We start from the raw sequence: 50,772 nt of genomic DNA, 5'->3' as shown, positions 1-50,772 counted from the left end.
CGTCGCGGGCGCTGCTGCGCGCGGAGCGGCCGGGGCCGGCATCTGCTGCGCGCGTACGTTCGGCGAGCCACCGCCGCCGCGCGCCGCATCGGGCTGCGTCATGCGGGGCGTTGCACGCTCGATCCGCGGCGCAGCCGCACGCGGTTCGTCATGGCCGCGGGCCATGACCGGCGGCGTCTGCGGGCGGGCTCGGGTCATCGGCTGCTCGCGCACCGTCGCTCTTGCGCTCTCACGCGTCATCCGCGCGCTCTCTCGCGCCGTCCGCGCGCTCTCGCGTGTCATGCGGTCCTGCACCACCGCGCGTTCGCGCCCTTCGCGTGCGCCACGCGTCGTGATGTCCCTCTCCCGCGTCACGCGTTCCGTCACGCCGGCGCGGCTCCGCTCCGTCACACCGGCCCGCGTCCGTTCCTCGACACGGGCACGCGACCTCTCCTCGACACCGACCCGCGTCCTTGCCTCGGGGAGCGCAGCGTCGCGCGCTGCCGCCGCGCGGCCGATCCGGGCCGCCGAGCGGTCGATCGTCAACCGCGTCGCGACACGCTCATGCGATTGCCAGTAGCCGCCCCAGTGGGCCCGGCGGTGATACCAGGGACGTGCCGCATAGTGGCTCGACCAGTACGAGGTCAGCACGAACGGCACGATGGGGACGTCGATCTCGTCGACATAGTCGGGCAGATAGACGTAGCGGTTGCGGTGGAGATATTGGAGATATCGCGACGACACCCAGCCACGATCGTCCGACCAGCTCACATCGCACCAGGCCTTGCCTCTGAAGCACCCGTGGATGTTGACACGGGCGCCGCCGGGAATGCGGTCGACGGTCGGAAAGCCTTCACCGGGCCCGGCCTTGAGGCTGACCGTGGTGGTCACGATACCCGGCGCCGCGAGTACGGCGGCCGGCATCAGCAGCACGGCTGCTGCAATAAACAATGCTTTTAACTTCATGGCGAATTCCTCCTCATGAGCAGGAACGCCGCAGCGAAACAGGCGTTCCCTGAGGAGTGATAGCGTTAGCCGAAGGATGCAGGCTTCTCGCAGGCGCGAGACGCGGCGCTCCTGTTTGGGATGGGCTCAATCTGCGCAAACTCGCAGCGTGATCTTGGCAGGCGAGCCTCGGAGACCACAAGCATCCCCTTACCCACCCTCCGGCTTGATCCCGGCCGCCTTCATGATCGGCAATAGCCGCGCTTCCTCGCTGTCACGATAAGCCGCGATCTCCTGCGGCGTGGTCGGCCAGGTGGTGGCCCCCAGGTCTGCGTAGCGCTGTTGCAGCCAAGGATCCTTCAGCGCTTTTGCGGTGAGCGCGTTGATCTGCGCGACGAGGTCGGGCGGCATGTTGGCGGGGCCGATCAGCGCGGTCCACGAGGTCATCTCGTAGCCGGGCAACAATTCGGCGAACGCGGGCACGTCGGGAAGCTCCGCGATCCGCTTCTTCGCGGTGACCGCGACGGGCCTGATCGCGCCGGAGCGCACGCTCGGCAATGAGCCTGGAAGATTGTCGAACAGGAGATCGACATTGCCGCCGAGCAGGTCGTTCAGCGCCGGCGCGGCGCCCCTGTAAGGCACGTGGCGGACCTGGACGCCAGCCATGCTGTTCATCATCTCGCCGGAGAGATGCAGCGTGGTGCCGAAGCCGGCGGACGCGTAGGTGTATTTGCCAGGCTCCTTCCTGAACGCCGCGAGCAATTCCTTCAGGTCCGCGGAGAACAGGTCCTTCTTTGCGGACAAAATGTTCGGCAATTGCCACATGCCGGAGATGAAGGTGAAATCCTCGCGCGGCCGATACGGCAGTTTTGCGTAAGAGCCGATCGCGAGCACGTTGGAGGCGATGCCGCCGAGCCCGATCGTGTAGCCATCCGCCGGCGCTTTGGCGATCGCATCCGCGCCAAGCACGCCGCCGGCGCCGGCCTTGTTCTCGACCACGAAAGATTGCCCGGACAGTTCGCTCAGCTTCTGGCAGAGCACGCGCGACAGCGTGTCGGTGGCGCCGCCGGCCGGAAAGCCGTTGACATATTTGACGGGCCGGATCGGCCAGGCCTCCGCGGCGCGGCCCGCCCGCGGCACGAGCCACGGCGCCGCAATGAAAGAACTGGTGAGCGCAAGCGCGCGACGGCGGTCTATCGACAGCGGCATCGGTGTCCTCCCCTTTTCCCAATGGCCGTGCGCAGCGTTGCAGCTTTTTGCTGTTCTCGTCTCCTTCGCTTCCGTCTTCGATCGACGTAACGCGGCGATCTCTGGCGGGAGGTGGGGCGCGTTTCGGCTGACGTCAGCTTATGGGGTGTGCGCGATGCTGCAAAGCCCGGCTGTCGCGACAAAAAGGCCCTCGCCTGCACTCTGGCAGCCCGGATGAGCCACGGGTCGCGCGAACGCGCGCCCGGCGACGAGCGCGATTGCGCTCGCGGAGTGATGACAGGCTCTCGACATCTGGGACCACTCTCACGTCATCCCGCAAGTCGCCTGCGCTCATGCGAGGCTACTCGATGCTATGGGCTCTTGCCCCTTCTGGGACCGAAGCTTTTCCCTTGCTTTACCCGGACATGAACCTACGGTGCGCTTCGCCCGGACAAGGTTTTAGGACGACAATGGACGACGCAATGAACTGCCCGAAATGCAATTCCGAACATGCCTATCAGGATGGCAGCCTGTGGGTTTGCCCGGAATGCGCCCATGAGTGGAGCGCCGCGGCCGGCACCGCCGCAGAGGCCTCGCCTGAGGCGGGCGTACGCGACGCCAACGGCAACGCGCTCTCGGACGGCGACAGCGTCATCGTCATCAAGGACCTCAAGGTGAAGGGGTCGTCGTCGGTCGTCAAAGGCGGCACCAAGGTCAGGAACATCCGCCTGACCGAGGGCGCAGACGGCCACAACATCGCCTGCAAGATCGATGGCATCGGCGCGATGAATCTGAAATCGGAATTCGTGAAGAAGGCGTAAGCCGGATCATCACGAAAAAAGCCCGCGAGGATTTCGCGGGCTTTCTGCTAGCTGAGGCAAGGCGTTCATGCGCAGCGCCAACTCGCGCCTGTCCTTACTGAATGGCGCGGCCGACCGTCGCGGGGCGGCCCTGCGCGGTGGTGATCTTGCTGCGCGGCGTCAGGACACTGACCTGAACGGGCGTAGCGGACGTTGCCAGCGGCGACGCTTCCTGGACATGTTCAGCGCCCAGCGCCTGAACCTGCACGGCCGAAATTGGCAAGCCTGCCTTCTCATAGGCTGGCAGCTCGGCAGCGACGGCGCTTGTGGCAGCCGTGATGGCGAGCACGGCGGTGACCGCGATGGACAGGGAAATCTTCTTCACTTCAGTTCTCCTTAATAACTTGAAATATGGACCTAATATCCATTTTGCTGCATTGCAATAGTCCGTTGCTGCAATGCACACATGCAGTGGCAGGATGTGGAACCGCGCGTTGGTCGCACGAGAAGCCGTGAAGGTTCGCTGGAATTTTGGCTGGGTCCGCAAGCGGCAGATTCGCTAACGCTGGTGCGGCCGCTGCGTCGATATCCGCCTGCGGCTGACGAAAAACTTGTCGGTGGTGTCGGGGCGCGAGCCGTTCGGCCGTCCCTTGTGAAACACAATGGAGATTCCGATGGCCGCTCTGATTCTCACCACCTTCGACTGGGTTCCGGAGCTGCCGCGCCCCTATGGCGTCGAGAGCGTGCCATTCCGCGATCGCAATGCCGAACATTTCGCGCCAGCCCTTCGGCCAGGTGCCGTGGCTGACCGATGGCGACATCTCGATCTTCGAGAGCGGTGCGATCCTGCTGCATCTAGGCAACCGTAGTGACGCGCTGATGCCTGCCGATCCGCGCGGTCACAGCGAAGCGATGGAATGGGTTTTCGCCGCGCTCAATTCGGTCGAGCGAGCCTGCCCTGGTCCATATTGGCGTTCTCGTGAAGGCGCATGCAGATCAGATGGCGCATTTCGCTGCGGCAGACTAAAGCAACTGGCACCTCGCATCCACATTCAACCCGCCGCGGTCTCCAGGCCACGCTTGCCACACTCATATTCCAGCTCCGGGCGCAGCGTGCGCATCCGCGCGGCCAGTCTTCTGCTCCCCGTCTCTTCCGCACGCGCCAACCGGTTGGTAACCGCCACATGGTCCTCATCGCTCTTGTGCTGGTTGAGCTTTGACTGCCCCTCGATCTCTTCGACGACGAGGTCGATGACGCGGATCGAGGCGAGCATGCTCTCGCGCTTGGCGGGCTCCATTTTAGCCAGGTCCCAGGGCTGTTTCGGCAGGCGCGCCTCCGAGACGGCGAGCAGCGCATCGCCATGGCCGCGGTTCTCGTCGTGCGCACGTAAGTGCGCGACGCCAGAGAGATGTACGGCCTCGTAGAGCCAGGTCGACACGTTGTCGCGCGAGGCATACCAGTCGTTGGAGACATAGGCGTCGTCACCGGAGACGATCAGGAGAAAACGCCTGTTGCCGTCGGCGAGCGCCACGAGCGGATTCTTGGCCGTGAGATGGATCTGCACGATCACGCGGTCGTCGCGCCGCAGGACCACGAACGGCACGTGCGAGGCGCACGGGCCACGCTCATCGGCGGCAACGATCGCGCCAAAACCGCGCTCGGCTGCAAATGCGAGCGCACGGTCCTGTTCGATGCGAAACTGGGGTCGAAGGATATGCATGGTCAAGCGCTCGAACGGCTGGAGGATAGAGGGCTCACGCAAGGCTAACCTATTCGGCGAGGGATCACCAACCTGCGCCGGCGCGTTCCAACCGCAAGACAACTGCGATATGAGGCTACGTGATGCCTCATTCGGACCGTCCCGACATCCAGCTTGCCAAACGAGCCCGATATCATGCCCCCGTTAAAACCCCAAGCCACCTACGACGATTTCGCCCGCCTCGACATCCGCATCGGCAAGGTCGTGGACGTGCAGCCGTTTCCGCGCGCGCGCAATCCGTCCCTGAAGGTCGGCGTCGACGTCGGCGCTGACAGGATCATGTGGTCGAGCGCGCAAGTGACGAACTACGAACCGGAGGCACTGCTCGGCTCGCTGGTCGTGTGCGTCTGCAATTTCGCGCCGAAAAACATCGCGGGCTTCACGTCCGAACTCCTGATCCTCGGAGCCAAGGACGCTGCTGGCAACGTGATCGTGCTCGGCCCGCGCAGCGAGGTTGCGATCGGTGAGCCGGTGTTTTGACGCTGCGTACTACGCGGACGTGGAGGATTGAGATTGCGACGGCGTCGGCAGAGAAACAAGCACGGCTTTGTTCTCTATCCGACTCCATTTTGTTCGCAAAGAACGAATCGCATCAGCGCAAATCAGCGCGGGTCAATTCTTAACAACACGTTTGCTTTGTGTTTGCGCGCGGCGGCGAAGAAGTCACGACGAAACCTTCAACCCATTTTTGAGAAAGACTCTCTCCCCGTCATTGCGAGGAAGCGACGAAGCAATCCATCTATCCCCGCGTGGAGAGATGGATTGCTTCACTTCGCTCGCAATGACGGGGAAGCATTAGACCGGATGAGAGTCAGATGCGTAGTGCGGATTAGCGTCAGCTAATCCGCCACGTCGCGTGGTGAAGGGCGGGTTACGCTGCGCCAACCCGCCCTACCCACGCTGCGCTCGCTGTTCAAACGAGCATGCCCTGACGAAGTGCATGCGTCATTAGAGTTCATTCGCCTGAGAATGGGCAAGCAGCGAGTAGCCCGGATGAGCGGAGCGACATCCGGGACAACTCTCACATCGTCCCGGATATCGCTGCGCTCATCCGGGCTACATTCTTTGCTCGGCTTCTCTTCGGCTCACGCCGCCTTGGCGGTCTTCTCCGGCGGCGCGGTTTCCATCGCGCGCATGTAGAGATCGAGCAGGCTTTCGCGCTCGTCGCGCTCGTCCTGGTCCTGCTTGCGCAGCTTGATGATCTCCTTGAGGATCTTGACGTCGAACCCCTCGCCCTTGGCCTCCGAAAACACTTCCTTCTTCTGCTCGTTCAGCTCCTGCAATTCGGTGTCGAGATTCTCGATCCGCTCAACGAAAGAACGGATCCGGCCGCCGGGAATGGTGACGTCAGACATGGTGACTCCCTGTTGAATGAGATCGTGAAAATGACCGCAAACAAATAACCAATGTGTTAACCTCGGCGGGTTCCCCTCTTCGGCAATTCGGTAATCCCCAGAAACATCTCATGAACGTGATTTCCATTCAGTCGCAGGTCGCCTTCGGTCATGTCGGCAACAGCGCCGCGGTGTTTCCAATGCAGATGCACGGCATCGACGTCGTGGCGGTGCCGACCACGCTACTCAGCAACCGGCCGGGCTATCCGACGCTGCGCGGCCGCGTGCTCGATGGGACACTCGTTGGCGATCTCCTGCTTGGCATCGAGGAGCGCGGCGCGGTCGATAGCGCGCAGATGATCCTGTCCGGCTATCTCGGCTCGGCCGACAACGCCAAAGTGGTCGCGGACTTTGTCGCGCGCGCCAAGGCGAAAAATCCCGCGCTGCGCTATTGCTGCGACCCCGTGCTGGGGGATCGCGACCGCGGCCTGTTCGTCCACGCTGAAATACCGCCGCTGGTCCGCGATCTTCTGTGTCCGCTCGCCGACATCATCACGCCCAATCATTTCGAGTTCGAATGGCTATGTGGAAAGAAGGCCGCGACGATCGACCAGGTGCTCAAGGCCGCGCGTGCGTTCATGGCGCGCGGAACGGTCATCGTCACCAGCGCCGAGCTGGCCGACACGCCACCGGGCGAGATCGAGACTCTCGCCGTCGAGCGCGCGAGGTCCTTTCGCGTACGCACACCAAAACTGCCGATCAGCCCGAACGGCACCGGCGATCTGTTCGCCGCACTGCTGGTCGCTGCCCGCCTCCGCGGCGCCGACACGCCGGATGCGCTCAGCCACGCCACCTCCGCCATCTTCGCCGTGCTGGAACGCACCGCGACCAGCGGTGCCGAGGAAATGCGCATCGTCGAAAGCGCGGGGTGGCTGGCTCATCCGACGCGCAAGTTCGAGAGTATCGCGATCGGGCCGTAGGGCGGATTTGGAGAAAAAAATGAGCCGTTTCTGGAGCAGCTTGACCCACGACCTGAAGCCCTATGTGCCGGGCGAGCAGCCCCGCATGGCGGAGTTGGTCAAGCTCAACACCAATGAAAGTCCGTTTGGCCCTTCGCCACGCGCGTTGGGAGCCATTCGCGGCGAGGCGGCCGATACGCTGCGTTTATATCCGGATCCACAGGCCACCGCGCTGCGGGCTACTTTGGCCACCCACCACCACGTACGGCCGGAACAAGTGTTCGTCGGCAATGGCTCGGACGAGGTGCTGGCCCACGCTTTCACCGCGCTGCTCAAGCATGATGCGCCGTTGCTATTCCCTGACATCACCTACAGTTTCTATCCGGTCTATTGCCGCCTGTTCGGCATCGCCTACGAGACCGTCCCGCTCGATCAGGCCATGCAGATTCGCGTGGCCGATTATCTCCGGCCGGCCGGCGCGCTCATCCTGCCCAATCCGAACGCGCCGACGGGAATTGCGCTGTCACGCGCCGAGATCATTACCCTGCTGCAGCAACATCCTGACGCTCCCGTTGTGATCGACGAGGCCTATGTCGATTTCGGCGCCGAGACTGCGATCCCGCTGATTGCCTCCCACCGGAATCTTCTGGTCGTTCAAACCATGTCCAAGTCGCGGGCCCTGGCCGGCTTGCGGGTTGGCTATGCGATCGGCGACGCCGACCTGATCGAGGGGCTCACCCGGGTGAAGGACAGCTTCAACTCCTATCCCCTCGGGCGGCCCGCCCAGGCCGGCGCCATCGCCTCTCTGGAGGACGAAGCCTATTTTCAAGCGAGCCGCGCGCGCGTGATCGAAGGCCGGGAGCGGCTGAATCGCGGACTGATCCGGCTGGGCTTCGAAGTGCTGCCTTCCTCGGCCAACTTCGTCTTCGCGCGGCATCCGGCGCACGAGGGCGCGGCGCTAGCTACTGGGCTGCGCCAACGGGCGGTGATCGTCCGCCATTTTTCCGCTCCGCGCATCGCCGATTATCTGCGGATAAGTGTGGGCACAGACGAGCAAATTGACCGGCTGCTGTCGGCTCTGTCGGACATCCTGGGCAGCCCGTAGAACGGATAAGCGCTACGGCTGTGTCGTCAGCTACTCCACGACGTCGAGCTTGACCTTGGCAACACCCTTGCCCACCATTCCCAGCGCGTCGGCCGCGGAATATGAGACGTCGACAACACGCCCCCGAACATACGGGCCGCGGTCATTGACGCGTACCGTCACCGACTGGCCGCTCGCGACGTTTGTCACGCGTAACTTGGTGCCGAAGGGCAACGTCGGATGCGCGGCGGTCATATCGAGCGTGTTGAACTTTTCGCCGCTCGCGGTCTTCGTTCCCTCGGTGTAGAAGCTGGCAACCCCATGCGAGGCCGTCTTGGCGCCGCCTGTATCCTTGCGCGACGCGAACCGGGCGTGCTTTCTCGCGGCGACCACGCGCCTCTTCATCATGGACGGTGCCGCTCGATCCTGGTCCACCGACGCCTGCCTGACGGCACGAAGTTCGGATTTCTGGGTGACGACCGAGGACTGTGCGCAGGCCGCAAGCGATGCGGCTCCCAGCGCGGCAGCAAGCAGACGTATGAATCTTCCTGCGCGCGCGGCCGTGATCAACGGCGCATCAAATCGAGTACGGCCTGCCCTGACGTCGACGCACGAAGTACCGATGCAGCCAATGGAAGACATGTTGCAATCCCCCGCTCGCGCCCCAGCCCAAGCCGAAAACCAACACGCGGCAATGGCGGGACCGAATACGGGCGGAAACGTGGCCGGACGCGGCCTCCACAGCGCATTCGGATTGAGTGTGATGATTGTGTCACAGAATTTAGTGGTCCCCCGTTGTAGCCCGGATAAGCGAAGCAACATTCGGGGCGGTGTTAGAGTGGTCCCGGATGTCTCGGAGCTTGTCATCACTCCGCGAGCGCAATTGCGCTCGTCGCCGGGCGCGCATTGAGGCGACCTGTCGGCTTATCTTGGCTACAAATGGGAGAAACACATGCAAGTCGCAGTGATCGGCGCCGGCGCAGTCGGATGCTATTATGGCGGACTGCTGCTGAAAGCCGGGCATGACGTAACCTTCATCGGCCGGCAGCCGCATGTCGACGCCATCAATGCGCACGGCCTCTTGCTGGACACCAAGACGTTCAGGGGCCACCTGCCTGCCAAGGCCGCGTCCGACACAACCAACTTCGCCTCGCCCGATCTGGTGCTGGTATGCGTGAAGTCGGCCGATACCGAGCAGGCCGGCGCCTCCCTCGCCGGGCGCCTGCGGCCGCAAACATCCGTGCTCAGCCTGCAAAACGGCGTCGACAATGCACAGCGTCTTTCCGCCGTCACCGGCCACGCCGTCATTCCCGTCGTCGTCTATGTCGGCAGTGAGATGGCCGGGCCCGGCCATGTCAGGCATCACGGCGGCGGCGACCTCGCCATCGGCCCCTCTGCCGCAAGCGAAGCGCTGGCGCAAATTTTTCAGGCCGCCGGCGTCAACATCACGATCGCCGACGACATCGACAAGACACTTTGGAGCAAGCTGATCATCAACTGCGCCTTCAACGCGCTGTCCGCCGTGGCCGGCATTTCTTACGGGCCGATGCTGGAAGTCGAAGGCACGCGCGATGTCGTCACGCGCGCAGTGCAGGAAGCAACCTCCGTCGCCCGCGCCAGTGGTGTCTCGATTCCCGACGATCTCCTCGCGCACATCCTGAACATCCCCACCTTGATGCCGAACCAGATGTCGTCCACCGCGCAGGATCTTGCGCGCGGCAAGCCCAGCGAGATCGACTTTCTCAACGGTCATGTGGTGCGCAAGGGCGTCGAGCTCGGCATTGCGACACCGACCAATCAGGCCCTGCAGCTGATGGTGAAGCTCGCCGAGCGCGCTAAGCAACGACGTAAGACGGATTAGCGTTCGCGTAATCCGCCATGCTTCGCGGTCGGTAACGGTGGGTTACGCGGAGCCCTATCATCACTCCGCGAGCGCAATTGCGCTCGTCGTGGGCCGCGCGTCGCGCGGACCCGTTGGCTGACCCGCCCTACGGCATCGCCGCTTCCGCTTACGCGGTTCGCTTTTCAAGGATCTTGCGGAAATCCGTCGCCAGGCTCGTGTAATAGCCGGCAAGCCCCTCGTAAAAGGCCTGCTGCGCCTTGTCCTTGGCCTCCTTGGCCATGGCCTCGCACTTGCCGGCCTTGATCTCCCACTTCTCTACCTTGGTCTGAAGTTCAGCTACTACCATGGTCGTTACTCCCCGCCACACACACGCTCACGATGCTATCCCCACACACGTCGAAAAGATGACCACCTTGCGGAGATTTCGCAGCGTTGCCGTGAGCAAGCGATGGCGACGCCAGCGCCCTATCGCGCCGGCACCGGCGCGGGCGGGCGCATCGACGACCGCGACGCGCCTGTCGAGGCCGGCTTCGCCGCGACGCGCTTGGCGCTGTCAATGGATCCCAGATAGGACGACAGCGCCCAGGCCGAGCTGGAGCCGCTCACATAGTGCTTTTGCAGGAACAGATACAGCGAGAGCCGAAAGCGGCCCTTGGCAAGCCCGCGCGGGCTGCGGTGGCAGGAGGCGCAGCCTTCGGCAAACAGTTTTGCCGGCGGTTTACCCTGATCGAGATTCTGTGCGCCGGCCGGCGAGCCGAAGAGCGTGGCCGCGAGCGCAACAACAAACAGACCGCAGCGCGCTTTCGTTGGCGACATCGATTCGTAATCCGTGCAGGGGAGCATGAGCGAGCCGCCTGTGGCGGCCCGACAAAGGCGGAAGATGGCAGGCAAAGCGCAATCTGCTGTCCAGCCGTGGCGAAAAGTGGGTGCGTTTTCGCCAACATTGCGCTCCATTCGCGGCACGGCGCGGATGCCGACGGACATCCCTCAATATGGCGGTTTTTTCCGCTCGCGCTGCGCCCGCGCCGCCTCCATCCACCATACGAGATCATCGGCAAAGCGCGGAAACGCGTGCGTCAGCGCCTTGCCGCCGTCGCCGGTCGGCTTGCCGTCTTCGGAAAGCGTCTGCGCGATAGGCCCGACGGCAATCGAACTCGAGATAACCACCATGCCCATTTCCGACAGCGTGCCGTGCCAGGCGATCGCGGCGCGCGCGCCGGAGAAGCGGCCGGCCGAATAGCTCGCGATCGCCGCTGGCCGCCAGAACCATTCTTCGAGGAAATGGTCGGTGAGGTTTTTCAGCCCGGGCTGCATGCCCCAATTATATTCGCCCGATACGAACACAAATCCGTCGGCATCGCGGATCTTTCCCGCGAGTTCTTCGAGCGCCGCGGGCGCCGCGCCTTTCGGGTATTCCTTGTACATGCGGTCCAGCATCGGCAGACCGATCGCCTTGGCGTCGATCAGTTCGACATCGTCGCCGCGGGCGCGAAATCCCTCGACGACGAATTGCGCGAGACGAATGCCCATGCGGTCGGAACGGTAGGAGCCGTAAAAGACGAGAATGCGGTTGCTCATGGCGCCTCACCCCTAAGACATTGGATGATGCAGTCGAACCATGCGGGCCTTTCTCATGCAAGGCGTGAGCTGCCTCGAATGAACCTGAAGTCCGGCCCGCGATACCTAAGGCCGAACTTCATGGCTCCCCGATAATCCCCGGATCGAGCTGCATCTTTTCCGGATCGCCGCGCAGAGTGAAGATGTCCGCCCCGCCTCCGCTACCGCCCGCCTCCGATTGGGACGTCCCCTCGGTCCGCATCGCCGCGCTCATGCTGGCAGCGGCCAATGCGGCGTTCTGCATCTACACTCTCCCCTTCGTCTATGCCCACGCCGATCCAAAGGGCACCGGCTTCGACATGCTGCCGGTGATGCCGTTCACCCTGATCTTCTTCGCGCTGGTGCTGCCAACCGCCATCAAGGCGATCGGCGGCCGCGGCCTCGGTGTTGGGCTCGCCCTCGTGCTCGGTGCGACCGCGCTGAATGCCATCATCTTCCTCGCGCTATTGTCTTCCTACGCCGCGGCCAGCCGCTGAAGCGCCAAGCAGCCAAACAAAAAGCGGCCTTGCGGCCGCTTTTGTTGCAGTTGTGCGTTCCGGCTCTACCAATAGCCGGGCCCGTCATAATAGGCGTAGGAATCAACGTACGGCGCGCCGGCAATCGCACCCGCCATTCCGACCGCACCGGCGGCTACGCCGGCCGCAAGCCCGACGGGGCCGGGCCCGTAATACGCGCGAGGCCCATACACGCGAGGCCCGTAATACGCGCGAGGTCCGTAATCGCCATAGTAGTAGCTATAGTCATAGGGGCTCGGCGTGCGCACGCCGTATCCGCCGCGCAGATAGTTGGAATTCGGGTAGTTGAACCCGATCATTCCAGGCTCCTGGGTCGCTTCCTGCGACATCGCCGGTGTCGCAAGCGCCGTCGCCAGGATGGCGGCCGCCCCGAGCAGCTTCAGTTTGGTCATTGCTCATTCCTCCATTCATGTATGAAGGACGAACGAGCGAGGCCGGGGTGCTGTTCCGGACACCGATTCACAGCGCTGTGAGTTTCTGGCGGGCCGCCAAGAGAAAAGGCCGGCGGGCGTTACGCCGCCGGCCTTCTCTTGCAACTGCCGGCTCGGGAGGTCCGGTTCCGCTGCGATTCCATTTGCCTAAAGTTTGACCATTACATCCTTAACAAAATCTTAAGTAGTAACTGTGATCTCCCTCACGGAGGTCCAGAACCTTGTGCGACTAGCCTGCAACCAACGAGACAGATCGTCTCAAACGCAGGAGGCCGCCATGGCCCAGGTTTATTTCCACTGCTCGAACTCCCGGGAAGTCCGCATCGACCGTTCCGGCGAAGCGGTCAGCGATCTCACCGAGGCGCGCGACCGCGCCGCCTGCATCGTGCGCTCGATGATCATGGGCCGCGACGCCGAAGACTGGCGCGACTGGGTCGTACATGTGAACGACGATTTCGACGACGAGCTCTTCGTTCTGCCCTTCGCCTTCGTACTCGGCAAGCCGCACTGAGGCCGCCATGCTTCATCGCCTGGATACGATCATGACGCGGTGGCACAGGCTGATCGAGCGCGCCTGCGACGCCTATCGCCCCGAGCGCCACTACATGCGCGGCCCCGGCCCGAAGTGGCACGCCCGGCACGGCGTCCAGCATATCTGAGACCCGGGCACCCGCCTCTTGATCGCATAGCGCGCAAGCGCGGCGGATGGCCGTCAGGGTCGGTCATGATGATCGCAGGATTGGTCTAGCACTTCATCGATTCTGTTGCCGGTTCCCATATTTCCCCGACGCACCCCGGCCTCAACCTCTCCACGAGATTGCCTTGCTTTGGTCAAACCTCGCTGGCCGTGTGGTGGCGTGGGCAGAGGATTTTCACGCTAGCAAAGCAGCTCGCTCGCCGCCCGGTCGCGGGAGCCATTGGACTTGCGCAAGGGACCGCCAATGCAATCCACGCCAACGCTGAAAGAGGCTGATCCGCACGACGTTTTTGCGATCGAAACGGTACTGGCCGCACACGCCCACAAGGCGCCCCCGCTGGCGCACGATCCGCCACCCGCCGCCCCGCCGGTAGCGCCGCAGGTCCAAATTGCGGCCAACCCGCAAGTCCATACCGCGCCGACGCCGGAGGTTCACGTCGCGCCCCCAATTTCGGTGGGCGCGTCGGCGCCGCAGGTCGAACCGACGTTTCGCGCCGCCGATAGGCGCGACATCCAGGTCGAGAACGTCAAGCTGGCCGAGATCAAGGTGGACGGCCTCAAGCCTGCCGCCGAGCGGCCGACCGCCAAATGGGCGAAGCGCGTGGTCATGGCGCTCCTGGGCCTTTTCGGCGCCTTGGCTGCCGCCGCCTGGCAGTATTATGGCGATCAGGCCACGGCGATGGCCGCCGAGTGGGCGCCGCCCTTCGTGCTGGCTGCGTTGCCCTCGGCAGCCAAACCAGCCGCAGCCGAGCAACCGAGCGCGCCGGCCGCCCAAGCCGCAACCGATCAGGCCGTCGCGCAACCGCCGGCCCCCCCGGCGCCGGCTCAAAGCCCAGCGCCGGCTCAAAGCGAACCCGCGGCCGCAATCGCGGCCGCTCCTGCCGCCGAACCGGCGCAGTTGCAATCGATGGCGCAGGATCTTGCCGCGATGGGCCAGCAGGTTGAGGAGCTCAAAGCCACTATCGCGCAGCTCAAGGCAAGCCAGGCGCAGATGGCGCGCGACCTTGCCAGGGCGTCCGAGGCCAAGGCCGCTGAGACCAGGCCCGCCGAGCCAAGCCAGCGGCCGCGCGTGTCGTCGCTGACCGCACCTCCGGTGCGGCCGACCACGCCTCCGCCCGCCCCGCGCAGGCCGAAGCCGGTCAGTTCTTATTCGCCCTATTCACCCGCGCCAATGGCGGCGGCACCCGCAGCGCCGCTTCCGCCGGCGCAGGCCGCCGCGCCGCTACCGCCTCAGCAAACGATCGCCGATGACGGCGAGCCAGTGGTGCGCCCGCCGATGCCGCTGCGGTAAATAGCGTGTTCTCCCGGATGCGGCGCGGCGCGGCCGCATCCGGGACAAATCCGTCAGCTCTGATGCGGGCCCCGCATCATCTTCATGGCGTCTTCAATGTGACGCCACTCCTTGGCTTCCTCGATGTCGCCCTTGCTCTCGCAAGCCTGCGCGTTGTGTGCGGCCTGCGCGATCGCGGTGAGGCCGTGCTTCTCCATCATCTGACGCGCAATCGTGTGGATCTGCATTTCCGACATCATGTCGCTCTCCGGGGTTCCGCCACGGCGCTTTTCCGAATCGTCGCGGCTTCCCGGTGAAAACGGCCGAACCGGAACTCTCGTTCCTCCCGGCAGAATGGATAATTTTCAGACAAGATTAGGCAACGGCTCCACCTGTGGTCGCCACTCCCCGTAGTATCCCGTCCGCAATCTCCCCGAATATTAAGTCGCTCTTCCGCCTGCTATTTTCAGCGTAATCGCAACCGCGGGAGTCGGACATGGCACGAGTCTATTTCCACTGCTCCAATTCCGAGGGCGTACGCTTCGACCAGAGTGGCGCCGCCGTCGAGGATCTGGCCGAGGTGCGCGCCCATGCCGCCCGCGTCGTGCAGTCGCTGATCATGCTGCAGGACCCGGAAGACTGGCGCGACTGGACGTTGCACGTCAGCGACGACCTCGACGACGAAATCTTCGCGCTGCCGTTTTCATCCCTGCTCGGCAAGCCGCATTGAGAGGTCGCCATGCTGGCCATACAACCGCTGCTCCGACGCCTGACCGAGATCGTGACCCGATGGCAGGGTCTGCTCGACCTCGGCCGCAACCGCTATCGCCCCGAGTTGCATTACATGCGCGGCCCAGGCCCGAAATGGCACGCGAAGCACCAGGAACATAGCGCGTAACCCGTAACCCGGATGGAGCGAAACGCGATCCGGGAACGGAACTCTCGTAGGATGGGTAGAGCGAAGCGAAACCCATCATCCCCGCCGCAAACGCGATGGGTATCGCTTTGCTCCCCATCCTACGAATCTTCTACAACTCCCCCCAATTCCGGCGGCTCGAACCAGTTGGTCAGCGATAGCCCGCCGTCGATCACGATCGCCGCGCCCGTGACGTAGGCCGATATCCGGTTCGACAACACCGCCAGCGCCAGCGGCGCAAGGTCTTTGGCCTCACCAAGTCGGCCAAGCGGAATATGTTTTGCGAGCGCGGGGTCGGCGACGAAACCGCCGGCCGCGATCGCGCCGGGCACCAGCGCGTTGACGCGGATGCCAAAGCGGCCGAACGTCTTGGCCAACTCCTTCACCAGCATGGAAAGCCCGGCCTTCGCCGTCGAATAATGCGGCAGGTTGCGTGGCGTGCCCGCATGCAGCGAGGTCAGGAGCAGAAACGAGCCGCCTTCCTTGTCGGCGATCAGCTTCTGCGCCAGTTCGCGGCAGAGATGAAAACCGGCATCCAGGTTCACCGCATGCATCTGCGCCCAGATCTCGGTGGTGACGCCGAGCGCATGATCGCTTTCGCGCCGCGGCGGCGAGGCGCTGTGCACGAAATGCGTCACGCGCCCCAGCGCTTTGGCGGATTCCGCCAGCAGCGCCTCGCGCGCGGCGGCATCAGCGAGATCGCCAATCCAGGGCACCGCGAGTTCGGGTCGCGCCGAGGCCTTGATCGCCGCGGTCACGGTGTCCCCGTTCACATCGGCAAACACCGTGCGCACGCCCTCTCCCACCAGCGCCTGCGCAATCGCGCGGCCGATTCCATTGCCCGCGCCGGTGACGAGCGCCGCCTCGTGCGCGGGATCAAACGCCGCACTCAACAGACTCATGTTCGCGCCTCCTATCGAAACAAGGCGTATCCTAAGACCGTGGGGCGGATTAGCCAACGGGTCGCGCGAATGCGCGCCCGATGACAGGCTCCGCGTAAATCCGCCAACGACGACAGCCGGCGCAAATACGCTACGCTATTGCGCCCTACGCATCTGCTACATCGCGCCGCCGATTCACGGCAGCGAATGCGCGCTGGTTTTCCTGCCGCCCAGCATCGCCCTCGCCGCGCGCTCAGCCTCCCGCGCGGAGCTGAAATCGCGGCCGTCGAGGCGATCGAAGGCGCGGTCAGAGGAGAAAAACGTAAAGCCGCGCTCGTTGCCGGCGACGATCCCGGCGGCGCGGTCGTGAACTTCGATGATGTAGGCTTTGGGCATGGCTGTTCGTTCGCCGAAATGGCGCTCCTGTCGAATGAGTGAACGCGGGGGTTTGTTACGTACGGATCAACAACAGGCGCCGGTCGCCGCCGAGACGCAGCGGCGGGTGATGCGCTTGCGCATATCGCCCACGACTGGCTTTGAATTCAATCTCATGCGGTGATCCCGATTGGCGAAAAGCAGCGCGAAATATCCGGCTGTTTGCCGGACTGGTCAATGAAATGTGTATCCAATCTTTCTCGCGCGACACCTGCGCTCTTCTCCGCAACGCGCAAAAACGAATGAAACCATTTTCGGCCGTTGCAAGTTGTTGTGCCTGCCGATCCGCGCGCAGAAGCGCACGCCGTGGCGTGCACCGTCAGGTTGCTTCCGCCCGTTGTGAAATCGGCCTAACCTGTTCCCGACAATCAGCGGGAGGCCGAGCATGCAGACCCGCGTTCGAAAAGTTGCCCATGTTCTGGAACGCCTTGGGCTTGCGATGGCAGGCGCAGCGAGCGGATTGTTTGTGGCAGCACTGGTCGGAACGAGCCATTCCGCGCTCACCAACCAGGCCTTCCTGCTTCTGATGATGATCGGTGGCGCCATCGGCTTTTACCTCGGCATCGATACGCCGCCCCTGCCCTACAACGCCTCGAACAAGCAACTCATCGATGGCGCCTGGGTCGCCAAGATCGATGCGCCGGAATTGCTCAGCGCGGTCGGCACCTTCCTCGCGGCGTTCTCGGCGTTCGCTTGCGTCGGCGTCATCGTGCTGCGCCAAAATCCGCATGTGGGATGGATAGGGATGATCATGGCCGGATGGACGGTCGGCGTCACCATGCAGATCGTCGCCGGCGCAATCGCACGCCTGCGCCGCTGATCAGGCAGGCCGTCCGACCTTCAGCTCTCTTCTTCCAGCGTCAGTACCAAGCCGGTCAGTGCTGAGCCGATGCCAAACATCAGGGCGTAGGTCGTGACCAGCATCACCGTGGTCTGCACCGGTGCGCTGCTCTTGGCAACGAGATCTCTGACATGGAAGGCATCGATGAGGCTGAGCAACAGGACCATCGACAGTCCAAGCGCCACGCCCATCAGGAAATGGGTAAGCAGCGCATTGAAGAGTGACTTTTCCGGACGCATGTGCCGTACCTTCGGCATGATGCCGGCCCAACGCGCAGCCGGAGAAACTGGTTCCCGCGCGCGAGAACAGAATTCGTCCTGCGCTGCGGCGCGTCAGCCCCGCGCGTTTGCTAATCGTTAAGCAAGTGCCGGTACGTCCATCGGCATTCCCAAAAATTTCCACAATATCTTTTAGGAAGAACACACATCGTTTTCGAGAAAGGGAGAATTTGTCATGCGGCTAGGGCAAGCGATCTTCTTCGGTTCGGCGGCTGCGCTCCTCACTTTGGCGGCGCCGACGCTCGCCAGGAACTCAAGCACCAACTCTCATATAGCGAAGACGAGCGAAGCACCCGCTTCCGCCTCCTGTCATGCCTATCAGCAGGAAGCCGACGGCACATGGACGCAACTGCCGTGTCAGGAGATGGGTTCCAAGGCACCGCAACCGACGTCCGCATCGAAGCCTGCCACTGAAGAGACACAGTGAACTCTATCGACCCGTCATTGCGAGCGCAGCGAAGCAATCCACCTGTCAGCGCCTGCGGAAAAATGGATTGCTTCGTCGCTGTCGCTCCTCGCAATGACGCGGATAGGCCGCAGTTCGTAGCCCGGATGAGCGAGTTGTCCGCCGTAGTTCAAGGAGCGTAAGCGGCAGCGACATCCTGGACTCCAATCACGCCCCGCCAGTCGCCCTGCCCAGCCAATCGTCGAACCGCGTCGGCATGATCCGCGCGCCGTCGTCCGGCACCAGGGTGCGCAACGCGAGCGGCGCACCGAAATACGGCACATCGGCGCCCGCCACGACCTTGCTGGTATCGCCCTGCTTGCGCAGCCAGCGGCCGACGAAATCCGCCATCGGCGCTGCTTCGGGACCCGCGACCTCGCGGATGCCGCCAGCAGGCTCGCCAAGCGTCACATCGGCCAGCGCTATCGCGACCTCGTCGGACAACAACGGCTGCATCAACTGGCTGGAGACGTGCACCGCGCCGTCCCTGCGCCCGGCATCGGCGATTGCGCCAACGAATTCGTAAAACTGCGTGGCGCGCAGGATCGTGTAGGCCAGGCCGGAATTTTCGATCAGCCGCTCCTGCGCCAGCTTGGCACGGAGATAGCCGCTGCCCTCGAGCCGGTCGGTGCCGACGATCGACAGCGCAACGCAGTGCCGCACGCCGGCCTGCTTCGCCGCCGCAATCAGGTTGCGCGTTCCCGTCTCGAAGAAGTGCAGCACCGCCTTGTCCTCGAACGAGGGCGAATTGGACACGTCGACGACGATGTCGGCGCCCGCCAGCGCCGCCTGCAGGCCCTCCCCGGTCACGGCGTTGACGCCCTTGCTCGGCGAGGCCTGCAGCACCTCATGGCCGCGCGACCGCAGCAACGGGGCCAATTTCGAGCCGATCAGGCCGGTACCACCGATGATAACGATCTTCATGTTCCTCGCTCCTCTCTCCCGAAAACCGCGGAAAGCCCCGCTAAATCAAGACGAAATGGAAGGCACGGGTGTGACACGCCCAACCGTAACTCTGGATTAATTTGCACCACCTATACTGGTGGCCCGCACTCCCAGACCCGCGCAAATGGCCTGAAATCCCATGAAAATCGGCACCCTCCTCACCGCTGCCATCGTCTCGCTCTCCGCCGTCGGCGGCGGGCTCGCCGTCTATGTGGCGGTTTCGAAGTACCAGACCATGGACAAGGTCTCGCTCGCGCAGAGCCGGCTGGAGGTGGTGCGCGCGGTCGGCGACATCCCGCGCTACATGAACTCCGAGCGCGGATTCTCGACCAACATCCTGTACGGCCCGCCCGCGGTCGATCCGGCGGTGCGGAAGGAACTCAACGAAAAACTGCGCAAGAACACCGACGGCGCCCGCGACAAGATGAACGCCGTCCGCAAGAACCTGTCCGGCGGGCTCGATGACGCCGCCGCGATCGGCAGTGGCATCGACGAATTGAACGTGAAATTCAACGCGCTGCGCGACGCCATCGACAAGGCGATCGACGGCCCGGCCGAAGCGCGCAAGGACGCCGCCAGAAAGATCGTCGCCGACAATGCCGTATTCAACGCCGCGGTCACCAAGCTGCTCGACGAGCAGGTGCGCCGCATGGCCCAGCTCGACGGCGATGCTTATCGCCAGGCCGTCTATGCCAACATCGCCTGGAACCTGCGCGATATCGGCGGCTACAACGCCAGCATCCACAAGAACCTCGTCGGTGCCAATCGCGCCGCCACCGAAGCCGAAAAGATGGAATATTCCCGCTCCCAGGGGCGTGCCGACCAGATCCTGATGTCGCTGCAGGAACTGCGCGGCAACCCGGCGACGCCGGCCAACGTGGCCGCGGCATTGGAAAAGATGAATGAAGTCTATGTCGGCCGTTTCGGCAAGGCGCTGAAGTTCGCCAAGGAAGGCGCGGCGTCAGGCAAATACGAGAACAATGTCGATTTCTTCTATGCGGAATCCCAGGTCGGCCTCGGCGCCGTCGTCGAGGTTCGCAACGCCTTCTACGACAACGCCGAATATGTTCTGGCCACCGCCTATTCCTCGGCGCGCTTCAGTTTCCTGATCGCGCTCGCCGGCCTCATTGCGGTTACTGTTGCCAGCGCCGTGCTGATCGCGATGGTTCGCCGCCGTGTCTGCGGCCCCATCGTCGACCTCACTTCCACGATGTCGCGGCTGGCCAGCGGCGACGTATCCGGGGACATCGCCGGCGCCGGCCGCTCCGACGAGATCGGTGCGATGGCTGCGGCGGTGCGCGTCTTCAAGGACAACATGATCGAGGCCGAACGTCTTGCCGCCGAGAAGGCTGCCGAGAGCGACGGCAAGATGCGCCGCGCCCAGGTGCTCGACGAACTCACCCGCGCGTTCGAAGCCAAGGTCACCGAGCTGGTCGGCGGGCTTTCAGCCGCCTCGTCCGTCATGGAGGACACGGCGCAGTCGATGTCGTCGACCGCGACCGCCACCAACCGCCAGGCCGCGATCGTCGCCGCCGCGTCCGAACAGACCTCCGCCAACGTGCAGACGGTTGCCAGCGCCACCGAAGAACTGACCTCCTCGATCTCAGAGATCGGCCGTCAGGTCGCGCAATCCACTGAAATCGCCTCCCGCGCGGTCGAGAACGCACGCCGCACCGGCGAGACCGCCCGCTCGCTCGCCGAGGGCGCACAGAAGATCGGCGACGTCGTGACGCTGATCCAGAGCATCGCAGCGCAGACCAACCTGCTCGCGCTGAACGCGACCATTGAAGCCGCGCGCGCCGGCGATGCCGGCCGCGGCTTTGCCGTCGTCGCCTCCGAAGTCAAATCGCTGGCCGGCCAGACCGCAAAGGCGACCACCGAAATCTCCGAGCAGATCGCCTCGATCCAGACGGCGAGCGACCAGACCGTGACGGCGATCCAGAACGTCGCCAACGTGATCGCCGAAATCGACCAGATCGGCACCGCCATCGCAGCGGCGATCGAGGAACAGGGCTCCGCGACCAAGGAAATCTCACGCAGCGTGCAGGAGGCCGCGCGCGGCACCCAGGAGGTCAATTCCAACATCACCGGCGTGCAGAAGGCCGCCGACGATACCGGCGCCGCCGCCAATCAGGTGCTGGGCGCAGCCGAGCAATTGTCCTCGCAGTCCAAGGACCTCGCCGGCCAGGTCAACCGCTTCCTCTCCGAAGTGCGCGCGGCGTAGGGGCCGAGCGGCGCTACTCGCCTATTCGACCGGCGTGCGAGAAGAGGAACTTTTCGCGCCACTGGAACTTGATATGGCGCAATGAGGCACACCTCTGAACCGACAACTGTTGTTGCGGTCGCCGCAGGCGGCCGCTCGTGGTGACACTGGTCGACGTCGATGAACTGCAGCGTCGGATCGCGGCGCTGGAAGCGGAAAATACGCGGCTCAGGGCGTACGCCGTCGCCGAGAACACCGAACTTGAACGAGCCGAGTCCGCCCTCGCCGACAGCGAACAACGCTATCGAACCCTGTTCAATTCCATCGACGAGGGTTTTTGCATCATCGAATTCCTCGACGGTCCGCACGGACCCCTGAGCGACTACATCCACATCGAGGCCAATCCTGCCTACGCGCAACATGCCGGCATCCCCAACGTGGTTGGCCAGAAGCTGCGCGAGATGGTGCCCGACGAAGCCGACGGCTGGGCCGAACTCTATGGCGGCGTACTCCGCACGGGGGTGCCGATCTGCTTCGAGCGCGAGCTGATTGCGACCGGCCGCTATCTCGAACTCGCGGCTTTCCGGATCGACCGTGCCAGCCGCCGGCAGATTGCGGTGCTGTTTCAGGACATCACCCCGCGCAAGCGCGCCGAGGCCGAGGCTCGCCGCCTCAACGAGACGTTGGAGGCGCGCGTAGCGGAGGCGATCGCCGAGCGCAAACAGGCCGAGGAAGCTCTGCGCCAGTCACAGAAACGCTCTTGCGGGTCTGAACAGCGTCTCGAAATCCATCCGTTGCATTCCGTCAGTCCGTTGCATTCCCATGTTGCATCAATCCCTTTTGAATCGATAATCGAAGCGGTCGCCATCCGCGGTAATGAGGCCGACGGTCGGCGCCGGAAAATGGATCGGCAGGATCAGCGTGTCGGTACCGGCGACGGAGGCAAAGAACTTGCGCCGCGAGATCGCCGATTGTTTCGGATCCCAGTCGGGCTTGGCCGACCATTCCGGCTCGCGGCACTGGATCACGTGATGCATGAGATCGCCGGCAACCACCGCGCGCTTGCCCCCTGAGAAGATGTTGACGCAGCAGTGACAGGGCGAATGCCCCGGCGTCGGCGTCAGCGTAATCGTATCGTCGAGGGCGTAATCGTCGTCAACCAGCACGGCCTGCCCGGCTTCGGCGATCGGCAGGCAATTATCGCGGAAGACCGTGCCGGGCGGGTTGGCTCCCCTGGTATGCTCCGCCTCCCAAGCGGCATATTCCTTCTTGTGAAAAATGTATTTCGCGTTGGGAAAGGTCGGCACCCAGTGCCCGTCGCGCAGCGTGGTATTCCAGCCGGTATGGTCGATGTGCAGGTGGGTGCAGAACACGTAATCGACCTGCTCGTAGGCGATGCCGAGCGCGAACAGCTCGTTGCGCCAGCGCTCCTTGCCCGGAAAATCGAACGGCGGCGGATGGCCCTTGTCCTCGCCGGTGCAGGTGTCGACCAGAATGGTGTAGCGCGGCGTGCGGACCACGAAGGTCTGGTAGGTGATGACCATCAGCCCCAGCGCGGCGTCGAACACTTCGGGCTCCATGGCGGCGAGATGATGCCTGAAGACCGCCTCGTCATAAGCCGGAAAGAAATCCTGCGGCCGCCGCCACGGTCCCTCGCGCTCGATCACCGCATCGATGGTGACGTCACCGATCCTGAGCTGCTTCATCCTCGCTTCGCTCCCCATTTTTGAAACAGCCTAACGGGCGGGTCCGGCGCCGACAAGCCGCGTGCAAGTTGCAGCATCCACACGTTGGGGCATTGGCCGTTCTCCGCCGCAAATCGAACAGAAATGCTGCCTAGCGAATGCGCCTCTCACGCGGGGACAAATCTTGAACAAGAAACTCAAATATGCCGCGGCGGCGATTGCTGTCTTCGCCGCAGCCATCTACCTCAACAACACCAATCATCTCGCCACATATCGGGAGGGCAAGCCCATCCTGCTCGCGCATCGCGGCATCGCCCAGCGTTTCGACGAACGCGATCTGAAGAACGATACCTGCACGGCGGCCCGCATGCTGCCGTCAACGCATGCGTATCTGGAGAACACGATCGACTCGATGCGGGCGAGCTTTGCGGCCGGCGCCGATATCGTCGAGCTCGATGTTCACCCGACAACAGATGGCGAATTCGCGGTGTTTCACGACTGGACGCTGGATTGCCGCACCGATGGGCAAGGCGTCACGCGCGAACACTCCATGGCCTATCTGAAGAAGCTCGATATCGGCCACGGCTATACCGCAGATGGCGGCAAGACCTTTCCCTTCCGCGGCAAGGGCATCGGCCAGATGCCGACACTCGCCGAGGTGCTGGCAACCTTCCCTCAGGCGCGGCTATTGATCAATGTCAAGAGCCGCGACGCATCCGAGGGGGAGAAGCTGGCGGCCGTGCTGGCCAAGCTGCCTGCCGAGCTCCGCGCCCAGATCATGGTCTATGGCGGCGATGAACCGGTCCAGGCCGTGCGCACGCGCCTGCCTGAGATCCGGACAATCTCGCGCACCGCCATCAAGAGCTGCCTGCTCGGCTACATCGGCTACGGCTGGACCGGCCTGGTGCCGAAGGCCTGCAGCAACGCCATGGTCATGCTGCCGATCAATGTCGCGCCGTGGATGTGGGGGTGGCCGGACCGCTTTCTCAACCGGATGAAGGCGGCCAATAGCGAAGTCTTCGTGCTCGGCCCCTATCGCGGCGGCGAATTTTCCAGCGGCATCGATACATCAGAGCAGTTCGCACGGCTGCCGCAAAATTATTCCGGCGGCATCTGGACCAACGAGATCGAAGTTATTGCGCCGCTTGTGCGCAGATAGCCTGTAGCCCGGATGCAGCGAAGCGAAATCCGGGAAGCAGTGCAGCCGTACAGAGAGCCCCGGATTGCGCTTCGCTCCATCCGGGCTACGGAGGCTAGCTCCGCAACCCCGGCGCTTCCTGCCCGGTGCGTGCGACGTATTCGGTGTACCCGCCGCCATACTGGTGGATGCCGTCGGCCGTCAGCTCCAGCACGCGGTTGGAGAGCGCGGCCAGAAAATGCCGGTCGTGCGAGACGAACAGCATGGTGCCTTCGAATTCGGAGAGCGCGCCGATCAGCATCTCCTTCGTCGCGAGGTCCAGATGGTTGGTCGGCTCGTCCAGCACCAGAAAGTTCGGCGGGTCGTAGAGCATTATCGCCATCACCAGCCGCGCCTTCTCGCCGCCGGAGAGCACCCGGCACTTCTTCTCGACATCGTCGCCGGAGAAGCCGAAGCAGCCTGCAAGCGCGCGCAGCGAGCCCTGGCCCGCCTGCGGGAAGGAATCTTCCAGCGACTGGAACACGGTGCGCTCGCCGTCGAGCAGATCCATGGCGTGCTGGGCGAAATAGCCCATCTTGACGCTGCCGCCGATCGCCACCGTGCCGTCGTCAGGCTCGGCCGAGCCCGCCACCAGTTTCAGCAGCGTCGACTTGCCGGCGCCGTTGATGCCCATCACGCACCACCGCTCCTTGCGGCGGATCATGAAATCGAGCCCCTGATAGATGCTGCGGCTGCCATAGCCCTTGTGGACGTTCTTCAGGCTGACGACATCCTCGCCCGAGCGCGGCGCCGGCAGGAATTCGAATGCCACGGTCTGCCGCCGTTTCGGCGGCTCGACGCGCTCGATCTTGTCGAGCTTCTTCACCCGGCTCTGCACCTGCGCCGCATGCGAAGCGCGCGCCTTGAAGCGCTCGATGAACTTGATCTCCTTGGCCAACATCGCCTGCTGGCGTTCGAACTGGGCCTGCTGCTGCTTCTCGTTCAGCGCGCGCTGCTGCTCGTAGAATTCGTAATTGCCGGAATAGGTCGAAAGCGTGCCGCCGTCGATCTCGACGACCTTGTTGATGATGCGGTTGATAAACTCGCGATCGTGCGAGGTCATCAACAGCGCGCCTTCATATCCCTTCAGAAACTGCTCCAGCCAGATCAGGCTTTCGAGGTCGAGATGGTTGCTCGGCTCGTCCAGCAGCATCACGTCGGGCCGCATCAGCAGGATGCGGGCCAGCGCGACCCGCATCTTCCAGCCGCCCGAGAGCGCGCCGACATCGCCTTCCATCATCTCCTGGCTGAAGCCTAAGCCTGACAGCGCCTCGCGGGCCCGGCCGTCGAGGGCGTAGCCGTCGAGCTCCTCGAAGCGGTGCTGAACCTCGCCGTAGCGCGCGATGATATCGTCCATCTCGTCGGCGCGATCGGGATCGGCCATCGAGGCCTCGAGTTCTCTCAACTCGGCTGCCACGACGCTGACAGGGCCGGCGCCGTCCATGACCTCGGCGACGGCACTGCGGCCCGACATCTCGCCGACGTCCTGGCTGAAATAGCCGATGGTAATGCCGCGATCGAGGGAGACCTGGCCTTCATCGGGCAGTTCCTGCCCCGAAATCATTCGGAAAAGCGTGGTCTTGCCCGCCCCGTTCGGGCCGACGAGGCCGATCTTCTCGCCCTTCTGGAGCGCTGCCGAAGCTTCGATGAAGAGGATCTGGTGGCCGACTTGCTTGCTGACGTTATCGAGACGGATCATTGGGGCCTGAAAGGAGGAAATCGCTGCGGCCGCTGCTTAGGACATCGCAGCCGGACCTTCAAGTTCCGTGAAACCCGCTGATCGGGCGATGCAGCGCGCTTGGCTGTCCGAAATTCGTGCCACTGTCGTTCCCATACGGATGTGATCGCGGTTCCCGGAAACCGGCGAGAAACCCTTGTGGTTCGCCGCGCGTTGACCTCGCAACACAGGCCGACCAACAACGGGAGCCATCAATGACCAGACCCCCTCCGGTGCCGCAGGACAACCAAAGCCACAAGGGTACTGGCGATCCCAAGTCCGGCAATGCCCATCAGGCCCGGAAGGACCGAGGCCGTACCGAAAATCCCGAGCAGCAGGGCCAGCAGGGCAACACAGCACAGAATACCACCCATCAAGGCCATCAGCAGGATCGCTAGTCTGGAGTGCGCACCATGTCGACTTCAACCAAGACCCCGGCAAGCATTCGCCAAGGTGGCCCGGGCGCTTCCCATGAGAACGCCAAAGACCCGCTTCACATCAAGAAGCCGCCGGCCGACGATCCGCAGCGCCGGCACAGCAAGGTGTCCGGCGGCGGCGGCGAGCATGACACTCACCACACGCATGATCCGGAACGAAAGGGCGGCGGCACCCATCCCGCATCGAAGGACGCGTCATGAGCACGAAGCACGTCAAACTGAACAGGCCAACCAATGCCGATCTGCATCGCAATCCGCTGATCGGCGGTTCGAAGGGCGCCGCGATGGCGCAGGTAACGCCGGATGAACTGGAGGAGTTCGCGGGCGCCAACACCTTCGAGGGCGACATCGAGAACGACACCAATCCGCAAGGCGGCATTGACAAGGCAGAGGTTCGCAACCGGCGGCGCGGGCCGCCGCAAAACGATCGGGATTGCGGCCCACGAAAAACAACGCTGCAGGGAAAGAAGACGCATGAGCAACAACTGCGCATGCTGGAAAGAAAGCCTGATGTCCCCGATGAGAGGCTGGTTGAGGAAGAGATTGCGCGAACCCAGCGCGATGGCGGCGCAAAAATTGCAAAGCGCGACGGCCGTCAATCGGAGTTTGCGGTGAGCCGGGGCGGCCTCAATCAGGAAAGCCAGCACAACAAGCACAATCATCCGGGGCAATCGGGTCATAAACCCCAGAAGCCACAGGGATAGACCAACATGACACGTGGAGCGCACGGCGACGGCAAGCATCTCGGACCCGGGGCAAAAGGCAAAGGCGCCGGGACCGGCGCCATGACCGACGTGCAGGATGAACTCATCGGCGAGAACATGGTGCTCTCAAACCGCGACAAGGCTGAGCATTCGCGAGAGCGCGGTCAGGACAGCAAATGGACCCAGACCGAGCAACTGAAAGACCACGCGGCGAACAAAGGCCGCGGCTAAGGGAGAATGAACGCGCCTGCCGGGCAGGCCGTGCGGTCACAGGTTGATCACACCAAGCCGCGCCGCGTGCGTGACGGCGTCGGTACGGCCGGTGGCGTCGAGCTTCTCCAGCAGCGAACCGACATGGAATTTTGCGGTGTGAACGGATATTCCGAGCCGTCGCGCAATCGCCTTGTTCGATGCGCCCTCAGCCAACAGCAGGAGCACGTCGCGCTCGCGGGGCGTAAGATCGATCTCGGCATGCTCAGTGACGGCCGCGCGGTCGCGTGACACGAGCGCGACCGTCGCTTCTTCTCCCGGTGCCGCCAGGCGAATGCCGGCTACGCCGCTGAGCAGCGATGCGAGCCGGTCCACCAGTGCCGCATCTGCGATCTCAATAGCGACCACAATCACCGGCGACGCCGCGCCGTTCATGCTTCTGGCCTTTCGCCGATCGTGAGCCTGACCTGAACCGGCTGGCCGGCGCGCCTGATCGCGACGTCGACGACCGAGCCGATACTGTCGGGGCCGAGGGACCGCAGCAGTGATCGGACGCCCGAGAGCTTTTCGTTGTTCCACCCAACGATGATGTCGCCCTGCCGAATGCCGGCGGCAGCCGCAGGACCTGCTCTATCGACACTCATCACCATCGCGCCGAGCCCGTCGTCAAGTTCGACCGGCTGCAATCCAAGGCCGAGATAGCCACGTGCAATCCGGCCATGAGTTTCAAGCCTCGCGGCGATCCGGTCGATGGTGGCACTGGGAATCACGAGTATCCGTCGTACACCCTGGACAGCCATGCCGATCGCCTCGCCGGAGGCATTGAGGACAAGGCCACCCTCGTGACGGCGCCGCAGCCGCACGTCCAGCTCGATCCTTGCGTCGATCTCTCCACCCCGCATGCTGCGCCAGCGGCTGCCGACCAGCGATATCATTGCGAGCGCTGCCGTTGTAGCGCCCTGCTCGGCCGCGACGACGACCGCCAGCGAACCGAGATCCGGGACGATGGGTGAGAGCGCGACCGGCGTACTATTCCCGGCATCGACGCGCAGTAGCGCAATGTCGGTCGTATGATCGCGTCCCGCGATGCTCGCACGCCGTTCCGATCCGTCGGGAAACCTGATCGAGACTTCGCCTTCATCGGCCAGGGGCTCATCGGCCGTCACGATCAAGCCGGGCTTCCAGATAAAGCCGGTGGCTCGCGAGCGATGGGAATGCACCGAGACGATCGCGGATTTTGTCCGGGCGACCATGTCGGCAAGGGCTGAGGATAACGAGGGAAGGATTGGTGCGGCTGGGTCAGGCATGGCGAGATCTCCTGGATCGTCTGACTTCAATCTGGGAGTTCGGATCGCGTTGGGGAACTAGCCTGATGGGGAGGCAGCGACGATTACTGAATATTCCCGCGCCACAGCTTTTGAGTGTCGATGGCAAATCGACAGCATACAGAACAATTTCTAGAAGTCTTCTAAGAGCGCTTCTAAGAACCTTTCCATTAGAGGAATCGAACGCCCTCGCGTATGCGTCGAAGTGTTGCGCTGCTGAACCAGGGGAAGGCGCGACAAAGTACTCGCAGGTTGGGGTGAAACTTTGAAGTCTCGTGATTTGTTGCAGGTCGCCGCGTTGGCGACCGTATCCGTATTGGCGTTGTGGCCACAGGCTTCCTTCGCGCAGTCAAGCTCTTCGCAGCAATCCGGGGCACAGTCGTTGCCCCCCGTGGAGGTGGGAGCGCCGGAGGCGCGCCGGCGCGTTGCAACGCCGGAGCGGCGGCAGACGCGGCGCGCAACGCAGGCAGCGCAAACCAACCGGCCGCAGCCGCAGCGCGGGGTCGGCTTCGTCGAAAACCCGCGCGGCGACGTCCAGGGCTACGTCGCAGGCCGCTCGATGGCGGGTACCAAGACCAACACGCCGATCATGGAGACACCGCAATCGCTGTCGGTGATCGGCAGCGAGCAGATTCGCGACCAGAAGCCCGGCAAGTTCGACGAGATTCTGCGCTACACGCCAGGCGTTGTCGCCGGGACATTCGGCGCCGATACACGTAACGACTGGTTCCTGATCCGCGGTTTCAAGTCGGACGATGTCGGTCTCTTCCTCGATGGACTCCGACTCTTCTACACATCCTATGCAAGTTGGAAGCTGCAACCGTTCAATCTTGCCCGCGTCGAGGTGCTGCGCGGTCCCTCCGCCGTGCTGTATGGCGGTTCCAGCCCCAGCGGCATCGTCAACGCGGTCAGCAAGACGCCCCCGGTGGAGCCGATCCGCTATCTCGAGACCGGCGTCAATAATTTCGGCAACGCCTATCTGTCGTTCGATTTCGGCGGCCCGATTGCGACGCAACCGGAGAATGGGAAACTGTTCTATCGTGTGGTGGGCCAAGTGCAGAACGGCGGCACCCAGGTCGATTTCACGCCCAACAATAACTACTTCATCGCGCCGTCCGTCACCTACAAGCCGGACGCGGACACGACTTTCACGGTGCTGGCGTCAGCATCGAAGACGGATACGCGTGGCATTAACTTCCTGCCCTATACCGGTACGGTAATCGACGCACCGTTTGGACGCATCCCGACGAAATTGTTCGTCGGCGATCCGAGCGTCGATACGTTCAAGCGCGAACAGGAGATGATCGGCTATCAGTTCGAGCGCAACGTCTCTGACAGCGTCACATTCCGGCAGAATGCCCGCTACGCCCACGTTGACATCACCTATCGCGGCTTGATCGGGAACGGCTATACCAACCTCGCCGCCGGCGACATGGCGCGGTACAATTGGTACGCGAAAAACACCGCCAACCAAGGCAATCTGGACAACCAGTTGGAGTATCGTTTCAACACTGGTCCGGTGCAGCACACGATGCTGTTCGGCCTCGATCTGACCACCTACCGGATCGACGACTATCAGAACTTCGCCTTTGGCGGCGTGCCCTCGATCAACGTGTTCAATCCGGTTTACGGCGTCGGCGACATTCCGTTCACGGACGCGCCGTTCCGTAATTTCCTCCTGACTCAAAATCAGCTCGGCACCTACATTCAAGACCAGATCAAATTTGGCGGCTTTACGCTGGTGTTGAGCGGCCGCAATGACTGGGTATCGACCAGCCAGGGCGATCGTCCCACGGGCGCCACGCTGATCAACCGGGAGGACAGCAAGTTTAGTGGCCGTGCCGGCCTGATCTACAATTTCGCCAACGGGCTGGCGCCGTATGTCGCCTACGCGACAAGCTATAACCCGATCATCGGCCTCAACGCTTCGAACCAACTGCTCCGACCCGAAACCGGCGAACAGGCCGAGATCGGATTGAAGTTTCAGCCTAATGGCTTCAACGGTCATTTCGGTATTGCCGTGTTCGATCTGAAGCGACGAAACGTCCTTACGACGGACCCGAACAGCACGCCGCCGAACCTGCAGAACCAGACCGGTGAGGTCACATCGCGCGGTCTCGAACTGGAGGCCGTGGCCAATGTCGCACCCGGCCTGAAAATGGTAGGCGCCTTCACCACCTACGATCTCTTTAACAGCAAGGACACAAATCCGGCCCTGATCGGGCTGACACCGACCAACACGCCACAGCAAATAGGATCCCTCTGGGCTGACTACACGTTCCAGGAGGGGCCGTTGCGAGGCTTTGGCTTTGGTGGCGGCGTGCGCTACGTGGGCAAGTCCTTCGCCGATAACGCGAACACGTTGGTGGTTCCCTCGGTTGTCCTTGGTGACGCGACGATCCATTACGAATGGCAAAACTGGCGCGCCGCGCTCAACGTCATCAACATCGCCGACAAAACGTACGTAGCCAGTTGCGCATCGGAAACGGCCTGCTTCTATGGTGATCGGCGCCGGGTGACGGCAAGCCTTGCCTACAAGTGGTAGGAGCGATCGAAGGGAGGCTGCACTGAAAGCCAGAACTGTTCGCATCTGGTCGGTGGTCCACACCTGGAGCAGCCTGATATCGACGCTGTTCCTGCTGCTGTTGTGCATCACCGGCCTGCCGCTGATCTTCCATCACGAGATCGATGAGCTGCTCGGCTACGATCCAAAGCCGGAGATCGCCCAGCCGGGCGCGGTGAAACGGAGCATCGACGAGATCGCCCGCACTGCGCTGGCGCATGATCCCGGCCGTGTCCTGCAATATATCTCGTGGGACAAGGACGAACCGAACAATGTGATCGCGTTCACCAACAGCAAGGTCGATGGCGATCCGGATGCGGCGACTCTCAGAGCGTACGATGCCCACACCGCCAAGCCGCTCGGCCCGGTCGGCGGCGGTCCGATTCTGATCTTCCTCAAGCTCCACGTCGATATGTTTGCGGGCCAGCCCGGCAAGCTGTTCCTCGGCGCGATGGGATTCCTGTTCCTGGTCGCGATCGTCTCCGGCGTGGTGCTGTACTGGCCGTTTACGCGCCGCCTGAGCTTCGGCACGCTGAGGGACAAATCGCGCCGCATCGCCTGGTTCGATTGGCACAATCTGTTGGGCGCGGTGACCATCGCCTGGGCCCTGGTGGTCGGCGCCACCGGCGTCATCAACACGCTTGCAGAAGTGATGCTGGGCCAGTGGAAAGCCAACGAACTCACCGACATCGTCAAGCCATACGCCGGCAAGCCACCGCCGGTGCATCTGGCCTCGCTCGATACGACGCTAGCGAATGCGCGCACGGTCGCGCCCGGCATGAATGTTTCCTTCATCGCCTTTCCGGGCACGCCGTTCACGAGCTCGCACCATTTCGCGGTCTTCATGCGCGGCGACACGCCGCTGACCTCGCGCCTGCTCAAGCCGGTGCTGCTCGATGGAGAAACCGGCGAAGTCTCCGACGCGCGCGACCTTCCCGTCTACCTCAAGGCGCTGCTGGTCTCGCAACCGCTGCACTTCGGCGACTACGGCGGCATGCCGCTCAAGATTATCTGGGCGTTGCTCGACATCATGACCATCGTCGTCATCGCCAGCGGGCTGTATCTATGGGTCGTCAAGCGCCGCAAGCATCGCAGCCACGCGATCGCGGGACAGCCTTCGCTACAGCCGGCGCGATGATCGACGCACGCAAACCACGATCCAGCGGCAATTGGCGGACGGTGTATGGCGGTCCGCTTTTGATCGGCGTGCTGTCGGTCGCAGGATTGCTGAGCGCGCTGTTGTACGAAGGCCCCGGCCGCTATTTTTCCTGGCTCGCACTTGGCGCGCCGGTTGTCCTCACTGTCTGGTTTTTCGCGCGCCGCAAGCGGATCTAGACCGGCCGCATCAGCTTCAGCGTCGCGGCCAGCCGCAGGCTGCGCTTGCCGGCCAACGCAATGGCTTCGAGTTCAGCCCCCGCTTCGTCGCAGGTACCGGTAAAACCGATGCCCACCTCATGGCCGCCGAATACGGGGTTTTCGCCCTTCGCCGGCGTGTGCTCCTGGTTGAGGATCTCGCCCTTCCAGCGGCCGTCGGCCGAAGCGTAGGAGCCGAGGTAATAAAAGAAAGCATCGCCGCCGAGGATGCGGCCGTCCAGCAGCAGCATCACACCCGACAGGCCTGCCTCGACACCGTCGAGCGCGCGGAGCTGCAGAGAATAGAGGCCGTTGGTAATACCGCCCGGCCCCACGTTGCCGACCGGCGGCAGAGCCTCGTCGTCGAGCCGCGTCAGGTTGGCCCAGAACAAGGCGCCCGGCCGCGGCGCGGCGCTGCCTTCAAAACGAATATTGTTGCCCTTCAGCTGGCCTCGCACGCTGATGGCGGCGACATCGGTGTCCATCAGCGGCTTGTAGTGGGGATCGTCATTGTGGCGCTGGGTGATGACCTCGCCGACGATCTCCCCACCGATTTCCTGATAGGTGCCAAGATGGGCAAAAGCGGAATTGCCGCCCAATAGCTTGCCATTGTGCATGCACATGATGCTGCGGCCGAACGCGTCGTTCACGCCGTACTCAACCTTGTAAAGCCCGTTCAGCAACGGAAAATGTCCTGATATCGAAAATGTCTGGCGGGGGCTTAGCACCGCCTCAGGCGAGGTGCCAGCCGCGATTTAACGCAGGTTCAGTGCCGCTTGAAATATTGTACGGCCCGTTCGTGCTTTTCGGCCGCCGCGCGCGATTTGAAGGTTCCAAGGTTACGGCGCTTGCCCGTTTTCGGATTGATTTTGCGGGAATAGAGCCGGTATTCGCCTGACTGCAGCTTTCGGATCATGGCCAGCACCGCTTATTGGCGAGCCCCCGTTCGCAACAATTGCGCTGCGGCCCTCTTGTTCCGGACTGGCTATTCGCGTTGTCTCGGGCCTGCCTTACAACGCCGGATCGCTCTGCCCGGCAGGGAATGTTTGGGGGGCCTCGTGCAGCATATCTTCTTCTATGTCCTCGCGCTCGGTGCCGGCGTCAGCGTCGTGACCCAGCAGGCGCTCAATAGCAGCCTGCGCACCGCGCTGGGCTCGCCGGCCTGGGCGGGACTGGTTAGCTATGCCGGCGGCCTCCTCACTATGATCGTCGCGGTGATCGCGCTCGGCGAGCGCGTGCCGTCCTGGAAAACCATGGCCGATGTGCCCTGGTATGCGTGGTCCGGCGGCGTGTTCGGCGGCGCCTTCATCCTGCTGGCGATCCTGTTGCTACCTTCGCTCGGCGCCGCAACGCTGTTTGCGCTTGTCATTGCCGGCCAGGTGCTGGCCGCGGTGACGCTTGATCATTTCGGCGCGTTCGGGTTGACGCCGCATCCCCTCAGTGCCGCGCGGCTCGCGGGCGCGGTGCTGTTGATCGCCGGTGTCGTGCTGATCCGGGAGTAAGCGTCAGCGACTCAGAAGCACAGATTGGTGACCACGTTTCCGCGTTTATCCTTGATCGCATAGGGACAGCGCAGCCGCTCCAGCGCCTTCTTCGCATCCTCGTCGCCGAGTGCGGCAGCACGCTGATAATAGGCCTTGGCGGCCTCCGCATCCTTTGGTCCGCCGCGCCCTTCCTGCGCGAACGCTCCCATTCGCTCCAGTGCGCCGGGATGATTTTGCGCCGCCGCCTTCTCGAACAGCGCACGGGCGGCAGCATCGTCTTTGTTCCCGCCATTGCCTTCCGCAAGCATCATGCCGAGCTGATACTGCGCCTCGGCGTTAGTCTCGGCGCCCTTCGACAGCAATTCGCGCGCACGCGCCGGATCGGATGACGCGCCGCCGCCGAGCGCTGCGAGATTGCTGATTCCCCGCGGATTGCCGGCCTGGGCGGCGCGCTCGAACAGTTTTCGTGCTTGCGCCTCATCCCGCGTGACGCCGGCACCTGTTCCATAGAGCACGCCGAGTTCGACCATCGCCGAGGTCGAGCCCTTGTCGGCCGCCTTGCGCCAAGCCGCCATCGCTTCCGCCGTCTGCCGGTTGGCAGCGTAGGCCCGCCCGAGCTGGTACATCGCGCGCCGCGACGCGTTTGCGGCGTTTCTGCAAAACTTGATGGCCGTGGCGATGTCAGAGGCTGCAATATCGGCCACGCCTTTCGCATCGGCCGGCTTGTCTGGATCGGCGGGATCGGCAGCCACGCGGTCGCACAGCACGAGGTCCGCCGATTGCGCGGCCAAGGGCGTCGGCGCGACGGCCCCGGCAATGGTCACGATCAGCAGGCTTCGGAACGTCCCCTTCATGATCCGCAGGTTGCTTCGACGGGCCGCCAAATTCAAGCCTCCAGCCCGCTCTCGCGCAACAGCGGCGCGACATCGGGCGAAGCGAGATAGCGCAGCAACCGATCCGCCTTGCCTGCTTTCTGCGTCGTCGCCATCCGTCCCGCCGAAAACACCGCAGGCGTCTGCAGTTCGCGCGGAATGGGCCCGACCACCTCGATGCCGCCGACCTGCTTCAATTCGCTGATCTGCTGGACCGCGAGGTCGGCCTCGCCGGTTACGAGCCGCTCGGCGGTGAAGCCTTGCGGGATGATGATCGCGCGGGCGTTGATGTCGGCGGCAATGCCGAGCCGCTCGATCAGCTTTGCGAACAGGATGCCGCTGGCGCCAAGCCGCGAATAGGCGACGCGCGCGCCGAGCAACGTCGCGCGCAACGCCGCCTCGGTCGCGATATTGGGATGGGCCGCCCCAGCCTTCACGGCGATGCCGACCCACGAGCGGGCCAGATCCACGCAGCTATCCGCGGCCACCCGACCCTCGCGGGCGACCTCGTCGAGCCCCTCGCGGGTCAGGATCACGACATCGGCGGCTTCGCCCGCGCGCAACCGGTCCAGCAGCGCCAATGTCGGCGCGAAATCGGCATCGATGCGCGCGCCGCCTGCCGCCTGATACTGGCCGGCCAGGCTGTGAACGGCACCCTTCAACGCCAGCGTCGAGAGCACGCGGATGGCATCGCTCATCGGCCGCTACACCCGCCGCATCAGCTTCAGCACCGCGGTCATACGAAGGCTGCGCTTGCCGGCGAGCGCCGTCGCTTCCAGCAGCGCGCCTTCCTCGTCGCAGGTGCCGGAAAAGCCGATGCCGACTTCATGGCCGCCGAAGATCGGGTTCTCGCCCATGGCGGGCGTATGCTCCTGATTGAGAATCTGGCCCTTCCAGCGCCCGTTCTCCGAGGTGTAGCTACCGACATAATAGAAGGACGCATCGCCGCCGAGGATGCGGCCCTCGTTGAGCAGCATCACGCCGGTGAGGCCGCCTTCGACGCCGTCGAGCAGACGCACGTGGATGGAATAAAGACCGTTGACGATACCTCTCTGACCGACACCGCCAGCGATCGGTATGGCGTCCTGCTCGATCGGCGTCATCACCGAATGGAACGCCACGCCCGGTAATTCCTTCAAGCCCCCTTCAAAGCGGTAGAGGTTTCCGTCCGCCCTGCCCTTCGCCAGCAGCGTGGCATCGTCGGTGCCGGCCATCGCGCGATAGTTCGGGTCCGGGTTGTGGCGCACCGTCTGAATCACGACGTCGACGCCGTCGTCCTGCTTTTCGTAGGTGCCGATATGGGCAAAGGCGGAATTGCCGCCCAGCATCCTGCCGTCGCGCGCATACATCACGCTGCGGCCGACCGAAGCGCCAAGCTGAAACCTGACCTTGTAAAATCCCTCAAACAATGCCGTGTCCCCGGCAAGCTCACGGTCCGTTGTCTAGCGCGGTTAATAACCCAGGGGAACGGCCTTGAACGGCCGGCTCCAATTCAACCCCATCAAGACGCCGTGTCATGAAAACGCAAAGATCCGCCAAGGCAGTTTCGCCTTGGCGGATCAGCTTTTGCCCCCCGGTGTTACCGGGACGTATCGTCAGTTCTTAGGCCGCGGCCGCCTTGGCGCCGGTCGGGACTTCCGCGATGGTCTTCAGGATCTGCGAAGCGATCTGGTAGGGGTCGCCCTGGGAGTTCGGGCGGCGGTCTTCCAGATAGCCCTTGTATCCGTTGTTGATGAAGGAGTGCGGAACGCGGATCGAGGCACCGCGGTCGGCCACGCCGTAGCTGAACTTGTTCCAGGGCGCGGTCTCGTGCTTGCCGGTCAGGCGCTTGTCATTGTCCGGCCCGTAGACGGCAATGTGGTCCATGAGATTCTTCTCAAAGGCACCCATCAGCTTCTCGAAGTATTCCTTGCCGCCGACTTCGCGCATGTACTTGGTCGAGAAGTTGGCGTGCATGCCCGAGCCGTTCCAGTCGGTATCGCCGAGCGGCTTGCAGTGGAATTCGATATCAATGCCGTAGCTCTCGGTGAGGCGCAGCATCAGGTAGCGGGCCATCCACATCTGGTCGGCAGCGGTCTTGGAGCCCTTGCCGAAGATCTGGAATTCCCACTGGCCCTTCGCCACCTCGGCGTTGATGCCTTCGTGGTTGATGCCCGCGGCGAGGCAGAGGTTGAGGTGCTCTTCCACGATCTTGCGGGCAACGCTGCCGACGTTCGAATAGCCGACGCCGGTGTAGTACGGGCCCTGCGGTGCCGGATAACCGTCCGAGGGGAAGCCGAGCGGACGGCCGTCCTTGTAGAAGAAATATTCCTGCTCGAAGCCGAACCAGGCGCCTTCATCGTCGAGGATGGTTGCGCGCTTGTTCGACGGGTGCGGGGTCTTGCCATCGGGCATCATGACTTCGCACATCACCAGCGCGCCGTTTTCACGCGCGGCATCCGGATAGACCGCGACCGGCTTCAGCACGCAATCGGAGCTGTGGCCTTCGGCCTGCATGGTGGACGAACCGTCAAACCCCCAGAGCGGAAGCTGTTCCAGCGTCGGGAACTTGTCGAATTCCTTGATCTGCGTTTTGCCGCGCAAACTCGGCGTCGGCGTATAGCCGTCGAGCCAAATATACTCGAGCTTGTACTTGGTCATTGAGCCTCTCTTGAGTTGCTTCTGTGAAATGCGGAAGACCGACGCTTGAAATCTGAGGTGTGACGCCCAGCCCCCGGAGGTCTTTCCGCATACGTGTACCCGGCCACGTAGGCCACGTCCCACTAAGCATGGAACGTGCCAATCGCTGCAGTGCGGCATCGGTCATCCACAGGGCTTGCCGCCAGTGGCCTAAAATAAAAGCTGCGACATAGAAGCGCGGCAGGCCTGCAAATCCGGCGGTTCGGCGGCTCTCCTGCACAGTGAATCCAGCCCATTTCTCCGGCATTTCCGCGTGTCCGCCGCTAAACGCTTAAAGCTGTGGCACCCTTTCGAAGTCCTTGTGCGGGCAGCCGGCCTCCCCGAGCAACCATCCCGTCGGCCCACGCGTTGGTCACGCGATCGCTGCCTCGCAGGAAGCAGCGCTGAAACTGCCTACGAAATAGACAAAAACTGCCGCTCTCTTGGTCACTTGCACCCGCCCGGGGCACCGACAATATCGACTTACGTAACCAGTCAAGAACGAGTCGGGCGCAGCATGGAGGCTCGCGCTTCGACATAAGGAGACTTGCGATGATGACTACGGGTTTGAATCAGGGGACTGCCAAGATCTACCAATTCCCCACCGGGGGCCGGGCGGCTCTCGGCGGACGTCGCTATGGCGAGACCAAAGCCGTGACCGAGTTTGCCGCTGCCCAGCCGGTCAACCTCGCTGACTGCTGCGATAGCTGGTACCACGCCGCGGCAATCCAGGACGCCAAGAACGAGCGGGATCACTGATGCCTGGGAGGTGTTTGGCAGGGACGCGCCCGGCAAACGAGGCGCGGACGGAGAACTAGAAAAGGGTCGGAACGAAAGCGTTTCGGCCCTTTTTCATGTCTGCTCGCACGTCGTGGTCCGCCGTCTGGCGTGCTTGAGCGTGGTAACCCCGGCCTTGGTGATCCGTAAGGTCACGCCCTTCCCCTGATAACGCGAGCCCGAAAGGGTCCAACGCCTCGGCAGCGTCACCGCCTTGCCGTCCAGTTGCAGATGGGCGCGTTTGTCGTACTGGAAAAATCCGACCATGAATTGCGATCCGTCGGTGCAACGATAGTTCCGGAAGCTGGACTGCGCCGACGCCGGCGATGCCGTAACTGCAACCGCGGCGAGGCCCAGCGCCGCGCCAAAAATCGTGATGTTCCGCCGATTCATGTTTCGCCCCCGTGAGAGTTCAGTATAGACGAGACGGGCCGGAACGACACCCGATCCGTTCCATATTCTCCGTTCGAACCCCTGCTGCATTGATGTCAGATTCCCCTGCCCGCCATCTCAACCTCTCCGGCGCCAGCAATTTCCGCGACCTCGGCGGCTATCCCACCAGCGACGGCCGGACCGTGCGCTGGCGGCAGATTTTTCGCTCCAACCATCTCGGTCATCTCACCGGTGACGATGTCTCCGTGCTGCGGGAGCTCGGCGTCCGCAGCGCGTTCGACTTTCGCGGCACCGAGGAGCGCACCGCCGCCCTGTGCGGCATGCCGGAAATCACCGTCCACTCGCTGCCGGTCGAACCCACGGTGGTCGCGGCGCTGCGCGCGATCGTGGCTGCCGGCACACCGCTGTCGACGGACCACGCCGTCGAGGTGATGCGCGACTCCTACCGCAGCTACGTACAGAAGAACACGCGGCACTACCGGGCGCTGTTTGCGCATTTGCTGGAAGACCGCGCGCCGCTGGTGATCCATTGTACCGCCGGCAAGGATCGCACCGGCTTTGCCTGCGCGCTGATCCTGCATGCGCTCGGCGTTTCCGAGGACATCATTTCGGAAGACTATCTCCTGACCAACCGCTTCTACCGGCGAGATCCCAATCACAGCACCGACCTGCCTGACGACATCAGGCAGGTGCTTGGTTCGGTGCAGGCCTCGTTCCTCGCCGCCGCGTTCGAGGCCATCGACGCCGACTACGGCGATCTCGAGACCTATCTCCGCGAGGGCCTCGGTCTCGGCGAAGCCGAGCGCGCCCATCTCGAAGCGCGCTATCTGCAAGGCTGACAACGCAGAAAGAGAGCCCCGACGCTGCGCGCGCCGGGGCTCCTCTCTCGGATCGCCAAGGCTGGGTACTTCCGCCAACCCGACAATCCTAAACTCGGGAATACCGCTCCGCTTCTCCGGCAAGCCCTACAGGCAGAATACAGTGCCTTGGTGAACAGCTGAATACCTCGGACGGGCTACCCTCACACTCAGGGGGCGCAGTATGCGACGAAGTCCGCGGCATTCGCAACGACGCGCTGCCGCGTCGCTTTAGAAGCAGAGCTGACACGGACCGAAATGATGGGTACGCACCTAATCCGCCTTCACCCGCCGCATCGACACGACCTGCGCGGTCGGCTTGCCGCCTGTCGTCCGGACGTTGATCTGTACCTTGTAGTCGTTGCTGGTTTCGCTCTTGGGCACATAGAGCATCGCGGTAAAGCTCAGGCGGCCGCGCGCATCGAGCGTCACCGGCTGATCCGTCCGCACGCGGAAGGAATTACCCTGGCGATTTCGCGGCGGCAGCCTGGCCGTCATCACAGGCTCGACCAGCGCACGCAGATCGAGCTTCGTCGCCGTCGCACCATCAATCCGGTAGTAGGCAAAGGAATCGCTTTCCCAGCGGCTGTTCGCAACCTCGATGACGGATCGGCTGTCCGGCGACCAGGCGGCAATCAATTCGTAGCGGTTCGCGCGCATCTCGCCGGTCGCCCAATACTCACCGCCGAGCTTGGCAAGCACCGCGCCATCGCTGATGCGGATCAGGACGTTTTCGATATCGTCGGGAATATCGCTGCCTGACGGCAGGCCCTGCGCGCTGCGCCAGGCGAACGCGTAATCCTTCGCGGGCGAAATGGTGTCAGCGACGACACGCATCGCGGCCTTGCCCTCGCCGCAGACAAGCCCGCCATGATGATCGGCGACGCAGGCCTGGGCATGCACGGCCGTCGCCTGCTGCACATGCAACGCGAGGAGAACGAGTGGAAAGACCAGAGCGCGACGCATACCGCGACCTTACTCCCCGCGCACGGGCCGTAAAGCGGGCCGTGGCAGTTGCAGAAGGCCGCGCCTATCGGCTCAGGCCGCCGCTTCCATTTCCATTTCGGCATCGAGATCGGCGATGACGTCCTCGAACGCCGAGATCGCCTGCTGGATCGCGGCGATCTGCATCAATTCCCAGCTCGAGACCGGACCGCTGCGATTTTGCAGCGCTACGACCAGGTCGCGCCGTTGCTCCTTAAGCTGAACAAGCGGTAAACCGTGATCTACCAAACCCATGACAAATTCCCCTGCCTTTTGTTGGTGTCCGGTTCTAGCGAACGGAGTCTGCAAACGGCTTACAGAACTCCGGCAAATTTTATCGATTTGCCTCGTACCGTAGTCTTACGTGACGCCGTCCATTTCGACCGCCCGCTCGATCGCGTCGGAAAGGGCATGCGTGATGCAATTGGTCGCCCATTCGCCGGTATGAAGGTGGGAGTTTTCTCCATCGTCCAGATCGAGGATCGGAATGCCGTCGTCGACCCAGCGCTTCATCAGCGCGAAGCGGCGGAAGACGTTGACCCCGGCCTTCTCTCCAATGGCCGTTATCCGCTTCACCATCGCGTTGGACTGCTCAAGGTGGGCTTGGTCAACCATCACTTGCGTATATTGCAGGTCCATCAGCACCACATCCATCTGCAAGCCGGCCAGCCAATCAAGACCGACCGTGATCGCCTCTCCCACTTCATCCGGATTATAGCTGGCGCTCCGATATACGGCGTTGGTGCCGACCTGCCAGATGACCAGCGCCGGTGTTTCATCGATCACATCGGTCTCGAGGCGCGATAATTCCTCCGGAGACTCCTGTCCCTTGATCCCGCGATTGAGCACGTCGATCATCCGGCCGTAGAAATTGAATTTGTTCCGCAGGAGCAACTCCAACCGGGGCGGATAAGGCAAGACCGGCAGGACGCCCGCCGTCGAGGACGATCCAATTGCGACGATCTTGACCTTTCGCCTGTACCTGAGAGCTTCCTTGAAATACCGCAGCGGGTATTTGAAGCTGACGAGATCAGGATGTGTCTCGCAGGGCCTGGTCGCGTCGGGCATGTTACATCCTCCGCGGGAGCGATTGGTCGCGCGCTCGTATTTGGATACTGAAATTAGCCGCATTGCAAATGAAAAGCTCTCGGCGCTAGGCTGCGATCCCCCTGTTTCCTCGGCGTACGGAGGCCATCATGGACGGAAAGGTCATTGTGGTGACGGGGGCTCTCGGCGCACTTGGCAGCGTCGTCGTCGACGAGGCGCTGGCGCGCGGCGCCAGGATTGCGAGCGTCGATCACGCCCCGACGCAAGCGCCGGCAACAGCCGATCTGTTCGAACTTGGCGGCGTCGATCTCACCGACGCGGCGCAAGCCAGGAAAGCCATCGACACCGCCGCATCGCATTTCGGCAAGCTCGATGCGCTGATCAACATCGCCGGCGGCTTCGCCTTCGAAACGGTGGCGGATGGCGATCCCAGGACATGGCAGCGGATGTACGCGCTCAACGTCATGACCGCGCTGAACGCATCGCGCGCGGCGATCCCGCATCTCGTCGCATCGGGTGCCGGGCGCATCGTCAATGTCGGCGCAATGGGCGCGCTGCAGGCAGGTGCCGGCATGGGCGCCTACGCTGCCTCCAAGGCCGGCGTGCATCGCCTCACCGAGGCGCTTGCCGCCGAACTGAAGGGCAAGATCACCGTCAACGCCGTGCTGCCGTCGATTATCGACACCGCAGCCAACCGCGCCAGCATGCCCAAAGCCGATTTCGCCAAATGGGTGGCGCCGAAGGAATTGGCCGAGGTGATCCTGTTCCTCGCCAGCGACGCGGCGAGCGCCATCACCGGCGCGCTGCTACCGGTGAACGGGAGGGTTTAGATCGCATCTCCAGCCATTCAGTCGCACGGCTTTGCGCTGCGCTTCGGGGGTGTTATATTGTTGAAATGACAACAGCCGAAGACATTGAAAAGGCCGTCGAGCAACTGCCGCCTCGAGAATTAGCGAGGTTTCGTGCCTGGTTTGAATCGTTTGACGCCGATCGATTCGACGCAGCCATCGAACGTGATGCGCACGCCGGCAAGCTCGACGCATTTGCAGAGGAGGCCGTTGCGGCATATCGCGCCGGCAAATCCCGGGACTTGTGAAACACTCAGCATCGCCAAGGTTTTGGGACGCTTACCGAACATTGCCTTCGCCGATCCAGAAGTTGGCTGATGCCAACTTTGCGTTGCTCAAGCGCGATCCGCGCCATCCTTCGCTCCAATTCAAAAGAGTCGGTCGGTATTGGTCTGCCCGTGTCGGACTGCGGTATCGTGCCTTTGGCTGTTGAAGTCGACGACGTCTATGTTTGGTTCTGGATAGGCTCTCACGCTGACTACGATCGGCTAATCGGCTAGTCTTCGACGTCCACCAGCTTCCGCAGCACCGCCTTGAAGCGGATGCTGCGCTTGCCCGCGAGTGCGGTGGCTTCGCCTTCGGCGCCATCAGCGTCGTAGGTGCCGGAAAAACCGATGCCGACTTCATGGCCGCCGAATATCGGCCGCTCGCTTATGGCCGGCGTATGCTCGCGGTTGACGAGTTCGCCTTTCCATTTGCCGTTCGCCGCCGAATACGCGCCGATATAATCGAAGAACGCGTCGCCGCCGCGGATGCGGCCGTCGCGCAGCATCATGACGCCGGTATTGCCGGCATCGATGCCGTCGAGCATGCGAATGTGGATCGAATACAGTCCGTTGCCGATCGCGTCAGGCCCGACCTCACCAGGCGGCGGCGCGTCGGTAACATCGATCGGGGTCAGAACGGTCGTGAAATGGACGCCGGGCAAGGCCGCGCTGCCGCCCTCGAAGTGAATTTCCCCGCCGCGGGGCTTGCCCGTGAAGTTCATCACGGCATGTTCGACCTCGAACAATCGGCACGTATCTGGGATCGTGATAATGGCGGGACATCGTCACCTCGCAAGAGACGATGCCGTCAGCCTCGGCGAAGCTGCCGACGAAGGAAGAGCCGGAATCGCCGCCATAGAGCCTGCCGCCCGCTGTCGCGAACATCACGCCCGAGCCTTCCCCGCGCTCCGTCGTGAAACGGAATTTGTACAGTCCTTTCAGCACGCCCCTGCTCGCTTCTAGTCCGGCAAATACCATTCGACCCGCGAACACTGGATTCGCAGGTTCCGTCCATTTGCCGTATGGCCTTGTCCCCCGGCGCCCAGAATAGCCGCCGCAGTGCGGCCCGATCAAACGCTTTGCCGGAATTCGGCTAAAGTCCGGACATTGAGTCGCGGCCACGGCGCCGCCGGAGCAGATTTTGGAAACCGCGCTATATCTCCCCGTCAAACGCTTCCTCGAAAAGCTCGGCTTCACGGTCAAGGGCGAGGTCGGCGGCTGCGACCTGGTCGCGCTGAGCGGCGACGACCCGCCGATCGTGGTGATCGGTGAACTGAAGCTTTCCTTCAATCTGGAACTGATCCTGCAGGCGGTGGACCGCGCCGGCGCCGCCGACGAGGTCTGGCTCGCGGCCAAATTATCCGCGCGCGGCAAGGGCCGCGAAAGCGACGCGCGCTACCGCAATCTCTGCCGCCGGCTTGGTTTCGGCATGCTCGCCGTCACCAATACCGGCGATGTCGAGGTGATCGTGAAGCCGCCGACATCAGCCCCCCGCCGCGCCCCCAAAAAACGCTCGCGCCTGATCGCGGAGCATCAGAAGCGCAAGGGCGATCCCGTCCTGGGCGGATCGACGCGCGCGCCGATCATGACGGCCTATCGCCAGCAGGCGCTGGCTTGCGCCTCGGCGCTGTCGGGCGGGCCGCGACGCGTCCGGGACCTGCGCTCCGAGATTCCCGATGCCGGAAAAATCCTGCTGCATAACGTCTATGGCTGGTTCGATCGCGCCGAGCGCGGTATCTATGTCCTCACCGATGCGGGCCATGCCGCGTTGAAGCGCTGGCCGCAACAGCCGCTGGATCTGCCCGCGGCCGGCAATTCCGCGCCCTGACGCGCGGACCGATCAAAATATCGAAACCGCACGGCCAACCAGATTTGAGGGATTGTTGACGCATGGCTGTATTGCCATGCGAAATTCATATTGCAATGCAACATTAGGGCACCTAGGTATCTCGGCAAGTCAATGCGAGGCCCCTATGAGCGAAGACTGGAACACGAAATACGGCACACGACGCGTCCGGCGGGATCCGCCGACGCTGGAGGAGGCAATCTTCGCCGCGGTGGGAATCACCGACGATCAGCAGCAGCAGGCGGAAATCGCCGCCGCACTGATGGGGCTGCCCTATGAGGAAGTGCTGGCGGAAGTGAAGAAGACCGGCCGCGCGATGGCGCGATCGGCGACCCGCGTCATCGCGGGCGAAGCGGGCGCGCAGCGCTCCGTCGTGGTCGAGCGCCGTGTCGTCAGGCGCTTCGGCAACGACAAGCGCACCGGCACCTGACAAGATCAAAACATTCACTGAATTGTGTCCAGCGAATCGCCCCTTGGGCAATTCGCTGGATTTGGACGTGCGTCCCTGGCTTACGAGGCGCCCCACTCCGACGGCGCGGTACTAGCCATCCGAAGCAGCATTCGCCAATAGGCGCGGTTGAAGGCCACGGCCGCGCGCGTTGCATTCACCGCGTTCTCGACCCAAGACGTGGCGAACTCGGCCTGATCATATTTCGTCAGATCGATCGTGCCGGTCGATTCGCCGTGGCGGAAGACGAGTTGCGCGCCGAACTTGCTGGCAAGTGCCCGCATCGCCTCGTTCTGCGCGCCGGTGGTGATCCGCAGGCTCTTGTAGCCCTTGGCCCGCGCCACCGCGATCAGCTTGCGAAACAGGATGCTGCCGACGCCGCGACGGCGCACCGACGCTTCAACGCTGAAGGCGATCTCGGGAAGCGAATCCGGCGACTGATCCGGCGGATGCAGCTCTGCCGCGCCCCGAACCACGCCATCTTCGAAGAAAGCAATGATGACCGTGCCGTCATTGGCGCATTTCTCGGCGTAGCGCTCGATGAAGCTGTCGTCCATGAAGCCATGGAAACGGTCGCGGCGGCTGATGCGATCAAGCCGCAGCAGGTGATCGCGCAACAGCGGCAATTCTTCCTGCTGGCTGAGCGTGCGCACACTGCTGTTGGCGAGCGCGGCCGCAATAACGGTGAGGTACATAGTCCAAAACTCCTCTCAGAAAGGCCCTTCGAGGAGGCGTCGAATCCCTAGACCACCAATATTGTGCATCGCAACATCAAATACAAGACCGGGTTGCTCCGTATACTGCCTTAAATAACAGCAATGTTTGCAGCGCTTTAGCGGCGGCGCCATTAACCAATTGTTAAGATTCGCCGCCCGGCGCAGACTGGCATGGCGCCTGCTTATTTCCGAACAAACCAAGGCTTGAGGCAACACACCCGGATTGCTCGCGGAGGCCCGTTTTGGCTGTGGTGCTCGACACGCGTTCATGCCTCCCGGACCGCCGGCTTGCGGTGTGGCAGGACATCGTCTGCGACACTTTCGTTGGCCTCGACTGCAAATCGGATTTGCGCGGCGCGTTCTGGGGCTCGGTATCGCAATCCAGAATCGGGCCTGCGGCGTTCACGCGCGTCGATTCCACCGCGCAGCGGGTATTCCGCACGCCGTCGCGAATTGCGCGCGCCAGCGAAGATTTCGTGCTGATGGCGCTCGGCAACAGCGGCGTGAACGGCGTCTTCCAGGACGGCCGCGAGGCGGACGTCTCCGCGGGACAATTCGTCATCTACGACACCACCCGCCCCTACGAGCTGCGCTTCAACGACTGCTTTTCGCAGACCATCCTGCAGATGCCGCGCAAGCTGCTGCAGCAGCGCATCGGCTCGTTCGATGGTTTGACCGCAACGACGTTCGCCGGCGATCGTCCGCTCGAACGGCTGACCTACGATTTCGCGCTGAATGTCAGCAAGACGATCGAACAGGTCGATCCCGCCGCCGCAAGCCGCCTGCTCGACCAGGCACTGGACCTGCTGGCGATGACGCTGGCAGACAGGCTGCATGCGCGATTGCCGGATCAGTCGGCCCACCGCTCGGCGCTGCTCTATCGGCTCAAGAACCATATCCTGACGCATCTTGCCGATCCCGAATTGTCGCTGCCGCGCACCGCAGCCGCGGTCGGAATCTCGCCGCGTTACACCAGCGACCTGATGGCGGACGAGCAGACCTCGTTCCGCCTCTATGTGCAGACGCAACGGCTGGAACGCTGCAGGCGCGACCTTGCCGACCCCGCCTGTCAGGCACGGCACATCGGCGAGATCGCCTTCGCGTGGGGTTTCAACGATCTCGCCCATTTCAGCCGCATCTTCAAACAGCGGTTTGGCGTCTCGCCGCGCGAATGGCGCGAGCAGACGGGCAAGTAACGCCTCCCCGCTCCGCTCTCTTCTTCCCATCGCACGCCGAGTGTCAGCGGCACTGACGCGTCCGCCTGCCGGTTACGACAAGTTTTCGTTCCGCCGCGGACAAGCGACGGCCGTGGCCGTGGCGGTAGGCTCGCTCCCAGCAAGTGTCGGTCAAAAATGCGAAGAGGATGGGTGCGATGGGTCTGGTTCATCAGAAATACAAGGTGGCGGTGGTTCAGGCGGCGCCGGTCTTTCTCGATCTCGACGCCACCGTCGACAAGACCATCGCCCTGGTCGAGGAAGCTTCCGCGAACGGCGCCAAGCTGATTGCGTTTCCGGAAACCTTCATCCCCGGATATCCGTGGCAGATCTGGCTCGGCGCACCGGCCTGGGCGATCGGCCGCGGCTTTGTGCAGCGCTATTTCGACAACTCGCTCGCCTTCGACAGCCCGCAGGCGGAAAAGATCCGCAACGCCGTCAAACGCGCGAAGCTGACCGCGGTGCTCGGATTGTCCGAACGCGACGGCGGCAGCCTCTATATCGCACAATGGCTGATCGGTCCCGACGGCGAAACCATCGCCAAACGCCGGAAGCTGCGTCCGACCCATGCCGAACGCACCGTGTTCGGCGAAGGCGACGGCAGCGATCTTGCCGTGCATGATCGCGCCGACGTCGGCAGGCTCGGCGCGCTGTGCTGCTGGGAACATCTGCAGCCGCTGTCGAAATACGCAATGTATGCCCAGAACGAACAGGTGCATGTCGGGGCATGGCCGAGCTTTTCGCTGTACGATCCGTTCGCGCATGCGCTCGGCCATGAGGTCAACAACGCCGCCAGCAAGGTCTATGCGGTCGAAGGCTCCTGCTTCTTCTTAGGCCCCTGCGCGGTGGTCTCGCAGGCGATGATCGAAGAGCTCTGCGACTCTCCTGAAAAGCACGCCTTCCTGCATGCCGGCGGCGGCCACGCCGTGATCTACGGGCCGGACGGCAGTTCGCTTGCCGAGAAACTTCCGCCCGATCAGGAAGGCATTCTGTACGCCGACATCGACCTCGGCATGATCGGGGTGGCGAAGAACGCCGCCGATCCGGCCGGACATTATTCGCGGCCCGACGTCACGCGGCTGCTGCTCAACACCACGCGCGCCAACCGCGTCGAGCATTTCTCGCTGCCCGTCGATGCCGAAGTCTTGAGCGAAATCAGGCTGCAGGCCTGAACGCGTCCATTCTGACAAGGAGCAGGCCGATGGAATCCGCAATCCCGGCACATTTGCAAACCGCGCGAACGCGTCACCGCCGCGTCGGCGACGATTATGCGCCGCCCTACCCGTCGTTCGTGGCGCGGCACAAACCGAGCGTCACGCGGGTGGTGATGGCCTATTTCGGCCTCCAGACCCGCGGAACGCCATCGATCGCTGCCGAGCAGGCGCTGGCCCGGCTTGCCTCGGATTTCGCGGCCAAGGACGGCCCAACGCATTGGGACCGCGCGCGCTACGTTGACGAGGCAGGTTTCACCAACGTGGTCACGGTGGCCTATTGGGACGATCGGCAAGCATTCGATCGCTGGTTTCCGCCCGTGCGCGAGCACTGGACCGGCGGCGAGCGAACCAATGACGGGTTCGGCACTTTCATCGAGGCGCTTTACCCCTCCGTGGAAGGCTATGAGACCTTGTTCTCTTCGCTTGGAAGGCCGGAAGGCGTCGCCGTTCTCGCCGACGGCATGAGCGGCGAGGTGTTGGAGCACGCCTATTGGGGCGGCATGCGCGACCGCATCCCACTATCCCAAACCAGCGAGATGGCGCCTTCAGGCTCTGCCCGCGCGAACCGCGACGGCGCGCGCATCCGGATCATCCCGCATGATAATCTCTGCCTGATCCGGTCGGGCCAGGATTGGGGCGACACCGAAGCCGCCGAGCGCAAGATGTATCTCGGCGATGTCGAGCCGGTGCTGCGCGAGGGCATGGATTTCCTGCGCGACCATGGCCGCTCGATCGGCTGCTACGCCAACCGTTACATGACGGTGGTTGGCCCCGACGGCGCAGTGACCGAAAAATCCTACGGCATGAGCTGGTGGAAAAGCCTGTCGGCGCTCGAACGTTGGGCGGAATCGCACCCGACCCATGTGAAGATTTTCGGCGCCGCCATGAAATACCTGTCGACGCTCGGGCCGGCCGCGAAACTGCGGCTCTACCACGAGGTCACCATCGCCCGCGCCGACGAGCAGCTTTTCGAATATGTGGATTGTCACCCGCAAACCGGGATGCTGAACGCGGTGGAAGCGGCCTGAGAACCCGAGTGAGAATGCAGCCGTCATGGCCGGGCTTGTCCCGGCCATCCACGTTTCTCTTACTTCATTGAAGCAAAGACGTGGATGCCCTGCATGACGAACTCCCGTGAAGCACTATTTCATTGACTGCATTTGCGCCAGGCGCTGACGCTACAGCACCATCTGGGTCTGGGTCACGATCGCGACCAGCTTGCCGTCCTCGGTTTCCAGCCGCGTCTGCCAGACCTGGGTGCGGCGTCCCCGATGCACCGGCGTGGCGGTGGCGATTACGGTCGATCCTTCCTTGGCGCCGCCGATGAAATTGGTCTTGCTCTCGATCGTGGTCGTGCCCTTGGCGTCCGCCGGCAGGTTGATGACGGTCGCCGCGGCGCCGACCGAATCCGCCAACGCCATCACAGCGCCGCCGTGAATCGTGTTCCGCAGCGTGCAGAGATCTGGCCGCACCAGCATCTTTGCTACCACCCGATCCTGTCCTGCTTCCGTGAAGGTCACGCCCTTCAGTTCCGCGAACGGCATTCTCATCGACTGGATTTTCTCGAGCGGCGTCATTCGTCCTCCGGCCTTTCTTCGACGTGATTTCCCGGGCAGAATGGCGGCTGCCGGTAAATGAGGCAATGACCTCCGAGGTAATGGCTGCCGTGACATGCGGGCCGAAATTCGGCATTCTCCGGCATGGCCAGTTCCCACCCCGCCGGATCGTTTGCCTCACCGAAGAGACCGTTGAGACGCTGTACCTGCTCGGCGAGCAGGACCGCATCGTCGGCGTCTCCGGCTATGCGGTGCGGCCGCCGCAGGTCCGCCGCGAGAAGCCGCGGGTCGCCGCCTTCATCTCCGCCGACATTCCGAAGATTTTGGCGCTCGAGCCGGATCTCGTGCTGGCCTTCTCCGACCTTCAGGCGGACATCGTCGCCGATCTGGTGCGCGCCGGGATCGCCATCCACGTCTTCAACCAGCGCGACATCGCCGGCATTTTCGCGATGGTCCGCACGCTCGGTGCTATGGTCGGGGCGGCGGGGCACGCAGATCAACTCGCGAGAAACTTCGAAGAGCGCCTCGCACGCATCGCGGCGACGCCCCGGCCCGCGCCGAAGCCAAAGGTCTATTTCGAGGAATGGGACGATCCACTGATCTCCGGCATCGGGTGGGTGTCCGAACTGATTGAGATCGCCGGCGGCGAGGACGCGCTGCCGAACTTGCGGTTTCAGCAGGCGGCCAAGGACCGGATCATTTCGCCTGATGCGGTGCGCGACGCGGCGCCCGATGTGATCCTCGCCTCCTGGTGCGGCAAGAAGGTGGTGCCGGATCGTATCCGGCAGCGTCCCGGCTGGAGCGATATCCCGGCCGTGCGCAACAACCGCATCGTCGAGATCAAATCGACGATCATCCTGCAGCCGGGACCGGCGGCGCTGACGGATGGGCTGGACGCGATCGTGAAGGCGTTGTGGCCTTCGCCGGTGTCGTAGATGGGGTAACGGGCCCCGGTCCACCCTCCAGGCAAGCCGCGCTTGCTACGGCGGTGTTGGGTGGCGCGCTTCGCGCGACCTGCCTGGAAGGCGGGCGGTCGTCCCTCACATTGATGGTGT

General features: G+C 63.3%; 64 protein-coding genes and 3 pseudogenes. 35 read left to right on the top strand and 32 right to left on the bottom strand.

Annotated features, from left to right (window positions below; genetic code table 11):
• Together AC0QUY_RS36385 and AC0QUY_RS36380 are read right to left on the bottom strand one after the other, a co-directional pair.
• A partial coding sequence (locus tag AC0QUY_RS36385; protein WP_475390841.1) for an SH3 domain-containing protein occupies positions 1-945 on the bottom strand: 945 nt, incomplete at its 3' end.
• A 189-nt stretch (positions 946-1,134) separates the two neighbouring features.
• Entirely contained in the window at positions 1,135-2,133 is a 999-nt protein-coding gene (locus AC0QUY_RS36380; protein ID WP_161854338.1) for a Bug family tripartite tricarboxylate transporter substrate binding protein, read from the bottom strand.
• A gap of 449 nt (positions 2,134-2,582) precedes the next feature.
• Here AC0QUY_RS36380 and AC0QUY_RS36375 point away from each other — a divergent pair, with 449 nt between their 5' ends.
• Positions 2,583-2,933, top strand: a complete 351-nt coding sequence (locus AC0QUY_RS36375) for a zinc ribbon domain-containing protein YjdM (RefSeq protein ID WP_161854337.1) — start codon at positions 2,583-2,585, stop codon at positions 2,931-2,933.
• Positions 2,934-3,027: 94 nt separating this feature from the next.
• Here AC0QUY_RS36375 and AC0QUY_RS36370 read toward each other — a convergent pair whose 3' ends face one another.
• Complete coding sequence (locus tag AC0QUY_RS36370; protein WP_475390839.1) at positions 3,028-3,297, bottom strand: hypothetical protein; 270 nt, start codon at positions 3,295-3,297, stop codon at positions 3,028-3,030.
• A 289-nt stretch (positions 3,298-3,586) separates the two neighbouring features.
• Here AC0QUY_RS36370 and AC0QUY_RS36365 point away from each other — a divergent pair.
• A pseudogene (locus AC0QUY_RS36365) lies at positions 3,587-3,892 on the top strand (glutathione S-transferase family protein); the annotation flags it as partial.
• A 72-nt stretch (positions 3,893-3,964) separates the two neighbouring features.
• Here the strand turns inward: AC0QUY_RS36365 and AC0QUY_RS36360 are convergent.
• Positions 3,965-4,633 (bottom strand): FMN-binding negative transcriptional regulator, encoded by a 669-nt coding sequence (locus tag AC0QUY_RS36360; protein ID WP_475390837.1) that lies wholly within the window; start codon positions 4,631-4,633, stop codon positions 3,965-3,967.
• A gap of 174 nt (positions 4,634-4,807) precedes the next feature.
• On the opposite strand from AC0QUY_RS36360, the gene AC0QUY_RS36355 reads away from it, so the two are divergent.
• Positions 4,808-5,152 (top strand): tRNA-binding protein, encoded by a 345-nt coding sequence (locus tag AC0QUY_RS36355; RefSeq protein WP_161854334.1) that lies wholly within the window; start codon positions 4,808-4,810, stop codon positions 5,150-5,152.
• 605 nt (positions 5,153-5,757) lie between these two features.
• Here the strand turns inward: AC0QUY_RS36355 and AC0QUY_RS36350 are convergent.
• Positions 5,758-6,027, bottom strand: a complete 270-nt coding sequence (locus tag AC0QUY_RS36350; protein WP_161854333.1) for a DUF2312 domain-containing protein — start codon at positions 6,025-6,027, stop codon at positions 5,758-5,760.
• Positions 6,028-6,137: 110 nt separating this feature from the next.
• Between AC0QUY_RS36350 and pdxY the strand changes: the two genes are divergently transcribed.
• A complete protein-coding gene (gene pdxY / locus AC0QUY_RS36345; RefSeq protein ID WP_475390835.1) occupies positions 6,138-6,986 on the top strand; it encodes a pyridoxal kinase PdxY in 849 nt (282 codons plus the stop codon).
• A gap of 19 nt (positions 6,987-7,005) precedes the next feature.
• A complete protein-coding gene (hisC, locus tag AC0QUY_RS36340) occupies positions 7,006-8,070 on the top strand; it encodes a histidinol-phosphate transaminase (protein ID WP_475390833.1) in 1,065 nt (354 codons plus the stop codon).
• 30 nt (positions 8,071-8,100) lie between these two features.
• On the opposite strand, the gene AC0QUY_RS36335 is transcribed toward hisC, so the two are convergent.
• Positions 8,101-8,691, bottom strand: a complete 591-nt coding sequence (locus AC0QUY_RS36335) for a septal ring lytic transglycosylase RlpA family protein (RefSeq protein WP_475390831.1) — start codon at positions 8,689-8,691, stop codon at positions 8,101-8,103.
• A gap of 310 nt (positions 8,692-9,001) precedes the next feature.
• Here AC0QUY_RS36335 and AC0QUY_RS36330 point away from each other — a divergent pair, with 310 nt between their 5' ends.
• A complete protein-coding gene (locus AC0QUY_RS36330; RefSeq protein ID WP_475390829.1) occupies positions 9,002-9,910 on the top strand; it encodes a ketopantoate reductase family protein in 909 nt (302 codons plus the stop codon).
• Between the two features lie 148 nt (positions 9,911-10,058).
• Here the strand turns inward: AC0QUY_RS36330 and AC0QUY_RS36325 are convergent, their stop codons facing one another.
• From AC0QUY_RS36325 to AC0QUY_RS36315, 3 genes are all read right to left on the bottom strand, one after another.
• The gene (locus AC0QUY_RS36325; RefSeq protein WP_161854328.1) at positions 10,059-10,238 is read right to left on the bottom strand and encodes a hypothetical protein; all 180 of its coding nucleotides are present in this window, start codon (positions 10,236-10,238) and stop codon (positions 10,059-10,061) included.
• 119 nt (positions 10,239-10,357) lie between these two features.
• A complete protein-coding gene (locus AC0QUY_RS36320) occupies positions 10,358-10,876 on the bottom strand; it encodes a hypothetical protein (RefSeq protein ID WP_475390826.1) in 519 nt (172 codons plus the stop codon).
• A gap of 3 nt (positions 10,877-10,879) precedes the next feature.
• On the bottom strand, positions 10,880-11,470 hold the full coding sequence (locus AC0QUY_RS36315) for an NADPH-dependent FMN reductase (RefSeq protein ID WP_161854327.1): 591 nt from the start codon (positions 11,468-11,470) through the stop codon (positions 10,880-10,882).
• Between the two features lie 182 nt (positions 11,471-11,652).
• On the opposite strand from AC0QUY_RS36315, the gene AC0QUY_RS36310 reads away from it, so the two are divergent.
• Positions 11,653-11,985, top strand: a complete 333-nt coding sequence (locus tag AC0QUY_RS36310) for a hypothetical protein (RefSeq protein ID WP_475390822.1) — start codon at positions 11,653-11,655, stop codon at positions 11,983-11,985.
• 65 nt (positions 11,986-12,050) lie between these two features.
• Here the strand turns inward: AC0QUY_RS36310 and AC0QUY_RS36305 are convergent, their stop codons facing one another.
• On the bottom strand, positions 12,051-12,416 hold the full coding sequence (locus tag AC0QUY_RS36305) for a hypothetical protein (protein ID WP_475390820.1): 366 nt from the start codon (positions 12,414-12,416) through the stop codon (positions 12,051-12,053).
• 316 nt (positions 12,417-12,732) lie between these two features.
• On the opposite strand from AC0QUY_RS36305, the gene AC0QUY_RS36300 reads away from it, so the two are divergent.
• The 3 genes from AC0QUY_RS36300 (at position 12,733) to AC0QUY_RS36290 (ending at position 14,443) form a co-directional block, all read left to right on the top strand.
• The gene (locus AC0QUY_RS36300; protein ID WP_057856073.1) at positions 12,733-12,966 is read left to right on the top strand and encodes a DUF6894 family protein; all 234 of its coding nucleotides are present in this window, start codon (positions 12,733-12,735) and stop codon (positions 12,964-12,966) included.
• Between the two features lie 7 nt (positions 12,967-12,973).
• The gene (locus AC0QUY_RS36295; RefSeq protein ID WP_475390819.1) at positions 12,974-13,114 is read left to right on the top strand and encodes a hypothetical protein; all 141 of its coding nucleotides are present in this window, start codon (positions 12,974-12,976) and stop codon (positions 13,112-13,114) included.
• A gap of 282 nt (positions 13,115-13,396) precedes the next feature.
• Positions 13,397-14,443, top strand: coding sequence for a hypothetical protein (locus AC0QUY_RS36290; protein ID WP_475390817.1), 1,047 nt, complete (start codon positions 13,397-13,399; stop codon positions 14,441-14,443).
• A 53-nt stretch (positions 14,444-14,496) separates the two neighbouring features.
• Here AC0QUY_RS36290 and AC0QUY_RS36285 read toward each other — a convergent pair whose 3' ends face one another.
• The gene (locus AC0QUY_RS36285) at positions 14,497-14,682 is read right to left on the bottom strand and encodes a hypothetical protein (RefSeq protein ID WP_161854323.1); all 186 of its coding nucleotides are present in this window, start codon (positions 14,680-14,682) and stop codon (positions 14,497-14,499) included.
• A gap of 236 nt (positions 14,683-14,918) precedes the next feature.
• On the opposite strand from AC0QUY_RS36285, the gene AC0QUY_RS36280 reads away from it, so the two are divergent.
• On the top strand, positions 14,919-15,152 hold the full coding sequence (locus AC0QUY_RS36280) for a DUF6894 family protein (RefSeq protein ID WP_161854322.1): 234 nt from the start codon (positions 14,919-14,921) through the stop codon (positions 15,150-15,152).
• Positions 15,153-15,161: 9 nt separating this feature from the next.
• Positions 15,162-15,320, top strand: coding sequence for a hypothetical protein (locus tag AC0QUY_RS36275; protein ID WP_475390815.1), 159 nt, complete (start codon positions 15,162-15,164; stop codon positions 15,318-15,320).
• 119 nt (positions 15,321-15,439) lie between these two features.
• On the opposite strand, the gene AC0QUY_RS36270 is transcribed toward AC0QUY_RS36275, so the two are convergent.
• Together AC0QUY_RS36270 and AC0QUY_RS36265 are read right to left on the bottom strand one after the other, a co-directional pair.
• Positions 15,440-16,240 (bottom strand): SDR family NAD(P)-dependent oxidoreductase, encoded by an 801-nt coding sequence (locus tag AC0QUY_RS36270; RefSeq protein WP_475390813.1) that lies wholly within the window; start codon positions 16,238-16,240, stop codon positions 15,440-15,442.
• 174 nt (positions 16,241-16,414) lie between these two features.
• Positions 16,415-16,615, bottom strand: a complete 201-nt coding sequence (locus AC0QUY_RS36265) for a hypothetical protein (RefSeq protein WP_475390811.1) — start codon at positions 16,613-16,615, stop codon at positions 16,415-16,417.
• Between the two features lie 424 nt (positions 16,616-17,039).
• On the opposite strand from AC0QUY_RS36265, the gene AC0QUY_RS36260 reads away from it, so the two are divergent.
• Positions 17,040-17,474, top strand: coding sequence for a hypothetical protein (locus tag AC0QUY_RS36260; protein ID WP_161854319.1), 435 nt, complete (start codon positions 17,040-17,042; stop codon positions 17,472-17,474).
• A gap of 20 nt (positions 17,475-17,494) precedes the next feature.
• On the opposite strand, the gene AC0QUY_RS36255 is transcribed toward AC0QUY_RS36260, so the two are convergent.
• Entirely contained in the window at positions 17,495-17,752 is a 258-nt protein-coding gene (locus tag AC0QUY_RS36255; RefSeq protein WP_161854318.1) for a hypothetical protein, read from the bottom strand.
• A 634-nt stretch (positions 17,753-18,386) separates the two neighbouring features.
• Complete coding sequence (locus AC0QUY_RS36250; RefSeq protein WP_475390808.1) at positions 18,387-19,142, bottom strand: SDR family oxidoreductase; 756 nt, start codon at positions 19,140-19,142, stop codon at positions 18,387-18,389.
• A gap of 160 nt (positions 19,143-19,302) precedes the next feature.
• Here AC0QUY_RS36250 and AC0QUY_RS36245 point away from each other — a divergent pair, with 160 nt between their 5' ends.
• Both AC0QUY_RS36245 and AC0QUY_RS36240 read left to right on the top strand, forming a co-directional pair.
• Complete coding sequence (locus AC0QUY_RS36245) at positions 19,303-21,387, top strand: methyl-accepting chemotaxis protein (protein WP_475390806.1); 2,085 nt, start codon at positions 19,303-19,305, stop codon at positions 21,385-21,387.
• Positions 21,388-21,527: 140 nt separating this feature from the next.
• Positions 21,528-22,088: pseudogene (locus tag AC0QUY_RS36240) on the top strand (PAS domain-containing protein); the annotation flags it as partial.
• A 108-nt stretch (positions 22,089-22,196) separates the two neighbouring features.
• Here AC0QUY_RS36240 and AC0QUY_RS36235 read toward each other — a convergent pair.
• Positions 22,197-23,072: an MBL fold metallo-hydrolase gene (locus tag AC0QUY_RS36235; protein WP_475390804.1), complete on the bottom strand. Its 876-nt coding sequence runs from the start codon at positions 23,070-23,072 to the stop codon at positions 22,197-22,199.
• A gap of 163 nt (positions 23,073-23,235) precedes the next feature.
• On the opposite strand from AC0QUY_RS36235, the gene AC0QUY_RS36230 reads away from it, so the two are divergent.
• Positions 23,236-24,210, top strand: a complete 975-nt coding sequence (locus AC0QUY_RS36230) for a glycerophosphodiester phosphodiesterase family protein (protein ID WP_475390802.1) — start codon at positions 23,236-23,238, stop codon at positions 24,208-24,210.
• Between the two features lie 94 nt (positions 24,211-24,304).
• Here AC0QUY_RS36230 and AC0QUY_RS36225 read toward each other — a convergent pair whose 3' ends face one another.
• Complete coding sequence (locus AC0QUY_RS36225) at positions 24,305-25,927, bottom strand: ABC-F family ATP-binding cassette domain-containing protein (RefSeq protein WP_475390800.1); 1,623 nt, start codon at positions 25,925-25,927, stop codon at positions 24,305-24,307.
• Positions 25,928-26,160: 233 nt separating this feature from the next.
• Here AC0QUY_RS36225 and AC0QUY_RS36220 point away from each other — a divergent pair, with 233 nt between their 5' ends.
• The 4 genes from AC0QUY_RS36220 (at position 26,161) to AC0QUY_RS36205 (ending at position 27,317) form a co-directional block, all read left to right on the top strand.
• The gene (locus tag AC0QUY_RS36220; RefSeq protein WP_161854312.1) at positions 26,161-26,343 is read left to right on the top strand and encodes a hypothetical protein; all 183 of its coding nucleotides are present in this window, start codon (positions 26,161-26,163) and stop codon (positions 26,341-26,343) included.
• A 15-nt stretch (positions 26,344-26,358) separates the two neighbouring features.
• Positions 26,359-26,583, top strand: coding sequence for a hypothetical protein (locus tag AC0QUY_RS36215; RefSeq protein WP_475390799.1), 225 nt, complete (start codon positions 26,359-26,361; stop codon positions 26,581-26,583).
• An 83-nt stretch (positions 26,584-26,666) separates the two neighbouring features.
• Positions 26,667-27,086: a hypothetical protein gene (locus AC0QUY_RS36210; protein ID WP_475390798.1), complete on the top strand. Its 420-nt coding sequence runs from the start codon at positions 26,667-26,669 to the stop codon at positions 27,084-27,086.
• Between the two features lie 6 nt (positions 27,087-27,092).
• Entirely contained in the window at positions 27,093-27,317 is a 225-nt protein-coding gene (locus AC0QUY_RS36205; RefSeq protein WP_475390796.1) for a hypothetical protein, read from the top strand.
• Between the two features lie 36 nt (positions 27,318-27,353).
• On the opposite strand, the gene AC0QUY_RS36200 is transcribed toward AC0QUY_RS36205, so the two are convergent.
• Positions 27,354-27,731, bottom strand: a complete 378-nt coding sequence (locus AC0QUY_RS36200) for a response regulator transcription factor (protein ID WP_161854309.1) — start codon at positions 27,729-27,731, stop codon at positions 27,354-27,356.
• Positions 27,728-28,603, bottom strand: coding sequence for a S1C family serine protease (locus tag AC0QUY_RS36195; RefSeq protein WP_475390794.1), 876 nt, complete (start codon positions 28,601-28,603; stop codon positions 27,728-27,730). Before AC0QUY_RS36195 ends, AC0QUY_RS36200 begins: the two co-directional genes overlap by 4 nt.
• Positions 28,604-28,901: 298 nt before the next feature.
• Here AC0QUY_RS36195 and AC0QUY_RS36190 point away from each other — a divergent pair, with 298 nt between their 5' ends.
• The 3 genes from AC0QUY_RS36190 to AC0QUY_RS36180 are packed head-to-tail and all read left to right on the top strand — an operon-like array spanning position 28,902 to position 32,519.
• Positions 28,902-31,166, top strand: coding sequence for a TonB-dependent siderophore receptor (locus AC0QUY_RS36190; RefSeq protein WP_475390849.1), 2,265 nt, complete (start codon positions 28,902-28,904; stop codon positions 31,164-31,166).
• A gap of 52 nt (positions 31,167-31,218) precedes the next feature.
• The gene (locus tag AC0QUY_RS36185; RefSeq protein WP_475390793.1) at positions 31,219-32,322 is read left to right on the top strand and encodes a PepSY-associated TM helix domain-containing protein; all 1,104 of its coding nucleotides are present in this window, start codon (positions 31,219-31,221) and stop codon (positions 32,320-32,322) included.
• Positions 32,319-32,519, top strand: a complete 201-nt coding sequence (locus AC0QUY_RS36180) for a hypothetical protein (protein ID WP_161854307.1) — start codon at positions 32,319-32,321, stop codon at positions 32,517-32,519. Before AC0QUY_RS36185 ends, AC0QUY_RS36180 begins: the two co-directional genes overlap by 4 nt.
• Here AC0QUY_RS36180 and AC0QUY_RS36175 read toward each other — a convergent pair.
• Both AC0QUY_RS36175 and AC0QUY_RS36170 read right to left on the bottom strand, forming a co-directional pair.
• On the bottom strand, positions 32,516-33,220 hold the full coding sequence (locus AC0QUY_RS36175) for a GrlR family regulatory protein (protein ID WP_475390792.1): 705 nt from the start codon (positions 33,218-33,220) through the stop codon (positions 32,516-32,518). The genes AC0QUY_RS36180 and AC0QUY_RS36175 overlap by 4 nt on opposite strands.
• A gap of 83 nt (positions 33,221-33,303) precedes the next feature.
• On the bottom strand, positions 33,304-33,453 hold the full coding sequence (locus AC0QUY_RS36170) for a hypothetical protein (RefSeq protein ID WP_141686549.1): 150 nt from the start codon (positions 33,451-33,453) through the stop codon (positions 33,304-33,306).
• A 142-nt stretch (positions 33,454-33,595) separates the two neighbouring features.
• Here AC0QUY_RS36170 and AC0QUY_RS36165 point away from each other — a divergent pair, with 142 nt between their 5' ends.
• On the top strand, positions 33,596-34,039 hold the full coding sequence (locus AC0QUY_RS36165) for a DMT family transporter (protein WP_475390791.1): 444 nt from the start codon (positions 33,596-33,598) through the stop codon (positions 34,037-34,039).
• Positions 34,040-34,050: 11 nt separating this feature from the next.
• Here AC0QUY_RS36165 and AC0QUY_RS36160 read toward each other — a convergent pair whose 3' ends face one another.
• The 4 genes from AC0QUY_RS36160 to AC0QUY_RS36145 all read right to left on the bottom strand — a co-directional run bounded on the left by AC0QUY_RS36160 (position 34,051) and on the right by AC0QUY_RS36145 (position 37,533).
• Entirely contained in the window at positions 34,051-34,875 is an 825-nt protein-coding gene (locus AC0QUY_RS36160; RefSeq protein WP_475390846.1) for a tetratricopeptide repeat protein, read from the bottom strand.
• A gap of 32 nt (positions 34,876-34,907) precedes the next feature.
• Positions 34,908-35,591, bottom strand: coding sequence for a substrate-binding domain-containing protein (locus AC0QUY_RS36155; protein WP_475390790.1), 684 nt, complete (start codon positions 35,589-35,591; stop codon positions 34,908-34,910).
• Positions 35,592-35,597: 6 nt separating this feature from the next.
• On the bottom strand, positions 35,598-36,302 hold the full coding sequence (locus tag AC0QUY_RS36150) for a hypothetical protein (RefSeq protein WP_161854303.1): 705 nt from the start codon (positions 36,300-36,302) through the stop codon (positions 35,598-35,600).
• 193 nt (positions 36,303-36,495) lie between these two features.
• Complete coding sequence (locus AC0QUY_RS36145; RefSeq protein WP_161854302.1) at positions 36,496-37,533, bottom strand: glutamine synthetase beta-grasp domain-containing protein; 1,038 nt, start codon at positions 37,531-37,533, stop codon at positions 36,496-36,498.
• Between the two features lie 573 nt (positions 37,534-38,106).
• Here AC0QUY_RS36145 and AC0QUY_RS36140 point away from each other — a divergent pair.
• Positions 38,107-38,310: a DUF2735 domain-containing protein gene (locus tag AC0QUY_RS36140; RefSeq protein ID WP_475390789.1), complete on the top strand. Its 204-nt coding sequence runs from the start codon at positions 38,107-38,109 to the stop codon at positions 38,308-38,310.
• 93 nt (positions 38,311-38,403) lie between these two features.
• On the opposite strand, the gene AC0QUY_RS36135 is transcribed toward AC0QUY_RS36140, so the two are convergent.
• Entirely contained in the window at positions 38,404-38,721 is a 318-nt protein-coding gene (locus tag AC0QUY_RS36135; protein WP_161854300.1) for an MliC family protein, read from the bottom strand.
• Positions 38,722-38,813: 92 nt separating this feature from the next.
• Between AC0QUY_RS36135 and AC0QUY_RS36130 the strand changes: the two genes are divergently transcribed.
• Positions 38,814-39,560 (top strand): tyrosine-protein phosphatase, encoded by a 747-nt coding sequence (locus AC0QUY_RS36130; protein ID WP_161854299.1) that lies wholly within the window; start codon positions 38,814-38,816, stop codon positions 39,558-39,560.
• Positions 39,561-39,851: 291 nt separating this feature from the next.
• Here the strand turns inward: AC0QUY_RS36130 and AC0QUY_RS36125 are convergent, their stop codons facing one another.
• The 3 genes from AC0QUY_RS36125 to AC0QUY_RS36115 form a co-directional block, all read right to left on the bottom strand.
• Complete coding sequence (locus AC0QUY_RS36125; protein WP_475390788.1) at positions 39,852-40,544, bottom strand: hypothetical protein; 693 nt, start codon at positions 40,542-40,544, stop codon at positions 39,852-39,854.
• A 72-nt stretch (positions 40,545-40,616) separates the two neighbouring features.
• Entirely contained in the window at positions 40,617-40,817 is a 201-nt protein-coding gene (locus AC0QUY_RS36120) for a hypothetical protein (protein WP_161854297.1), read from the bottom strand.
• A 105-nt stretch (positions 40,818-40,922) separates the two neighbouring features.
• Positions 40,923-41,630: an SGNH/GDSL hydrolase family protein gene (locus AC0QUY_RS36115; protein WP_161854296.1), complete on the bottom strand. Its 708-nt coding sequence runs from the start codon at positions 41,628-41,630 to the stop codon at positions 40,923-40,925.
• Positions 41,631-41,758: 128 nt separating this feature from the next.
• Here AC0QUY_RS36115 and fabG point away from each other — a divergent pair, with 128 nt between their 5' ends.
• From fabG to AC0QUY_RS36100, 3 genes and pseudogenes are all read left to right on the top strand, one after another.
• Positions 41,759-42,439 (top strand): 3-oxoacyl-ACP reductase FabG, encoded by a 681-nt coding sequence (gene fabG / locus AC0QUY_RS36110; RefSeq protein WP_475390787.1) that lies wholly within the window; start codon positions 41,759-41,761, stop codon positions 42,437-42,439.
• A 65-nt stretch (positions 42,440-42,504) separates the two neighbouring features.
• Positions 42,505-42,705, top strand: a complete 201-nt coding sequence (locus tag AC0QUY_RS36105) for a hypothetical protein (protein ID WP_475390785.1) — start codon at positions 42,505-42,507, stop codon at positions 42,703-42,705.
• A pseudogene (locus AC0QUY_RS36100) lies at positions 42,702-42,957 on the top strand (ParE family toxin-like protein). The gene AC0QUY_RS36105 and the pseudogene AC0QUY_RS36100 overlap by 4 nt, the downstream one beginning before the upstream one ends.
• On the opposite strand, the gene AC0QUY_RS36095 reads toward AC0QUY_RS36100, so the two are convergent.
• Positions 42,954-43,469, bottom strand: coding sequence for a GrlR family regulatory protein (locus tag AC0QUY_RS36095; RefSeq protein WP_475390783.1), 516 nt, complete (start codon positions 43,467-43,469; stop codon positions 42,954-42,956). The pseudogene AC0QUY_RS36100 and the gene AC0QUY_RS36095 sit on opposite strands and share 4 nt — an antisense overlap.
• A 395-nt stretch (positions 43,470-43,864) precedes the next feature.
• Between AC0QUY_RS36095 and AC0QUY_RS36090 the strand changes: the two genes are divergently transcribed.
• On the top strand, positions 43,865-44,551 hold the full coding sequence (locus AC0QUY_RS36090) for a DUF2161 domain-containing phosphodiesterase (protein ID WP_475390782.1): 687 nt from the start codon (positions 43,865-43,867) through the stop codon (positions 44,549-44,551).
• A gap of 145 nt (positions 44,552-44,696) precedes the next feature.
• Positions 44,697-44,999 carry a hypothetical protein gene (locus tag AC0QUY_RS36085; RefSeq protein WP_057862860.1) on the top strand — a complete coding sequence of 101 codons (303 nt, stop codon included), beginning with the start codon at positions 44,697-44,699 and terminating at the stop codon, positions 44,997-44,999.
• 80 nt (positions 45,000-45,079) lie between these two features.
• Here the strand turns inward: AC0QUY_RS36085 and AC0QUY_RS36080 are convergent, their stop codons facing one another.
• On the bottom strand, positions 45,080-45,712 hold the full coding sequence (locus AC0QUY_RS36080) for a GNAT family N-acetyltransferase (protein ID WP_161854291.1): 633 nt from the start codon (positions 45,710-45,712) through the stop codon (positions 45,080-45,082).
• Between the two features lie 263 nt (positions 45,713-45,975).
• Here AC0QUY_RS36080 and AC0QUY_RS36075 point away from each other — a divergent pair, with 263 nt between their 5' ends.
• From AC0QUY_RS36075 to AC0QUY_RS36065, 3 genes are all read left to right on the top strand, one after another.
• Complete coding sequence (locus AC0QUY_RS36075) at positions 45,976-46,929, top strand: AraC-like ligand-binding domain-containing protein (RefSeq protein ID WP_475390780.1); 954 nt, start codon at positions 45,976-45,978, stop codon at positions 46,927-46,929.
• 176 nt (positions 46,930-47,105) lie between these two features.
• Entirely contained in the window at positions 47,106-48,119 is a 1,014-nt protein-coding gene (locus AC0QUY_RS36070; protein ID WP_475390778.1) for a carbon-nitrogen hydrolase family protein, read from the top strand.
• Between the two features lie 29 nt (positions 48,120-48,148).
• Positions 48,149-49,189 (top strand): phenylacetaldoxime dehydratase family protein, encoded by a 1,041-nt coding sequence (locus tag AC0QUY_RS36065; RefSeq protein WP_475390776.1) that lies wholly within the window; start codon positions 48,149-48,151, stop codon positions 49,187-49,189.
• Positions 49,190-49,339: 150 nt separating this feature from the next.
• Here AC0QUY_RS36065 and AC0QUY_RS36060 read toward each other — a convergent pair whose 3' ends face one another.
• Positions 49,340-49,738, bottom strand: a complete 399-nt coding sequence (locus AC0QUY_RS36060; protein WP_161854287.1) for a PaaI family thioesterase — start codon at positions 49,736-49,738, stop codon at positions 49,340-49,342.
• A gap of 80 nt (positions 49,739-49,818) precedes the next feature.
• Between AC0QUY_RS36060 and AC0QUY_RS36055 the strand changes: the two genes are divergently transcribed.
• Positions 49,819-50,652: a cobalamin-binding protein gene (locus tag AC0QUY_RS36055; RefSeq protein WP_475390843.1), complete on the top strand. Its 834-nt coding sequence runs from the start codon at positions 49,819-49,821 to the stop codon at positions 50,650-50,652.
• The last annotated feature ends 120 nt before the right edge of the window (positions 50,653-50,772 follow it).

This window comes from Bradyrhizobium sp. WYCCWR15520, assembly GCF_056174665.1.
The sequence above is the reverse complement of the archived record's forward strand: the minus strand, read 5'-3'. Positions and strand labels throughout refer to the sequence as shown.

What these genes read in the sequence shown, in the direction of transcription:
- pdxY (WP_475390835.1), top strand. Translation starts at nt 6,138, where the DNA reads ATGAACGTGATTTCCATTCAGTCGCAGGTCGCCTTCGGTCATGTCGGC.
- AC0QUY_RS36255 (WP_161854318.1), bottom strand. Translation starts at nt 17,752, where the DNA reads ATGCCGAAGGTACGGCACATGCGTCCGGAAAAGTCACTCTTCAATGCG.
- AC0QUY_RS36065 (WP_475390776.1), top strand. Translation starts at nt 48,149, where the DNA reads ATGGAATCCGCAATCCCGGCACATTTGCAAACCGCGCGAACGCGTCAC.
- AC0QUY_RS36225 (WP_475390800.1), bottom strand. Translation starts at nt 25,927, where the DNA reads ATGATCCGTCTCGATAACGTCAGCAAGCAAGTCGGCCACCAGATCCTC.
- AC0QUY_RS36215 (WP_475390799.1), top strand. Translation starts at nt 26,359, where the DNA reads ATGTCGACTTCAACCAAGACCCCGGCAAGCATTCGCCAAGGTGGCCCG.
- AC0QUY_RS36205 (WP_475390796.1), top strand. Translation starts at nt 27,093, where the DNA reads ATGACACGTGGAGCGCACGGCGACGGCAAGCATCTCGGACCCGGGGCA.
- AC0QUY_RS36330 (WP_475390829.1), top strand. Translation starts at nt 9,002, where the DNA reads ATGCAAGTCGCAGTGATCGGCGCCGGCGCAGTCGGATGCTATTATGGC.
- AC0QUY_RS36145 (WP_161854302.1), bottom strand. Translation starts at nt 37,533, where the DNA reads ATGACCAAGTACAAGCTCGAGTATATTTGGCTCGACGGCTATACGCCG.
- AC0QUY_RS36280 (WP_161854322.1), top strand. Translation starts at nt 14,919, where the DNA reads ATGGCACGAGTCTATTTCCACTGCTCCAATTCCGAGGGCGTACGCTTC.
- AC0QUY_RS36160 (WP_475390846.1), bottom strand. Translation starts at nt 34,875, where the DNA reads ATGAAGGGGACGTTCCGAAGCCTGCTGATCGTGACCATTGCCGGGGCC.
- AC0QUY_RS36360 (WP_475390837.1), bottom strand. Translation starts at nt 4,633, where the DNA reads ATGCATATCCTTCGACCCCAGTTTCGCATCGAACAGGACCGTGCGCTC.
- AC0QUY_RS36115 (WP_161854296.1), bottom strand. Translation starts at nt 41,630, where the DNA reads ATGCCCGACGCGACCAGGCCCTGCGAGACACATCCTGATCTCGTCAGC.
- AC0QUY_RS36355 (WP_161854334.1), top strand. Translation starts at nt 4,808, where the DNA reads ATGCCCCCGTTAAAACCCCAAGCCACCTACGACGATTTCGCCCGCCTC.
- AC0QUY_RS36070 (WP_475390778.1), top strand. Translation starts at nt 47,106, where the DNA reads ATGGGTCTGGTTCATCAGAAATACAAGGTGGCGGTGGTTCAGGCGGCG.
- AC0QUY_RS36085 (WP_057862860.1), top strand. Translation starts at nt 44,697, where the DNA reads ATGAGCGAAGACTGGAACACGAAATACGGCACACGACGCGTCCGGCGG.
- AC0QUY_RS36180 (WP_161854307.1), top strand. Translation starts at nt 32,319, where the DNA reads ATGATCGACGCACGCAAACCACGATCCAGCGGCAATTGGCGGACGGTG.
- hisC (WP_475390833.1), top strand. Translation starts at nt 7,006, where the DNA reads ATGAGCCGTTTCTGGAGCAGCTTGACCCACGACCTGAAGCCCTATGTG.
- AC0QUY_RS36105 (WP_475390785.1), top strand. Translation starts at nt 42,505, where the DNA reads ATGACAACAGCCGAAGACATTGAAAAGGCCGTCGAGCAACTGCCGCCT.
- AC0QUY_RS36265 (WP_475390811.1), bottom strand. Translation starts at nt 16,615, where the DNA reads ATGCCCAAAGCCTACATCATCGAAGTTCACGACCGCGCCGCCGGGATC.
- AC0QUY_RS36130 (WP_161854299.1), top strand. Translation starts at nt 38,814, where the DNA reads ATGTCAGATTCCCCTGCCCGCCATCTCAACCTCTCCGGCGCCAGCAAT.
- AC0QUY_RS36250 (WP_475390808.1), bottom strand. Translation starts at nt 19,142, where the DNA reads ATGAAGATCGTTATCATCGGTGGTACCGGCCTGATCGGCTCGAAATTG.
- AC0QUY_RS36200 (WP_161854309.1), bottom strand. Translation starts at nt 27,731, where the DNA reads ATGAACGGCGCGGCGTCGCCGGTGATTGTGGTCGCTATTGAGATCGCA.
- AC0QUY_RS36140 (WP_475390789.1), top strand. Translation starts at nt 38,107, where the DNA reads ATGACTACGGGTTTGAATCAGGGGACTGCCAAGATCTACCAATTCCCC.
- AC0QUY_RS36195 (WP_475390794.1), bottom strand. Translation starts at nt 28,603, where the DNA reads ATGCCTGACCCAGCCGCACCAATCCTTCCCTCGTTATCCTCAGCCCTT.
- fabG (WP_475390787.1), top strand. Translation starts at nt 41,759, where the DNA reads ATGGACGGAAAGGTCATTGTGGTGACGGGGGCTCTCGGCGCACTTGGC.
- AC0QUY_RS36235 (WP_475390804.1), bottom strand. Translation starts at nt 23,072, where the DNA reads ATGAAGCAGCTCAGGATCGGTGACGTCACCATCGATGCGGTGATCGAG.
- AC0QUY_RS36325 (WP_161854328.1), bottom strand. Translation starts at nt 10,238, where the DNA reads ATGGTAGTAGCTGAACTTCAGACCAAGGTAGAGAAGTGGGAGATCAAG.
- AC0QUY_RS36315 (WP_161854327.1), bottom strand. Translation starts at nt 11,470, where the DNA reads ATGAGCAACCGCATTCTCGTCTTTTACGGCTCCTACCGTTCCGACCGC.
- AC0QUY_RS36155 (WP_475390790.1), bottom strand. Translation starts at nt 35,591, where the DNA reads ATGAGCGATGCCATCCGCGTGCTCTCGACGCTGGCGTTGAAGGGTGCC.
- AC0QUY_RS36350 (WP_161854333.1), bottom strand. Translation starts at nt 6,027, where the DNA reads ATGTCTGACGTCACCATTCCCGGCGGCCGGATCCGTTCTTTCGTTGAG.
- AC0QUY_RS36380 (WP_161854338.1), bottom strand. Translation starts at nt 2,133, where the DNA reads ATGCCGCTGTCGATAGACCGCCGTCGCGCGCTTGCGCTCACCAGTTCT.
- AC0QUY_RS36135 (WP_161854300.1), bottom strand. Translation starts at nt 38,721, where the DNA reads ATGAATCGGCGGAACATCACGATTTTTGGCGCGGCGCTGGGCCTCGCC.
- AC0QUY_RS36335 (WP_475390831.1), bottom strand. Translation starts at nt 8,691, where the DNA reads ATGTCTTCCATTGGCTGCATCGGTACTTCGTGCGTCGACGTCAGGGCA.
- AC0QUY_RS36260 (WP_161854319.1), top strand. Translation starts at nt 17,040, where the DNA reads ATGCAGACCCGCGTTCGAAAAGTTGCCCATGTTCTGGAACGCCTTGGG.
- AC0QUY_RS36210 (WP_475390798.1), top strand. Translation starts at nt 26,667, where the DNA reads ATGGCGCAGGTAACGCCGGATGAACTGGAGGAGTTCGCGGGCGCCAAC.
- AC0QUY_RS36125 (WP_475390788.1), bottom strand. Translation starts at nt 40,544, where the DNA reads ATGCGTCGCGCTCTGGTCTTTCCACTCGTTCTCCTCGCGTTGCATGTG.
- AC0QUY_RS36080 (WP_161854291.1), bottom strand. Translation starts at nt 45,712, where the DNA reads ATGTACCTCACCGTTATTGCGGCCGCGCTCGCCAACAGCAGTGTGCGC.
- AC0QUY_RS36220 (WP_161854312.1), top strand. Translation starts at nt 26,161, where the DNA reads ATGACCAGACCCCCTCCGGTGCCGCAGGACAACCAAAGCCACAAGGGT.
- AC0QUY_RS36270 (WP_475390813.1), bottom strand. Translation starts at nt 16,240, where the DNA reads ATGAGTCTGTTGAGTGCGGCGTTTGATCCCGCGCACGAGGCGGCGCTC.
- AC0QUY_RS36285 (WP_161854323.1), bottom strand. Translation starts at nt 14,682, where the DNA reads ATGATGTCGGAAATGCAGATCCACACGATTGCGCGTCAGATGATGGAG.
- AC0QUY_RS36120 (WP_161854297.1), bottom strand. Translation starts at nt 40,817, where the DNA reads ATGGGTTTGGTAGATCACGGTTTACCGCTTGTTCAGCTTAAGGAGCAA.
- AC0QUY_RS36310 (WP_475390822.1), top strand. Translation starts at nt 11,653, where the DNA reads ATGTCCGCCCCGCCTCCGCTACCGCCCGCCTCCGATTGGGACGTCCCC.
- AC0QUY_RS36060 (WP_161854287.1), bottom strand. Translation starts at nt 49,738, where the DNA reads ATGACGCCGCTCGAGAAAATCCAGTCGATGAGAATGCCGTTCGCGGAA.
- AC0QUY_RS36295 (WP_475390819.1), top strand. Translation starts at nt 12,974, where the DNA reads ATGCTTCATCGCCTGGATACGATCATGACGCGGTGGCACAGGCTGATC.
- AC0QUY_RS36290 (WP_475390817.1), top strand. Translation starts at nt 13,397, where the DNA reads ATGCAATCCACGCCAACGCTGAAAGAGGCTGATCCGCACGACGTTTTT.
- AC0QUY_RS36320 (WP_475390826.1), bottom strand. Translation starts at nt 10,876, where the DNA reads ATGTCCGTCGGCATCCGCGCCGTGCCGCGAATGGAGCGCAATGTTGGC.
- AC0QUY_RS36300 (WP_057856073.1), top strand. Translation starts at nt 12,733, where the DNA reads ATGGCCCAGGTTTATTTCCACTGCTCGAACTCCCGGGAAGTCCGCATC.
- AC0QUY_RS36305 (WP_475390820.1), bottom strand. Translation starts at nt 12,416, where the DNA reads ATGACCAAACTGAAGCTGCTCGGGGCGGCCGCCATCCTGGCGACGGCG.
- AC0QUY_RS36275 (WP_475390815.1), top strand. Translation starts at nt 15,162, where the DNA reads ATGCTGGCCATACAACCGCTGCTCCGACGCCTGACCGAGATCGTGACC.
- AC0QUY_RS36245 (WP_475390806.1), top strand. Translation starts at nt 19,303, where the DNA reads ATGAAAATCGGCACCCTCCTCACCGCTGCCATCGTCTCGCTCTCCGCC.
- AC0QUY_RS36170 (WP_141686549.1), bottom strand. Translation starts at nt 33,453, where the DNA reads ATGATCCGAAAGCTGCAGTCAGGCGAATACCGGCTCTATTCCCGCAAA.
- AC0QUY_RS36375 (WP_161854337.1), top strand. Translation starts at nt 2,583, where the DNA reads ATGGACGACGCAATGAACTGCCCGAAATGCAATTCCGAACATGCCTAT.
- AC0QUY_RS36055 (WP_475390843.1), top strand. Translation starts at nt 49,819, where the DNA reads ATGGCTGCCGTGACATGCGGGCCGAAATTCGGCATTCTCCGGCATGGC.